The organism is Burkholderia sp. Se-20373 (assembly GCF_017104705.1).
Taxonomy (GTDB): domain Bacteria; phylum Pseudomonadota; class Gammaproteobacteria; order Burkholderiales; family Burkholderiaceae; genus Burkholderia.
Genome location: NZ_JAAGPH010000056.1, coordinates 1 through 46,417 on the forward strand (window position 1 = coordinate 1; position 46,417 = coordinate 46,417).

A 46,417-nucleotide genomic window follows, 5' to 3' on the forward strand; every position below is an offset into this window, starting at 1 on the left:
CCGCCGCGCGAGTCGAGAAAGCCTTCGGCGATGAGCTGCGCATACGCATCGACGACGGTGCCGCGCGCCACCTGCAGCGACGCGGCGAGCAGCCGTGTGGACGGCAGCGCGTCGCCCGGATGGACGTCGCCGCGCCGCACGGCGTCGCGCAGCGCCTGCGCGAGCTGGCGGCTCAGGTCGCCGGCTGCACGATCGAGCACGCCGAGCGACGGGATATCGACGTTCCGGGCCGTTCTTGCCATGATTCTGGTCTGCTGAAATTGTTTCAAACCGGCTCTACAGCATAAACCAGTTTGGCGCCACAATCGGCGCATGACGGGCCAGCGCCCGATCCATTCCCACCCGCATGACCGTGGAGCCGCCATGTACGTCCCCGCCGATTTCAACGAACCCAACCCCGACGCGCTGCGCGAGCTGATCGTGCAGCATCCGTTCGGCAGCCTGATCACGCACGGCAAGAGCGGGCTCGACGCGAATCACATCCCGTTCGAACTGCTGCCCGGCGACGGTGGTCTCGGCGAACTGCATGCGCACGTCTCGCGCGCGAATCCGGTCTGGCAGGACGTCGCGAACGGCGACGAGGTGCTCGTGATCTTCCGCGCGGGCGACGCGTATATCTCGCCGACCTGGTATCCGAGCAAGCATGTCGCGCACCGGCAGGTGCCGACGTGGAACTACGTGGTCGTGCATGCGCACGGCCGCATCACGGTGCGCGACGACGCGAAGTTCGTGCGCGGCGTGGTCGCCCGGCTGACGCGCACGCACGAGGCGTCGCAGCCGGTGCCGTGGAAGATGGGCGACGCGCCGGCGGATTATCTCGACGCGATGCTGCAGGCGATCGTCGGGCTGCAGATCGAGATCACGCGGCTCGTCGGCAAGCGCAAGCTCGGGCAGAACAAGGACGTGGCCGATATCCGCGGCGCGGGCGACGCGCTGGTCGCGAACGGCAACCTCGCGATCGGGGAAGCAATGATCGCGGCGGCCGACGCGAAGCGCGGGTGAGCGCGCGTGGCGGGCAGGCATGCGTGGGCCAGCGCCACGCTCGCCCGCGCCCCGTCATTGCGTGCGCGTCGCGCCCTTCGCGCCTTCACCGGCCTGCGCGAGCGCGCCGCGAATCGCGGCCTCGGTCTTGTCGTACCCGCCTTCGCCATAGCGCGTATAGACGACCTTCCCGTTCGCGTCGATCAGGTACAGCGCGGGCCAGTACTGGTTGCCGTACGCGCGCCACGTGTCGTAGCGGTTGTCCTGCGCGACCGGATACTGGATGCCGAAGCGCTTGATCGCATCGGCGACGTTGCCCGCGTCGCGCTCGAACGGATACTCGGGCGTATGCACGCCGACCACGACGAGCCCCTGGTCGCGATACTTCCGGTCCCACTCCTTCACGTACGGAATCGTATGAATGCAGTTGATGCACGAGTACGTCCAGAAGTCGACAAGCACGACCTTGCCGTGCAACTGGCCGAGCGTCAGCGGCGCGCTGTTGTGCCAGCGGTCGATGCCGGTGAAATCGGGTGCGGCCACGCCGGCCTGCGAAGTCGGCATGCCCGCGTCGTCGCGGGTGCCCGCGAAGGCGGCGAGCCCGGCCGTGGCGGCAAGGGCGATGACGAGGGCGGCGATCTTGAGTCGGGGCAGCATGGCGTTCTCCTGAGCGGGAGGCCGCCGCGCGGTGGCGGCGGCCGGACGGGTTTCGACAGGCCCCATTAAGCGGCGCCGACGTATCTGCGATGTGTCCGACGAGCCACGCGTGTGCAATGTTGTGTGTCGTCACGGCGGCGCGATACATTGGGATACAAACGGATGCCCGCCGTGCGGTATAAAAGCGGACATCACCTGCCCGAATACCTCGACACCGACCACGACTCATGGACAAGATCGACCACGTGCTGATCGTCGACGACGACCGCGCGATCCGCGAACTGATCGCGGATTACCTGGAGAAGAACGGCATGCGCGTGTCGCTGGCCGCGAACGGCCGCGAGATGCGCAACGTGCTGGACGACGGCGCGCCCGACCTGATCGTGCTCGACCTGATGATGCCGGGCGAGGACGGCCTCACGCTGTGTCGCGACCTGCGCGCCGGCAAGTTCCGCACGGTGCCCGTGCTGATGCTGACCGCGCGCGGCGAGGAGACCGACCGCATCATCGGTCTCGAGATGGGCGCCGACGACTACCTGGCCAAGCCGTTCGCGGTGCGCGAACTGCTCGCGCGGATCCGCTCGGTGCTGCGCCGCGCGCGCATGCTGCCGCCCGGCATGCAGGTGACGGAAACCGCGGAGATGCTCGCGTTCGGCGAATGGCGGCTCGACACGACCGGACGCCACCTGCTCGATGCGGAAGGTACGCTGGTCGCGTTGAGCGGCGCCGAATACCGGCTGCTGCGCGTGTTCCTCGACAACCCGCAGCGCGTGCTGACGCGCGACCAGTTGCTCAATCTCACGCAGGGTCGGCAATCCGATCCGTTCGACCGGTCGATCGACCTGCTCGTGAGCCGGCTGCGCCAGCGCCTGCGCGACGGCGCGCGCGAACCGCGCTACATCAAGACGCTGCGCAACGAGGGCTATGTGTTCTCGTCGGCCGTGACTGCCGTCGACGGTACGCCATGAGCGCGCGCATCCCGTGGCACTGGCCGCGCTCGCTGTTCGCGCGGCTCGCGCTGATCCTGTGCGTGGGCCTCGCGCTCGCGCAGACGCTGTCGTTCTGGCTCACCGTGACCGAGCGCGACCAGGCGACCACCAACCTGATGATGGGCTACATCGAGCGTGAGGTCGCGAGCTCGGTCGCGCTGCTCGACCACCTGCCGCCGGCCGAGCGGGCCGCGTGGGTGCCGCGCCTCGCGCGGCGCAGCTACGCGTTCATCCTCGGGCCAGGTGAGACCGGCACCCCGCCGGAAGCGCGGCTGTCGGCGCGCGTCGAGCGCTCGATTTCCGACGGCATCGGCGGCGACTATCCGTTGACCGCGAACGCGATTCCCGGCGACCGCGAACATCTGCAGGTGCATCTGCGCCTGACCGACGGGTCGCCGCTGACGATCGACATCCATCCGATGTCGACGGTGCCGCTGTCGGGCTGGCTGCCGGTCGTGCTCGTGCTGCAGCTCGCGGTGCTGGCCGCGTGCTGCTGGCTCGCGGTGCGGCTCGCGACTCGGCCGCTCAAGCAACTCGCGCAGGCCGCCGATGCGCTCGGCCCCGACCTGAAGGGCGAGCGGCTGAACGAGGACGGGCCGTCGGAAGTCGCGCGCGCCGCCCGCGCGTTCAACGCGATGCAGGATCGCATCGCGCAGTACATGGCCGAGCGCATGCAGATCCTCGCGTCGATCTCGCACGACCTGCAGACGCCGATCACGCGGATGCGCTTGCGCGCCGACATGATGGAGGACGATGCGCAGGGCGCGAAGCTGCGCCAGGACCTGCTCGAGATGGAGCATCTGGTGAAGGAGGGCGTCGCGTACGCGCGGACGCTGCACGGCAACGAGGAAGCCGCGCGCCGTATCGATCTCGATGCGCTGCTCGACAGCATCGTGTGCGACTACACGGATGCGGGGCAGGACGTCGCGCTGCACAGCCGCGCGCCGCTCGCGCTCGTCACGCGGCCGAAGGCGCTGCGCCGCATCGTCGGCAACCTCGTCGACAACGCGCTGAAGTTCGCGGGCGCGGCCGAGATCGACGTGCACGCCGCGCCGGACGGCGGCGCGGTGATCGCCGTGCTCGACCGCGGGCCCGGCATTCCGGACGACCAGCTCGACGCGGTGTTCGAGCCGTTCCGGCGCGTGGAGACGTCGCGCAACCGCGAGACGGGCGGCACGGGGCTCGGCCTCGCGATCGCGCGGCAGCTCGCGCTGGCGATGGGCGGCACGCTCACGCTGAACAACCGGGCGGACGGCGGCGGGCTCGAGGCGCGGCTGACGTTGAGGAATGCGGGGTGACGGGATGCGGTGAGCGAGCGGTGCGGTTTCAGGTGTGCGCCGAAATCGAAACCGGCGCTGCCGTTGAAGCTGCGGTGTGCGGTGTCACACGCGCTGCAGATGCGCATCGACGAGCGGCGCGAGCGTCTGCGCATGCACGGCCGCGAGATCGTGCCGGCCGCCATGCAGGACATGCAGCCGCGCGTCGGGCAGTCGTTCGAGCAGGCGCCGGCCGGCCGCGACGGGGCTGATCGGGTCGTCGTCGCCCCACAGCAGCAGCGTCGGCTGCGCGATGCGGCCGATATCCCGCGACAGGTCCGCCCGGAACGTCAGGAACCAGTCGGGAAGCTGCGGGTTCGCTTCCGCGAAACCGGTGCGCCAGTCCTGCGCGCCGAGCCCGGCCATGTCGAGGCCGCCGGATGTGACCGTCAGCACGAGGTGCGTGATCAGTTCGGCCTTGTCGAGCGCCGCGCGCATCGCAATCACGCCCCCCATCGATTGCGCGATCACGGCGGTCGGCCGATCGATCGTTTCCAGCACATGCCGCACGAGACTGTCGAAATCGTCGACGGCCGGATCGCGCGGCGTGTCGCCGAAGCCCGGGTAGCCGACGATCCGGCGTTCGGCCGGATGCGTCAGCAGGCCGGCAAGTGGTTCCCAGAAGGCGGTGCTGCCCGATGCGCCGGGCAGGAAAAGCAGTTGCGACGGAACGGGCATGGCGGTGCGATTTCCCGGTGAGTGAAGTGAAGCGGAAGGGCGCGCGACGTGAGCCGGGCGGATCAGCACCGGCCGGTGCGCAGCGCGACGGTCCAGTCGTCGCGCCCGCGCGAGGCCGCGGTGGCGGCCGCCGTGTGCCAGTCGTATTCGACCGCATGGAATTCGACGGTCCAGCCGGCGGCCGTGCGCGACACCATCGCGTAGCGCGCATGCGGCGAGCCCGTCTCGATGCGATGCGGATGCGGCAGGTCGTCCGCGTACGCCTGCAGCCCGACGCTGCCCGGGTTGACGATCAGCCGGCCGTCGTCGAGCCTGGCCGTCCGCGGGATATGAGTGTGGCCGCACAGGATCAGCGACGCCGGTTCGTCGCCCGCGCGCCGCGCGATTTCATCGGGCGTGGCCGCGCGGCAGCCGCCGGGCGTGACCGTTTCGAGGAAATAGACGAGGTCGCTGTCGGGCGTGCCGTGCACCATCAGCACGTCGTCGCCGAGCGTCATGCGTTCGGGCAGCGCGGCGATCCATTCCAGATGATCGGCGCGCAGCGTGTCGTGCGCCCAGCGATCCGACAGCCGCATCGACGCGCGATCGCCGGTGAGCAGTTGCCGCTCGTGATTGCCCTTGATGGTCGGCAGGTCGAGCGCGATCAGGCGGTCGGCCGTTTCGGGCGGATGGAGCGCGCCGGACAGGATGTCGCCGAGATTGACGATCACGTCCGCGCCGCGGCGGCGGACGTCGTCGAGCACCGCGTCGAGTGCGGCGAGGTTGCCGTGGATGTCGGACAGCGCGGCGATTTTCATGATGGGTCGTCGAGGAAGGGAACGGCGATTGTCGCCAATTCGGCGCAGGCCGTCCAATGGCGTGCGCATGCGACGCGGTGAGCGGTTTGACGTGACGCCGCGATGGGTGTGTCAGTCGGTCGCGAGGCGCGCGTACATCGCGAAATCGCCCGGCGTGCCGCGCACCATCTTGTACGCGCGCAACAGCCCTTCGTACCGGTAGCCGCATTTCTGCAGCACGCGCGCGGAGCCTGCGTTGCTGGTCAGCACGACGGCCTGCATGCGCATGAAGCCCGCGGCGAATGCCCACTCGGTGACGGACGTACACAGCGCGCTCGCGATTCCGCGCCCCCAGTGCGACGGCGCGAGGTCGTATGCGATTTCCGCCGAGCGGTTCACGGTCGAGACGGTATGCAGGCCGATCGTCCCGGCGAGCACGCCCGATGCGTCGTCGATCACGGCGAGACGCCGGATCGAATCGGGGTCCGTCGATTCGATGGCGTCGAACAGCGGCAGCAGATCGTCGGGCGAGCGCAGGCTCCAGCTCGTGTGGCGGTAGACGTCGGGGTTCGTCAGGTATGCGAACCACGCGTCGAGGTCGGCGCGTTCGATCTGACGGAGCGACAGGCCGGGAAGGCCGGAGCGGGGCGGCGCAGCGATTTTCATCGGCATCCGCGCCTATGCCGCATGACGCCGATACAGCGCCAGCGACCCGGCGAGCGCGAGCAGCATCGCGCCGCACGTACGTTCGAGCCACAGCGCTCCCGCGCGCTTCAGCAGCCGCACCGCGCGTGCGCCGAGCAGCGCGTAGCCGAACATCACGACCCCGTCGAGCAGCGCGAACGTGACCGCGAGCGCGACGTATTGCGGCGCGAGCGGCGCGGACGGATCGAGGAACTGCGGCAGGAAGGCGGAGAAGAACAGATAGCCCTTCGGGTTCGTCACCGCCGTGAGGAAACTCTTCGCGAAGATCGACGCGTTGCGCCCGGATGCGTCGCCACCGTGCGCGGCGGCGACGTCGAGCGATCCCTTCGACATCAGCAGCCGGATGCCGACGTACGCGAGATACGCAGCGCCGAGCCACTTCACCACCGAGAACCAGAACGCCGACGCCATCAGCAGCGCACCGAGGCCGAGCGCGACCGCGACGATCAGCACGAAGTCGGACAGCATCGCGCCCGCGAAGCCGTAGGCCGCGCGGCGCACGCCGTAGCGCGAGCCGTTGGTCAGCGCGAGCAGCACGGTGGGGCCGGGTGTCGCGATACCGACGAACGCGACAGCGGCGAAGATCAGCAGGGTCGTCTCATGCATGAAGGCACTCCCGGTGGATGGCGCGCGTTCGATTATCGGTTTGCCCGCCCGGGCTGTACAGGTACGGCGCGCTGCGAATAAGGCCGCCTGCGCGACTATCTCGATTTTGGCAAGAAACTGTTTTCATTATTGTGCTTTCGATGGGAACCGGTTCCAACTACCATGGCGGCCGCAGCGGGCATGCCCGCCGCGTCGTCGCGCGCGGACGCGGCCCGCCTCGCACCGCCGGCACATCTCGCCGCCCGCGCGCTACTCGCAACTGACAGCCAGAACAACGGGTTCAACGCCCGGAGACACGACAATCATGAACAAGCAACTGATCGCAGCCCCGCTGCTGCTCTCGCTCGCGGGCATCGCCGCCGCGCAAAGCTCCGTCACGCTGTACGGCATCGTCGATGCGGGCGTGACCTATCGCAGCAACGAGCGGGTCGGCTCCGCGGGCGCGTACACAGGCCACTCGAGCGTCGGGCTCACGACCGGCAACCTGTCCGGCAGCCGCTGGGGGATCAAGGGTTCCGAGGATCTCGGCGGCGGGATGCGCGCGCTGTTCGTCCTCGAGAACGGCTTCGACATCACGAACGGCACGTCGGGGCAGGGTGGCCGGCAGTTCGGCCGCCAGGCGTTCGTCGGCCTCGGCAGCGACCGCTACGGCACGGTCACGCTCGGCCGCCAGTACACGTCGCTCGACGACTTCGTGAGCCCGGTCGGCCCGTCGTCGTTCATCGGCGGCTTCGGCGCGCACCCGGGCGACATCGACGACCTCGACCAGACCGCGCGGGTCGACAGCTCGATCAAGTACACGAGCGCCAACTACTCGGGCTTCACGTTCGGCGCGCTGTACGGCTTCGGCAGCCAGCCGGGCAGCATGAAGCAGCGCAACACGTGGAGCGTCGGCGCGGCGTACGCCGCGGGCCCGCTGCGCGTCGGCGTCGGTTACGAGCGGTCGGACAACAGCAAGACGGGCGCGACCGACCCGACGGCCGGCAAGTGGCAGAGCACCGACGACGGGCTGTTCAATTCGTCGATCAACGAAGGCTATGCGAGCGCGCAATCGCAGCAGGTCATCGCGACCGGCGCGACGTATGACTTCGGGCCGGCCGTCGTCGGCGTGAACTACAGCAACGTGCAGTACCGCAGCGGCGGCCAGTCGCTGTTCACGGGCCACGCGACGTTCAACGTCGCCGGCGTGTTCACGCGCTGGAACGTGCGCCCGCAGACGCAACTGTTCGCGGGCTACAGCTACACGCGCGGCAGCGACGTCGACGGCGTGGACGATCGCGCGCAGTATCACAACGTCACGCTCGGCGCCGTGTATGACCTGTCGAAGCGCACCAGCGTGTACCTGCTCGGCGCGTACCAGCATGCATCGGGCATGACGCTCGACGCGCTCGGCCACCCGGTGGCCGCGACCGCGTCGGTGTCGGACAAGGCGAACGGCCACTCGTCCGATTCGCGCTCGCAGGCCATCGTCAGCCTCGGCCTGCGCCAGAAGTTCTGACGTAAAGCGATCGTTGCGGGCGCAACGTTGCCCGCAGACGATGCCGGCGACGTTGCATGCAGGCTCCTGACCTGCCGCCGCCTTTCCCGGACTACCGGCCCGGCACCGCGTGATCGACGTCGTCGACGCGCGGCCGAAATGCCTCGACGGCCGGGCCGGCCCGACGCCCGACGCCCGACGACGCAAGCTGAACGATCGCGGCCGCGTGCCGGCATGGCCGGCGCGCGGTCGTTTGGTTTGCTCCACCGTATTCCGCTTTCCTCCCCTTCCTCCCGCCGCATGCCGCCGTGCCGAATCGCGACGACGCGATTGCACCGGATATTATTTTTTCTCTTTCATTTCAATTTCGATTTGTAATCATTTGGCCCATTTCCGGGGAATGAAAAAGGCAATGCGGGCATTTCAGAAAAAATGACGCATTCTTATTGAGTGAACCGGAAGAAAATGCCGGGGAAAAAGCGCAGAAACCGTGCGCCCGGCAAGCTGCTGCGGCGCGGTGAGCGGGTTTGACCATCGTTGACGGAAAAGCGCCGGACGGCAAAAAGAACGGAGTGAATAATTCGGGAGGGCGGCGAATGTGCTTTAGCCGGAATCACCAATATTTCACGTGCCGCGATTTACAGTGTCGACCATTGAACGTTCGGGAGCATTATTCATGTCAATGAAACAAATTCGGGCGGCGTTGCTGGGAATGTGCATGGCAATGCTGGCGCCGGCGAGTCACGCGCAGGTGCAATACTCGACCGACTGGCTCGCGAACACGTACGGCACGCTGGCCCAGCACGTCGGCAATGCCGCGCGCTCGATGTGGGTCGCGCCCGAGGGCGTGATCTACACGTCGTCGCGCTGGGACGAGAACGCGGGCGGCGTCGCGCTCTACCAGAACGGCCAGACGATGGGCACGATCGGTATCCACGACGAATTCCAGGGCGGCGCGATTACCGGCAACGCGACGTCGATCTTCGTCGCGCTCGGCTACAACCGCAACTTCGGCAGCGGCTCCGTCGGCCGCTACGATCGCAGTACGAACAAACGCGACCTGCGTATCCCGGTCAGCACGTGGACGGGCCTCCCCAACCCGGACGTGATCACCGGCCTCGCGACGGCCGGCAACCTGCTGTACGCGAGCGATTTCTACGGCAACCGTGTGCGCGTCTATACGACCGACGGCGTGTGGCAGCGCGACATCGGCGTGACCGGGCCCGGCGCGCTGGCGCTCGATGCGACGGGCAACCTGTGGGTCGCGCGCATGAGCGCGGGCGTGGTCGTGCAGTACAGCGCCGCCGGCACGCTGATGAACACGATCCAGATGGCGGCCGGCGCGCGGCCGTCGGCGCTGTATTTCGACGCGTCGACAGGGCAGTTGCTGGTAGGCGACCAGGGCCCGGACATGAACATCAAGCTCTACAGCCTCGCCGGGCTGCCGCAGCAGGTCGGCACGTTCGGCGTGCAGGGCGGCTATCTCGACACGACCTCGGGCATCAAGGGGCAGGTCGGCGACAAGCGCTTCACGCGCGTGGTCGGCATCGGCAAGGATTCGGGCGGCAACCTGTACGTGCTCAACAACGCGTGGGGCGGCGGCTGGGACCTCGGGCGCAACGGCAGCACCGATCTTCATTCGTACAGCCCGACCGGCGCGCTGCAATGGAAGCTGCAGGCGCTGAACTTCGAGGCGATCGCCGCGCCCGACCCGGCGACCGACGGCGCGTTCTTCTACAGCGGCAACAACGTGTATACGGGCTCGGCGGGCGGTACGTTCGTCGCGAACACGGTCGACCCGTTCACCTATCCGAAGGACCCGCGCCTCGACATGAACGACTACCAGCGCGGCCAGCACTTCGGCCAGCTCGTGATGGTGGGCGGCAACCGGATTCTCGTCGCGTCGGGCCAGAACCCCGGCAACTTCAATTTCTATTACTTCACGCCGGCGACCGGCTATATCGCGAACCCGGCCGGCTCGCTGCCGGGCAAGCCGTTCAACACGACGCTGCAGGTCACGACCGGTTTCGACATCGACGGCAACGGCGACGTGTGGGCCGGGCTGAACGGCTCCAACGCGATCACCCGCTACCCGATGACGGGCTTCGATGCGACCGGCAAGCCGTCGTGGGGCAAGCCGGTGACGACGCCCGTGCCGAGCACCGTGGCGCCGACGACGCGCATCGTCTACCAGGCGGACAGCGACACGATGATCCTCGCGCAGGGCCTCGCGAACAACTGGGACTGGACCGCGATGAACGGGCACATCGAGGTCTATCACGGCTGGAAGAACGGCAACACGACCGCGCCGAACCCGGTGATCAACCTGACCAGCGCGAACCCGAAATCGATCGCTGCGGCCGGCCATTACCTGTTCGTCGGCTACGTGCACACGGTGCCGAACGTCGACGTGTTCGATCTCAACACCGGCGCGCTCGTGACGACGCTGACCAACTCGAACACGTCGGCGATGGACGTCGGCAACGACGTCGACTCGATGTACGGGATCCGCGCGTACCTGCGCTCGACCGGCGAATACGTGATCACGAAGGACAACTACAACGGCACCAGCATGATCGTGTATCGCTGGCATCCGTGAATGTGCAGGCCGTGCGGTCGCGTACGGCACGGCCTGGATTTTGCGCTTGTCGAACGATATTGTCCGTATTGATATGGAAACCTGATTATTTAAATCGGATGGGTTTGCCGGTGGGCCGACGCTTGCCGGCCAGCCCATGCCCGCATCAGCCCATCAGCCCCTCAAAACGACACCGTCGTCGTCAGCGTGACGAGCCGCGGCTCGCCGACCGCGATGATCAGGTTGTTGTTGCTCGACGGGTAGTAGGTCTTGTCGAGCAGGTTCTTCACGTTGAGCTGGAAGCGGGTCGGGAACTTGCCGATCGTCGTTTCGTAGGCGGCGAATGCGTCGACGGTCACATAGCCGGGCAGCGTGAAGCTGTTTGCGGTGTCGCCGGAGCGCGCACCGACCAGACGTGCGCCGCCGCCGAAGCGCCAGCGGCCGGGCAGGTTCGCGATCGCCGTATCGTATACCGCGAAGAGGCTGCCCGTATGGCGCGCAACGTTGGTTAGCGGCGTGTTGCTGTCGCGATCGGTCGCGTTCGTATACGCATAGCTGCCGATCACGCTCAGGTGGCGCGTGATCTGCCCCGCGACGTCGAGCTCGATCCCGCGCGAGCGCGCGGTGCCGATCGTCGACGTTAGATCGCCGACCGTGACCGCGACGTTGCGCTTGTCGATCTGGTAGACCGCGAGCGTGCCGGTGATCGCCGGCTTCAGGCTGAACTTCAGCCCGGCCTCGAGCACGCGGCCGTATTCCGGTGCGAGCGGTGCCGCGACGTTCGTGGCGACGTTCGGCTTGAACGAGCGGCTCACGTTCGCGTAGGCGGTCAACGCCGGCGTGAGCGCATAGGCGAGCCCGAACTGCGGCAGCCACACGGTGCCGCGCGAGCGGTCGGCGAACACGAACGGCCGCCCCATCCCCGATTCCTGCTGCCAGTTTTCCCAGCGCAGCCCGCCCACCGCGGTGAGGCGGTCAGTGAGCTTCACCGAGTCCTGCACGATCATCGAATACGCATGCACCAGCGAGCGCGAATCGCTTTGCTTCGGGTTGGGTATGCCGCCCGGTGCGAGCAGGTCGTACACCGGATCGTAGAGATTGAAGCCCTTCGTCGCCTTGCCGCGGATCGTGTCGCCGCGGAAGCTGCGCTGCCGCTCGTATTCGCCGCCGATGTAGATCGCATGGTTCATCCCGGCGAGCGTCACGTTGCCGAGCAGGCCGAGCGTCGCGATCTGGTCGGAATCGTTGCGCCCGAGGTTCGCATCGGACGAGCGCGTCAGTGCGCCGGTCGTGCTGTTGAACGCGGTGGCGCGGGTAATGTACTGATCGTAACGATCGCGGCCCCAGCCGTAGGTCGCACGCACGCGCCACGCATCGGAGAAGCGGTGCTCGACGCGCGCACGCAGCGTTTCCTGGATGCCGGTGCTCTGCGACCACGCTTCCTCGTAGCGGCGATAGCGGAGCGCATCGTCGAGCTGGCCGTTCACGAGCACGGTGCCGCGATCGAACGGCGTCGTGTAGTCGACGTACTGGTAGCTGACGTCGATCGACGTGTTCGCGTCGTGCCACGACAGCGCGGGCGCGATCAGCGCGTCGCGCTGGCGGCCGAAGCTGCGCCAGTAGCGGCTCGTGTCGTACTGGCCGGTCAGCCGGAACGCGAGCGTGCCGCCCGCGACCTGGCCCGGGTGGCCGAGCGGGCCCGTGAGATCGAACGTCGCGCTGCTGCCGCCGTGGCTCGTGCGCGACGCGGAGATCGACCCGCCGAACGTGTCTTCCGGCTTGCGCGTGACGAGGTTGATCACGCCGCCGGGATCCTGCATCCCGTAGAGCAGCGACGCCGGGCCCTTCAGCACTTCGACGCGGTCGATCGTCGCGAGATAGCTGTGCAGCACCGGCGTGCGCACGCTGTCGACGAGCACGGAGCCGTCGTTGTTCGACCCGAAGCCGCGCTTGATGAACGCGTCGCGTGTGCCGCCGAGCGTGTTCGTTTGCGTGACGCCGCTGATGTTGCCGAGCACGTCGTCGAGCGTGCGCGCCTGCTGGTCCTGCATCACGCTGCTGCTGACCACCGCGACCGATTGCGGAATCTCCTTGATCGAACGGTTGTCGCCGCCCGCGATGCTCGTGGTGCGCGGCTGATAGCCGACCGTCGGATCGGCGGTTGCCGATGCGCTGACGCTGATCGCCGGGAGTTCGCGCGCGGCCGGCGGCGCGGGTGTGGAAGCGGAAGCGGCGGCGGGTTCGGCGTCAGCGCGTTCGGCGGCGGACGCATGCGTGCCGCTCGCGACGCACAGGGTGATCAGGGCGGGCAGACTCGTGTGCCACGGACGCAGGGTCCGGGCGCGGCGGGGTGTTCGGCGGGATGGCATGAATCGATGCAGGACGGAGTGCTAAGGATCGGGGCGCGGGCCGCGGCGTTTCGCCATGACCAGGACGCGAATAATATATGTAATGAGAATCATTTGCAATTGTAATGAAGAGGTCTGCGCCATGGGGACCTTGGTTGCCGGGCCGTCGGCCGTCTGCTACCGTAGCGACCAAAATCAGACGCAGTGAAATTCAATGAGAGAGCCGGGGGCCGCACCATGTCACCTTCCTGTCACGTCGCGTTCAGCGCGACGCTGCGCACCGCACACGACCCTGCGGGTGGAGAAGTGATCGCAGCCGTGTTCCGCCATTCGAACGATTAAACCAACGGAAGCGAATTCGTCCGGCGCCAGCGCCGGGCTTCAATCACTTCAACCACCACGCTAGACGGGAGAGACCACCCATGAAGAAGATTTCCGCGCCGTTCGCGGCGGCCGCGCTTGCGGCATGCACGATGCTGGCGGGCGTTTGCCAGAGCGCCTGCGCCGCATCGGACACCGAGCCCGCGATCGACGCGCATTACGGCGCCGTTATCGAGGCTTATACGCAGGACATGGCCGCCGCGAAGACGAAGTACGACGGCAAGCGCCTCCTGTTCGTCGGCGCCGTGATCCGGATGGGCGGCGACCCGGGCGGCACCTATTTCGGCGCGCTGACGGCCGACGGCGAACAGTTCGACACGCATTTCGACGTGGCCGACCAGGATGCGCTGAAGCCGAAATTCCCCGGCGGCGAGATCAAGCCGTTCGTCACGTCGGCGGCGTTCCGCTTCAGTTGCGTGAACGAAGGCTATATCGATGCGCCGGTGCTGCCGGGGTTGAAGCTCTCGCACTGCCGCCTCGCCAACTGACCCCGCGCCGGCGCTGTGTCGGGCGTTCAGAACTTCTGCTGGATGCCGGCCATCACGCCGAGCTGGTTCATCCCGGTCCCGACCGTCCCACCGGCGGCGACCGCGTTCGCAGCCAGCTTGCTGTTGAACATGTAGCCCACCGACGTATAGGCGGTCGTCCGCTTCGACAGGAAATAGTTCGCGCGGCTGACGAGCAGCGTGGCATTCGTGCCGCCTTCGCTGTTTTCGCGGCGCTGCAGGTAGCGTACGCCCTGCAGGTCGAGCGCGAGGTAGGGCGTCGCGTAATACGTGCCGCCGGCGAACACGATATCGGCCTGCAGGTGTTCGGCCGCCGCGAGGTTGCGGCGGATCCACCCGGCGCCCAGTTTCGCCGGGCCGATCTTCACGTAGCCGGCGACGATGTCGCGCGTGTCGGTGTACGCCGGATTGTTCAGCGGCGCGAGCGCGCCGCCGCCGCCGCGCATCACGTCGTGCGACGCGGCGATCCCGAAGTTGCTCGCGTCATACGCGAGCATTGCCGTGTATTGGCGGCAGGCGACGAAGTCGCCGGCTACCTGCCCGGCACAGCCCGTCGCCGACGGCCCGGCCGGCCCGGCCGCGTCGCGGCCGAAGCTGTAGGTGGCGCCGAGCGTCACGCCGTGGAACGTGCCCTTGTAGCCGATCGCATTGTCGCTGCGCGCGTTCGGCAGATAGGAATCGAAATCCGCCATCGAGTGAATCGACGGGCCGATCACGTCGGCATTGGTCAGCACGATCATCGACATGTTCATCTGGCGGCCGAGGGTCAGCGCGCCGAACGGACCGTTCACGCCGACGTTCGCCTGTCGCCCGAACAGGCGCCCGCCGTAGTTCAGTGCGCCGGTGCCGGGCTGGAAACCGTTTTCGAGCACGAAGAAGGCCTGGTAGCCGCCGCCGAGATCCTCCGTGCCTCTCAGCCCCCACCGTGACGGCACCTCGCCGGTCAGCGTCGGCATGCCCGTGAACGATCCACCATGCGCGGCATTGTTGAAGTAGGACACGCCGGTATCGATGATCCCGTACAGCGTGACGCTGCTTTGCGCGCAGGCCGGTCCGGCCAGCGCCATTGCCGTCGCGAGCGCGACGCCCAGTTTCGTTTTCATGACTGTCTCCAAACAGTATGTAGCTATGCTTATCGATTTTTATAGTGACCCGGACGAATCCGGGGTGCCGACAGGTATCGGCAAGACGGCTGGCGTCGCGTGTTACGACATCGCCGGGTCGCGTTGCGGGCGCGGTGAAGCGGCACGCGCGCCCACCATGACGACGGCGATTGCCGCGCCGGCCATCGGCACGAGGAACGCGAGATAGAGATGGGATACGGACCAGCCGTCGTCCAGCAGCGCACCGACCGTCATCGGCGAGAGGATCGCGCCGAGGCGGCCGATGCCGACCGCGAGGCCGATGCCGGTCGTGCGGATTTCGGCGGGGTACGGTGTCGGCGACAGCGCGTACATGCCGGCCACGCACGCGTTGATCACCGCGCCGAGGAACACCGCGACGGCCATCCCGATCCCGAGCGAGCCCGTGTTCGCGCCGAACACGACCATCAGCGCGCCGCCGAGCAGCAGGGTCGCACCCAACAGGTTGCGCAGGCCGACGCGCGTCGACAGCAGGCTGAAGAGCGAGGCGCCCGCAATGCCGCCAAGGTTGAGCAGTACGCCGCCGGTGACGCCCTGCGATGCCGACAGCCCGGCCTGGACCAGCAGCTTCGGCGTCCAGCTCACGACGAAGTAGAAGCTGCCCATCACGAGGAAGAACGCGATCCACAACGCGATCGTGCGGCGCGCGAGCGGTGCGCGCAGCACGGCCGTCCAGCCCGACGCGGGGCTTGCGGTGTCGATCGACGAGGCCGCGGGCGGCAGCGCGTCGATGGGTGCGCGCTTCATTCTTGAGAGGATGCGGTTGATTTTCTGCAGCGCGTGGTCCGGACGCCTCGCCAGCAGGAAATCGAGCGATTCCGGCAGCAGCGCGAGCACCATCGGGATCGCCAGCAAGGTCAGGATGCCGCCGAACGCGAACACGCTGCGCCATCCCCACGTCGACAGCAAGGTGCCGGCGATGACGCCGCCGGCGGTGGCGCCGATCGCGTAGCCGGTCGACTGCATGCCGATCGCGGCGCTGCGCCATTTGTTCGATGCGTACTCGCCGCTGATCACGGTCAGGCTCGCCAGCATGCCGCCGATGCCGAGCCCCGTGTACGCACGCGCGACGGCGAGTTGCAGCGTGCTGTGCGTGGCCGCGCAGGCGAGCATCCCGGTCGAGATCACGGCGAGGCAGAGCAGGATGATGCGGCGGCGGCCGACGCGGTCGGCCAGCGGCGCGATCAGCACCGATCCGATCCCCATGCCGGCCAGCCCGGCACTCAGCAGCAGGCCGATTTCCTTGCCGCTCAATTTCCATTCGGCCGCCAGGTGCGGTGCGGCAAACGCGACGGCCAGCACGTCGAAGCCATCGAGCATGTTCAGCACGACGCAGGCCGTGACGGCCATCGTCTGGAACGCGCTCATCGGGGATGCGTCGATCGTATTGCGGATATTTGCGCTCACGTCAAAGACCCTTCATAAAATAGTAAGACTAATCAAATGGAATGGCATCGTAGCCGGCGGCAGCGAATGGGACAAAAGCGAATGCGTGGGCTGACGGGCAGCCGCGGGGAACACCCGCTGCGGCCGGCAGGCGCCGCTAGTGCGCCGGCAAGATGCTTACGCGGGTTCGGGTTGCAGCAGCAGCCGCTCGATCACGCGCCGCGCACGATTGGGGCCCGCGTCGACGTGAATGTCGAGCTGGCGACCGTCCGGAAAGCGCAGCTGATTCCGGTATTGCGCTTCGATCACGGCCTTGTCCTCGTCGAACGTCGCCGCGGATTGGTCGATGACCGTTTGCGCGACGCGTTCGACGTCGTGCTGCGGATTGGTCGCGACGGTCCAGAAGTAGTGCGTCGTCGTTTCCGTCTCGGGCGTGATGCCGTGGAAGCCGCGCATGTGAAGGCCGCCGCGTGCCGGATCGTGCAGGTCGCCGGTGCCGGCGTCGATCGCGCCGGTCCAGATCCGGATGTGCGACACGTGGAACTCGATTTCCTGCCAGCGATCGACGCGGGCCGCGAACGGCCATGCGGCGGTGTAGGTCGGCGGCGGGACGGAATCCGGCATCCGGCGCACCAGTGTCACCGTGTCGCCGTCGCTGCTGACGCGGGTTTCCGCGCCCATGTGCAGTGCCGCGTTGCCGCCGATCGTTTTCAGATGGACATAGCCGAGGTGGCTCAGGTCCATCAGGTTGTCGTGAATCAGTTGATACGGCGCGTCGTAATGGTACTGGCCGCCGCCGAACCGGTATTGCGGATCCGTATGGAACGCGTAGCGCGGCGGCGCGCAGGTCGGTCGAGCGTGCGCGTTGGCGCCGATCCAGATCCAGACGATCGCGTCCTGCTCCTGCACCGGATACGACGACACGCACGCCTTGGCCGGGATCCGGTCTTGCCCGGGAATCTCCACGCATGCACCGCCGCGGTCGAACAGCAGGCCGTGATAGCCGCAGCGCAGGCCGCGTGCTTCGAGCGAGCCGCACGACAGCGGCAGCGACTTGTGACAGCAGCGATCCTCCAGCGCACCGACCTCTCCGGACGGCAGCCGGAACAGGACGACCGGATGGCCGAGCAGCGTGCGGGCGACGGGTTTGTCCGTCAGTTCGGATGACAGTGCGGCGACCCACCATCGGTCGGCCGGGAATTTAGCAGTATTGATTGATGGCCGGGCAGGTTGCGCCATTGATCGTCTCCAGTATGGTGGTGGGCCGCCTCGAGTCGGGCGTGTCCGTCTACAGATCGAGTACCAGCAGGTCGGTTCGTGCGCGCGAGCAGCAGGGCATGAACTGGTCGCCGGCGGCTTTTTCCTCGTCGGTCAGATACGCATCGCGATGCTCGGGCTCGCCTTGCAGCACGCGTGTCAGGCACGTGCCGCAGACGCCTTGCTCGCACGACGTCAGCACGTCGACGCCGTTTGCCGCCAGCGCGGCGATGACCGTGCATTCGGCCGGCACGTCGATCACCTGGCCGCTGCTCGCGATCCGGACCCGGAACGCGCGATCCGCGCCGGACGCCGCCACCGCGCCGCCGAAGAACTCGTAGTGCAGTCGCGCTTCCGCCCAGCCGCGCTCGCGCGCGGCGTTCAACACCGCATCCATGAAGCCGCGCGGCCCGCATACGTACAGGTGCGTGCCTTCGGGCGCCGCGGCGAGCACGGCGGCCGGGTCGAAGCGTTGCTCGGGCGCGCCATCGTCGACGTGGAAGCGGGCGCGATCATGGAACCCGGCCGCGCTGATCCGATCGACGAAGGCCATGCGGTCGGTCGAGCGCGCGCAGTAATGCATGTCGAACGCGACGCCGGACGAGAACAGCCGTTCCGCCATGCTGAGGATCGGCGTGACGCCGATCCCGCCTGCGAGCAGCAGGTGGTGCGGCGCGTCGGGGGCGAGCGGAAACTGATTGCGCGGCACGCTGATCCGGACGGTATCGCCTTGCCGGACGGCGTCGTGAATGGCGCGCGACCCGCCGCGGCCGTCGGCATCGCGCAGCACGGCGATCTGATAGCGATCGCCGTGCTCAGGGTGGTTGCACAGCGAATACTGGCGCACGAAGCCGCCCGGCAGATGCACGTCGATATGGGCGCCGGCGTCGAAGCGCGGCAGCGGCGAGCCGTCATCGCTGACGAATTCGAAGCCGCAGATGTCGCGTGCTTCCTGCCACTTGCGCGCCACGCGGACCGTCAGCGTCGCGGTGCTCATGACGCCTCCCTGACCTGCGCGACCGGAATCACGGGCCGCGCCGGGCTCGACGCGTGCTCGTCGGCGAGCAGCCGCTCGATCACCTTGCGCGACAGCACGCCGCCGGCGTCGATGTTGAGCTTGAGCAGCTTGCGATCCGGCCACTGCTCCAGGTTGAGTTGCTGGCGCTCGAGCATCTCGAGATCCTCGGCGAAGATCTTGCCCTGGCCTTCGCGGATGTCGGCGGTCAGTGCGTGATCGTCGGGCCGGAAGTTGCGCGCCATCCCCCAGAAATACCAGATCGAGGTGTCCGTCTCGGGCGTGATGAAATCGACGACGATCGACGACGCCTTCAGGTCGGCCGGCGCGTCGTAGCCGCCGTGGCCCGCATGCGCGACGCCCACTTCGATCATCACGTGGCTCGGCGGCGCGAAGCGGCAGATCTGCCAGCGGTCGACCGGCACGTCGTCGGCCAACCCGTTGCCGCGCAGCGCCATCCGCCAGAACGGCGGCGGCATCACGTTCTCCATGAAGCGGCTCGTGACGACTTCGTCGCCGTGGCTGGTGGTCTTCGGCGGCGCTTCGTCGATTTCCTTCTGGCCGATGCTCGACGCATGCACGTAGGTTTCGTGCGTGAGGTCCATCAGGTTGTCGATCATCAGCCGGTAGTCGCAGCGGATGTGATACAGGCCGCCGCCGTGAGCCCAGGCCGGATCCTCGGCCCACGCCAGCGCGGGCAGTTTGGCGGGATCGGCTGCCGACGCATCGCCCGGCCAGACCCAGATGAATCCGTGCCGCTCGACCGCCGGGAAGCTGCGAATCGGCGGGAAGCCGCCGACACGTTGGCCGGGCATGCCGGCCGCCTTGCCGTTGCAGCCCATTTCCAGCCCGTGATAACCGCACACGAGTACGCCGTCGCGCACGAATCCCAGCGACAGCGGTGCGCCACGATGCGGGCAGAAGTCTTCCAGCGCGGCGACCTGGCCGTCCGCCGCGCGGTAAAACACCATCGACTCGTTGCAGATCTTGCGGCCCAGCGGCTTGCCGTCGATTTCATCGGGCGTGCATGCCACGTACCAAGCATTCTTGAGAAACACGTTCGTCGTCTCCTTCAGGTCGATGCCGCTGGTACGCGGCATCTCAATATTCCGTGTACTGAATGAGATTCAGTGTACTCACCGAGATTGGCGGGGGCAAGGCGAGCGGTATACTGGTTTTCCCGGGAAATGGCGCGAGGCAGCGCCATGCCGTCGGCGCGCGCCACCGGCACGCGCCGCTTACGTCATCGACTCATTCATGAAAAAAACGACTCCCGCCGACGCACCGGCTTTCCCGCTCGATCTGTACGACGAACCCGGGCACCTGATCCGGCGCGCACACCAGATCGCGGTTGCGATGTTCTACGAGAAGCTGGGCCGGGACGTGACGCCGGTGCAGTACGCGGTCCTGCGGATGCTCTACGAGTGCCCGGGGCTCGATCAGGTAACGCTCGCGCAGCGGGTCGCGCTCGACACGTCGACGACCGCGGATATCGCGGTCCGGCTCGAAGCGAAGGGATTGATCGTGCGCGAAGTGCTGCCGCGGCGTCAGCGCCGCTTGCTGCTGACGCCGGCGGGCGTCGAACTGCTCACGCATCTGATTCCGTCGGTGAAGGAATTGCGTGCCGGCCTGTTCGACGGGATGGGGGAGGACGATTCGCAGGAACTGGTGCGCCTGTTGCGCAAGTTCGTCCATTTGAACAACGAGCAGAGCCGCGCGCCGCTGCGCGTCGGCGACGAGTCATAGCGGCCCCGAACCCTCTGACGATGGGCAAGCGGCGATGAGGCGGCGGGCACGTCACCCGCCGCGCGTCACCCGCGCGTGCTGTCGCCTTCCAGCCGCCGCACGGCTTCCGCCACTTCGTTCCTGAAGCGCACGAGCGCCGCCTGTTCCGGCGCCGGCGGCTGCACGGCCGCCCACAGCATGTCGACGAGCTGCGTGGCCGTCGTTTCCGTATCGAGCTTGCGGTGCCCGAGGATCGCATCCCACAGCACGTGCTCGATCGGGCCGAACACCATCGAGCGCAGCAGGCTCAGCGGCAGGTCGGTGCGTACCTGCCCGGCCGCCTGGCCGCGCGCGAGCACGTCCATCAGCGGCGCGGTGTAGCGGCGCTGCAGCGCGGTGAGCTCGTCGCTGAGCGCATGCTGCTTCGCGCGGCCTTCCGACAGCACCAGCGCGCACAGGCCCGTGCCGTTCACCAGCATCAGCCGCAGGTGGGTGCGCACGATGAACGCGAACTGCTGCCGGACCGACGCGTCCTGCGGCATCCCTGCCTCGAATGCGGCGATGTTTTCGTCGTACCAATCCGCGATGACGCGCGCACACAGCTCGCGCTTGCCGCGGAAATAGCTGAACACCGTCGCCTCCGACACGCCCACGCGCTGCGCGATCTCGGCGGCCGTCGCATGCTCGTAACCTTTTTCGGCGAACACTTCCCGGCCGGCGCGCAGGATGTCCTGCACGCGTTGCTGGGATTTGCGCCCGGCGGGCGCGCGCGAGGGGTCGGCGCGGTCGGCTTTGACGGTGGCGGTCATGGTGTCGGCGGTAGCGGCTGTCATCTCGGCATGATATCTGAGTGTCACTCAAAAAACTATTGACGCCGAAGCCGACGAAGCGCGAAACTGTGCAAAATTTACGCTGTATCGGTCAATGAATATAGGTATTCATTCGATTTGAGCGAAACTCAGAAATCGGTGAGTACCACACACTTTCTGGAGACGGAGGAGACATGATCAACCTGCCCGGTGTGCAATTCATGCTCGGTGAAGACATCGAGATGCTGCGCGACGCCGTCGCGACGTTCGCGGCGAAGGAAATCACGCCGCGCGCGGCGGAGGTCGACCGCACCGACCAGTTTCCGATGGATCTGTGGAAGAAGTTCGGCGATCTCGGCGTGCTCGGCATGACGGTGGCCGAGGAATACGGCGGCGCGAACATGGGCTACACCGCGCACATGGTCGCGATGGAAGAGATCTCGCGCGCATCGGCGTCGATCGGCCTGTCGTACGGCGCGCACTCGAACCTGTGCGTGAACCAGATCCACCGCAACGGCACGGAAGCGCAAAAGCAGAAATACCTGCCGAAGCTCGTGTCGGGCGAACACATCGGCGCGCTCGCGATGAGCGAGCCGAACGCGGGCTCCGACGTCGTCAGCATGAAGCTGCGCGCCGACAAGCGCGGCGATCGCTACGTGCTGAACGGCACGAAGATGTGGATCACCAACGGCCCCGATTGCGACACGCTGGTGGTCTACGCGAAGACGGACGTCGAAGCCAACTCGCGCGGCATCACCGCATTCATCGTCGAGAAGGGCATGAAGGGCTTCTCGGTCGCGCAGAAGCTCGACAAGCTCGGCATGCGCGGCTCGCACACGGGCGAGCTGGTGTTCCAGGACGTCGAAGTGCCGGAGGAAAACATCCTGGGGCAGCTCAACGGCGGCGTGAAGGTGCTGATGAGCGGGCTCGACTACGAACGCGCGGTGCTGTCCGGCGGCCCGACCGGCATCATGGCCGCGTGCCTCGACGCGGTGGTGCCGTATATCCACGACCGCAAGCAGTTCGGCCAGGCGATCGGCGAATTCCAGCTGATCCAGGGCAAGGTCGCCGACATGTACACCACGTTCCAGGCGTGCCGCGCGTACCTGTACGCGGTCGGCCGCCACCTCGACTCGGCCGGCAGCGACCACATCCGCCAGGTGCGCAAGGATTGCGCGGGCGTGATCCTCTACACGGCCGAGAAGGCGACGTGGATGGCCGGCGAGGCGATCCAGATTCTCGGCGGCAACGGCTATATCAACGAATACCCGGTCGGGCGCCTGTGGCGCGATGCGAAGCTGTACGAGATCGGCGCCGGCACGAGCGAGATCCGCCGGATGCTGATCGGCCGCGAGCTGTTCGCGGAAACGCTGTAACGCCCCACGTCACGCGAACGGAGCCCCGTCGATGCCGATCATCGAATCGAAACTGAACCCGCGCTCGGAAGACTTCCGCGCGAATGCCGCCGCGCTCGAGGCGGTCGTCGCCGACCTGCGCGCGAAGATCGAGCAGCTCGCGCAGGGCGGCGGCCAGGCCGCGCGCGACAAGCACCTGTCGCGCGGCAAGCTGCTGCCGCGCGACCGCATCGCGCAACTGCTCGATCCGGGCGCGCCGTTCCTCGAGTTCTCGCAGCTCGCGGCGAACGGCATGTACAACGACGACGCGCCGGGCGCGGGCGTCATCACCGGGATCGGCCGGATCGCCGGCCGCGAATGCGTGATCGTGTGCAACGACGCGACGGTCAAGGGCGGCACCTACTATCCGGTCACCGTGAAGAAGCACGTGCGCGCGCAGGAAATCGCCGCGGAAAACCGGCTGCCGTGCGTGTATCTCGTCGATTCGGGCGGTGCGAACCTGCCGAACCAGGACGACGTGTTTCCCGATCGCGACCACTTCGGCCGCATCTTCTTCAACCAGGCGACGATGTCGGCGGCGGGGATCGCGCAGATCGCCGTCGTGATGGGCTCGTGCACGGCAGGCGGCGCGTACGTGCCGGCGATGAGCGACGAGTCGATCATCGTGAAGGAGCAGGGTACGATTTTCCTCGGCGGGCCGCCGCTCGTGAAGGCGGCGACCGGCGAGGAAGTGAGCGCCGAGGATCTCGGCGGCGGCGACGTGCATACGCGCCTGTCGGGCGTGGCCGACCATCTCGCGCAGAACGACGCGCATGCGCTGTCGATCGCGCGCAACATCGTCGGTCACCTCGCGCCGAAGATCGCGTCGCCGGTGGCGCTGCGCGAGCCGAAGCCGCCGCGCTACGACGCGAAGAGCCTGTACGGCGTGATTCCGGTCGATACGCGCAAGCCGTTCGATGTGCGCGAGGTGATCGCGCGCATCGTCGACGATTCCGAGTTCGACGAATTCAAGGCGCGCTACGGCACGACGCTCGTGACAGGCTTCGCGCACATCTGGGGCCACCCGGTCGGGATCGTCGCGAACAACGGCATCCTGTTCTCCGAATCGGCCGTGAAGGGCGCGCATTTCATCGAGCTGTGCTGCCAGCGCAAGATTCCGCTCGTGTTCCTGCAGAACATCACGGGCTTCATGGTCGGGCGCAAGTACGAGAACGAAGGCATCGCGCGGCACGGCGCGAAGATGGTGACGGCCGTGTCGAACGCGAAGGTGCCGAAGTTCACGGTGATCATCGGCGGCTCGTTCGGCGCCGGCAACTACGGGATGTGCGGTCGCGCATTCGGCCCGCGCTTCCTGTGGATGTGGCCGAACGCGCGCATCTCGGTGATGGGCGGCGAGCAGGCCGCGTCGGTGCTCGCGACGGTGCGCCGCGACGGCATCGAGGCGAAGGGCGGTTCGTGGTCCGCCGAGGAAGAGGATGCGTTCAAGCAGCCGATCCGCGACCAGTACGAGCGCCAGGGCCATCCGTATTACGCGAGCGCGCGGCTGTGGGACGACGGCGTGATCGACCCCGCGCAGACGCGCGACGTGCTGGGCCTCGGCCTCGCCGCGTCGATGAACGCGCCGATCGAAGACACACGCTTCGGCGTGTTCCGCATGTAACGGCCGGGAGGGCTGAACGATGCGATACGAAACGATCAAGGTAAGCGAAGCCGGCCGCGTGGCGACCGTCACGCTCGCGCGTCCCGACGTGCGCAACGCGTTCAACGAGACGACGATCGCCGAGCTGACCACCGCGTTCGAATGGCTCGATGCGCACGAAGGCGTGCGCGCGATCGTGCTTGCCGCGGAAGGCGCGGCGTTCTGCGCGGGCGCGGACCTGAACTGGATGAAGAAGATGGCCGGTTACTCGGACGACGAGAACCGTGCCGATGCGCGCAAGCTCGCGCGAATGCTCGAGGCGATCCATCGCTGCGGCAAGCCGGTGATCGCACGCGTGCATGGTGACGCATACGCGGGCGGCGTGGGCCTGGTGGCGGCGGCCGACATCGCGATCGCCGCCGACGGCGTGAAATTCTGCCTGTCGGAAGCGCGGCTCGGGCTGATTCCCGCGACGATCGCGCCGTACGTGGTGCGCGCGATGGGCGAGCGCGCGGCGCGTCGCTACTTCACGACGGCCGAGGTGTTCGACAGCGCGCGCGCGGCGTCGCTCGGCTTCATTCACGACGCGGTGCCGGCCGATGCGCTCGACGAAACCGTCGCGAAGCTGGCCGCGACGCTCGTCGCGAACGGCCCGGACGCGGTGAAGGCGTGCAAGCGGCTCGTCGCCGATGTCGCCGGCCGGCCGCTCGACGCGACGCTGATCGAGCAGACCGCCGACTGGATCGCGCGCACCCGTGCCGGCGCGGAAGCGCGCGAAGGGATTGCGTCCTTCCTCGAAAAGCGCACGCCGTCGTGGCGTGAATGATCGCGCAGCGCGCGTGACCCCCTCTTTCCGGACGACATCGAAGCCATGTTCGACAAGATTCTGATCGCCAACCGCGGCGAAATCGCGTGCCGCGTCGCCGCGACGTGCAAACGTCTCGGGATCGCGAGCGTCGCCGTCTATTCCGACGCGGACGCGAACGCGAAACACGTGGCTGCATGCGACGAGGCCGTGCACATCGGCGGCTCGGCCGCGGCAGACAGCTACCTGCGCATCGAGCGCATCATCGAAGCCGCGCGCGCCACCGGCGCGCAGGCGATCCACCCCGGCTACGGCTTTCTGTCGGAGAACGAAGATTTTGCGCATGCGTGCGAAGCGGCCGGCATCGTCTTCATCGGGCCGCCGGTCGACGCGATCGCGGCGATGGGGTCGAAGGCGGCCGCGAAGGCGCTGATGCACGCGGCGGCCGTGCCGCTCGTACCCGGCTATCACGGCGACGACCAGGACGCTTCCAACCTGCATCGCGAAGCCGACGCGATCGGCTATCCGGTGCTGCTGAAGGCCAGCGCGGGCGGCGGCGGCAAGGGGATGCGCGTGGTCGAGCGCTCCGACGATTTCCCGGCGGCGCTCGCATCGTGCCAGCGCGAAGCCGCGAGCAGCTTCGGCAACGATCGCGTGCTGATCGAGAAGTACCTGACGCGCCCGCGCCACGTCGAGGTGCAGGTGTTCGGCGACACGCACGGCAACACCGTGTACCTGTTCGACCGCGACTGTTCGGTGCAGCGCCGTCACCAGAAAGTGCTCGAGGAAGCGCCGGCGCCCGGTTTGCACGACGACGTGCGCCAGGCGATGGGTCAGGCGGCCGTCGCGGCCGCGCGTGCGGTGAATTACGTCGGCGCGGGCACCGTCGAATTCATCATGACGGGCGAAGCGTTCTACTTCATGGAAATGAACACGCGCCTGCAGGTCGAGCATCCGGTCACCGAGATGGTCACGGGGCTCGATCTCGTCGAATGGCAATTGCGCGTCGCCTCCGGCGAGCCGCTGCCGCTGAAGCAGGACGAACTGCACGTGCAGGGCCACGCGCTCGAGGCGCGCCTCTATGCGGAGAACCCGGCACGCGGCTTCCTGCCGTCAACGGGCACGCTGAAGCACCTGCGGCTGCCGGCCGGCGTCGAGTTCGCGATCGGTGCGTCGGTGCGCGTCGACAGCGGCGTGCGCGAAGGCGATGCGATCACGCCGTTCTACGATCCGATGATCGCGAAGCTGATCGTTCATGGCGCGGACCGTGCCGAAGCGCTGAGCCTGATGCTGCGCGCACTGCGTGCCTGTGAAGTGGTCGGCCTGCACACGAACGCCGCGTTCCTGCAGCGAATCGTTGCGTGCGCACCGTTCGCGACGGCCGATCTCGACACGGGCCTGATCGAGCGCAACCATGCCGCGCTGTTCGCGCCGCAGGAGCCGCCGCGCGCGACGCTGGCGCTTGCGTGTGCAGCGCTGTTCGCACGCGAGCGCGGCGCGGGTGAGCGGGGTTCATCGCCGTGGGGCGCGCTGCCGGACTGGCGGCTGAACGGCGGCTATCGCCGCACGCTCGAATGGCACGCGGCCGAGCGCGAAGCGGACGTGACGGTGACGTACGAGGACGGCGGCACGGGTACGCGCGTCGCGATCGGCGACGCCGCCGCGCAACCGTTCGCGTGGACGCGTGGCGCCACGCCGCTCGATTTCGACGTGACGCTTGGCGGCGTGCGCAGCAGCGGCCGCGTGTATGCGGACGGCGACCACTTCCACGTGTTCACGCAGGGCACGGCCGAGACGTTCGAATGGCGCAACCTGCTCGCGCATGCGGGTGACGCGGAGCAGGGCGGTGGCCGCCTGACTGCGCCGATGCCGGGCAAGGTGATCGCGGTGCTGGTCGAGCCCGGCCAGAAGGTCGAAGCCGGTACGCCGCTGATCGTGATGGAGGCGATGAAGATGGAGCACACGATCGGCGCGCCGAGCGCGGGCGTGGTCGCGGAAGTGCTGTACGGCGTCGGCGACCAGGTGTCGGATGGCGCGCAGTTGTTGATGATGGCGGAAGGCTGAGCGTTGCATATGCGTGAGGGCCGTTTCCGGCTCTCACGCACGGACCATCGTGCCCCGTATTATCCGATCGTCTCCGACACCATCCGGCTGCGAATACCTGATGTGCCTGCATCAGGACGACATCGCATTTCTGTGTCGTGATCGTCGCTGTCGTCGCGCGTAGACAAAAAAGAATAATTTGCGTGTCGCAGCTTCCGGATTTTTGAATAATCCCGGGATTCTCGCCGGCGACCGGCGGCTCGACATGCGCTGTCGCGCTGCCTTGCACCGGTTTGACCGTTGCAACAGTTGTTCAAAGATCGAAACCGGCCCCGTCCGGACTTCTTCGCCCAAACGAACTGACTGCTTCCTCTTGTGGAGAAAGGCCGCGCGCGATCGCAACTGCTTTCCGGTGTGTCCAGAAAAACAGGCTCGATTGGAGAAACAGTCCCGCGTTCCTGCCGGTGCGCGACATGGTTGCGTTAGCGTAATCGCCGGGATGTGCGGCCCGGTGTCCTGCGCAATGTAGCCGAGAGAAAGACTGAGATGGCGAACAAATATAAATACGGAATTCACATCGACCTTACTCCGCCAGAACTTTTCTGCCTGATTGTTATCGACGTGGCCTGTGATGAATTGGGTATCGACGATGCTGTCGGGATCGCAATGATTTTATTAGGTCAAAGGTTCGTGCCGACCAGAGGGAAATTCGGTGGAGCGGTCAAGGGAACCTCGATCGCATCCAGGGTATCGAGAAAGGTGTTGCCCTATGAACTCAAGTACAAAATTCTGCCAACGGTAACGTCATTCAAGAGTCTCCTGCTGCTCAGGATCAAATTTACCCGGGAGCTCGGCGCCTTTGTCGGGCGGGCTGTACCGGTGGTCGGTTGGATCATTACCGCTATCGATATATCAGTCATCATGTACCGCTCTACAGTCACGTACAATGGCTTGGTCAAGCAGGAGGATCGCTTTTAATGGACGGTCGTCTGATAGAGCTGGTGCGGGATGAGGCCGATTCGCCACTATGGGGTGAGCTCGAGATTACCGAGGACACGGATCTTTGCATCGACCTTGAAATTTCCGACAGGGCCATGTTGAGATTGATGCGGAGATTTTCGGAAGCGTTCGGTGTCGATATTTCCGATTTCGACGTTGATTATTATTACCCTTCCCGGAAACTGGGGCTGGGCCGATTCTTGCTGACGGTATTCAGGTCGCCATTCAGCGCCGACGCCAGGGACAAAATACTGGAGCGTCCGCTCACGATCAAGATGATGGAGACCGCGATTGAAACTGGGCGGTGGACGATGTAACCGCTCGAAAAAAACGCTTGGCTAACGAAGATATTTCGATAACCTTGCGATTGTCATCCTCCCTCCCGTATCCCCGCATGGCGCGCGCTGCGCGCACGTCGATCCTCCCGCCGCACGACACCATCGTGTAACACGTCGAAATTAGCATCTCGCCGTCGATATGACCGGAGCGCATCCGCGCCTGGGTCACGTCATCACATCCACGGAGAGACGTTATGCGAAACTCGGCCCTACGGCCCGTCGCGGTCGCTGGCCTGATCGCGCTGACCGCACTCCTCGGCGCCTGCAACGACGACGTGACCGCACCCGCCGCACCCGTCGTGCAGCAGAAGGCCGCCTGCGGCGGCGGCGTGGTCGCCACCGCGCAGATGCACTGCCCGCCCGGTTTCACCGCGCCTGCCTCCTCGCCCGCTTCCTGATCCCGGCCGTTTCCACCAGAAATCCAATCAAGAGCAACCAGCATGGCCACCCATTCGCGACGCGACTTTCTGAAGTTCTCCGCCGGCCTCGCCGGCGCGACCGCCGCCACCGCACTGCTGCCGGAATCGATCCGCAAGGCGCTGGCGATCGAGCCGAATACCGTCACGGGCACGATTCAGGATGTCCAGCACATCGTCGTGTTCATGCAGGAGAACCGTTCGTTCGACCACTACCTCGGACACCTGAGCGGCGTGCGCGGCTACAACGACCGCTTCCCGGTCACGCTGCCGAACGGCAAGCCGGTGTGGTTCCAGCCGCGCCAGGAGGACAAGGCGAGCGTGATCGCGCCGTTCCGCTACGACACGACCAACCCGGGCGTGAACGCGCAGTGCATCGGCGGCCTGCCGCATACGTGGGCGACGACGCACGGCGCGATCGACAACGGCCGCGCGGATCAATGGGCGGTGCAGAAGTCGAACATGACGATGGGCTACCACGTCCGCGACGACATTCCGTTCCACTATGCACTCGCCGATGCGTTCACCGTGTGCGACAACTACTTCTGCTCGATTCCGGGCAACACGCACCCGAACCGCATGTACCTGATGACGGGCATGGTCGACCCGCTCGGCACGGGCGGCGGCCCGCTGCTCGACAACACCGACTACATCGACAACCCGTTCGACAAGGTCCAGTTGCCGCCCTTCAGCTGGACGACCTACCCGGAACGGCTCGAGAAGGCCGGCATCTCGTGGCAGATCTACCAGCAGGGCACCGGGTTCGACAACTTCACCGGCAACTACGGCACGAACATGCTCGCGTGCTTCAACAACTTCGTGAACGCGCCGGCCGGCTCGTCGCTGCAGACGCGCGGGATGAGCACGCGTCCGATCACGCAGCTGAAGGCCGACGTGCAGGCGAACGCGCTGCCGCAGGTGTCGTGGCTGCTGCCGCCGGCCGCGTATTCGGAACATCCGAAGTTCACGCCGCTCTACGGTGCGTACTACCTGTCGACGATTCTCGATGCGCTGACGTCGAATCCGGACGTGTGGAGCAAGACTGTCCTGCTGATCATGTACGACGAGAACGACGGCTTCTTCGATCACGTCGTGCCGCCGTCGGCGCCGACGCTGCCGGGCTCCGGCATGAGCACCGTGGACGTGTCGCTCGAGCGGCACAACGTCGTGACCTCGACCCAGGCCGGCACGTACACGGCCGACAACCTGCCGTACGGCCTCGGGCCGCGCGTGCCGATGTTCGTGGTCTCGCCGTGGTCGAAGGGCGGCTTCGTCTGCTCGCAGGTGTTCGATCACACATCGGTGCTGCAATTCATCGAGAAGCGCTTCGGCGTGATGGAAACGAACATCTCGCCGTGGCGCCGCGCGATCTGCGGCGACCTGACGTCGGCGCTCGACTTCTCGAAATCGGATGCCACGCTGCCGACCCTGCCGAGCACGCAGGCGTACGTCGCGCAGGCGGACCTGCAGTGCTCGCGCGCGTCGTCGCAGACCGCGCCGGCCAGCACCGCGCAACAGGTCGTGACGGCGCAGGAGGCCGGCACGCGGCCGGCGCGCGCGCTGCCGTACGAACTGCACGTGACCGGCCAGCTCCAGGCGCAGGGCTACGCGCTGACGTTCGCGAATACCGGCACGCAAGGCGCGCACTTCTGGGTCTATACGGGTGACGCGACCGCGATGCCGCGCCGCTATACGGTCGAAGCGGGCAAGCAGCTGACCGATACGTGGGCGCTCGACGCGAACGGCAACTACCTGGTGAGCGTGTGGGGGCCGAACGGCTATTTCCGGCGCTTCGCGGGTTCGGCCGCGGCGGATGCCGGCGCGAAGCCGGAAATCACGCCTTGCTACGACACGGCCAACGGCGACGTGTACGTGACGATCGCCAACGCCGGTACCGGTGCGCTTACGGTCACGGCCACCGATGTCGCGTACGGTAGCGCCCCGCGCACGCTGACGGTGCCGGCCGGGCAGCGCATCGAGGCGCGCTGGGATCTGTCGTGCAGCAGCCACTGGTACGACCTGCAGTTCGCGGTGGCGGGGAATGCCGGGTGGACGCGACGCATTGCGGGGCACGTCGAAACCGGCAAGCCCAGCCTTACCGATCCGGCCGCCGTCGCGCCGACGATTACGGCGATCTGATCGTAGCCCGTGCGTGCCGGCGGCTCGCCGGCACGCGATGAGCGCCGTCGCTCGGGAAACGGATCGTAGTCATCCAGCGGCTTCTGCCGCTCCGGACATCGGTGTCAGCCCAGCACCCCGTCGTCGTGCGCCATCATCAGCGCGCGCATCGCGGACCACATCCCGTAGTAGTGGACGATGTAGCTGTCCGCGCGGCGAAACAGCCAGGGCGTGTTGAAGCTGACGAAATCGGCCACGCCTTCGCCGTGCAGTTGCCCGTCGCGCTCCATCGCGCGAATGAAATGCAACTGGTCGCCGTCGCTCGCATAGACGCTCGACCGGTCGTGCAGCGCGGCGATCGTCGTCATCATGTCGCGCAGCATCGCGTCGTTGCGCGCGGTGCGCCGGAATGCCATCACGCCCGAGTTGAACGCCCACTGGCCGAGATCGTGCGCGAGCAGCCAGTCGCGCCCTTCGAGCAGCGGCGCCAGCGCCTTCTGCTGGTCCGCGATCAGCACGTCGGCATCGAGCCACACGACCCATTCGTGATGCTGCAGGTACGCATGCAGCAGCCACGGCTTGAACCAGTTGCCGGTCGCGTTCAGGCCGATCTCGGCCGGAATGTCGCGATGCACGTAGAGCGTGTAGCCGTGCGTCTCGCAGTAACGCCGGAAATTCCGTTCGGCGACGCGCGCATAGCTGCCGATGTTCGGCGTGTAGAGCGTCATCAACGCAATCGGGCGGCCCGGGTTGTAGGTGCTGCGCTCGGCGGCTTCGTCCGGCGTGTTGGCGGCGTCGTGAGCGAACGAGAACATCGGCCGGCCGGCGGCACGGCATCGATTGACGTACGCGACGAGCGTGTCGCGGAAACGGGGCGTCGTGCCTTTCCGTTCGGGATCGTCCGGCGTGTCGTCGATGCTGATCGCGAACGTCGGTTCGCGGCTCCACATCGGATCGAGGTCGGGGCTGCTCGGCATGACCGGATACAGCCCGTCGATCGGGGTCATGTAGTGATGCGTGTCGAGCGCCGCGAACAGCGCGGCCTCCGAGCTCAGCCGCGGTTCGCTGCCGAGCTTGCAGCGTTGCACCAGCTGCATCACGATCGCCCGCACGGCCGCCGTATTGCGCCAGATCTGCACGTCGACCTGCGGCAACGGGGGCGCGAACGCGTCGACGAGCAGCATGTCGCGGCCGCGCATCACGCGATCGAGCGCGACGGGCTCGATGATCGCCGCATCTTCGCTGAGCAGCAGCACGAGTTCGTCGGGCTGCGCGCCGCGCAGCACATGGAGCAGTGATTCGTAGCGATGGAGCGGCCGCAGCGGCAGCGCCTGCGGCATCGCGGAGGCGTCGACGATTGCGTGGCGATAGCCGTGCGCCTGCGCGTATTGCCGGTGATTCTCGAGGCTGGCGGGCGCGTCGTGACTGAAATGGCTGAGGACGATCATCGCGCGCTCCGGAGGCCGCGAAGCGGATCACGGTGGGCGCCGGGCGCGGGGTGTGTCGGCACGGCATCGCGGCCGGGCACGCTTTCCGGCGCGTGCCGCCCCTGTTCGTGATGGATTGCCCGGGAGACTTGCGCGGCGTCGCGTTCCATTCTGTCAGCCAATTTTTTTCCGCAGCGTGGCTGCGAGGTCGTTGTCTGCCCGCGCCGGATGCCGATACCGTCCGGTCATCCCCCGGCATCCCGGCATCCCGGCATCCCGGGAGCGCGGCGGGTCGCCCGAGTATCGCACAGCCGTCCCGCCGATTGGCATGCGCCGGCCGCGCGCTGACCATCCCTGACAGTATGCGGCCGGCGCTCCGCTAGAATGCCGGCTTGCCGCCGGCGAGCGCCGCTTGACGCGGGCGGCGCATCGCGCGCTACACTGCGTCCATTCCATCCCCATCCAACCTTCCATCCTGCCGACGATGACGTCTCCTGTCCTGAACGGCCTGCGCATCGGTATCACGATCGGACTGCGTGCCCCCGACGAAAGCCTGTGGATCAACGGCATCAAGCAGAACGCGCTGTTTCTCGCGAAGCTGCTGATGGCGTCGCCGCACGGCTACCGCGTGACGCTGGTCAACACCACCGATGTGCCGCTCACCGATGCGCTGCCGTGGGATCGCCACGTATTCGACACGCGCACGTTCGACGACATGAAGGATTCGCTCGACGTGGTGATCGAGCTCGGCGGCCAGGTCAACGGGGAGCAGACGGCCTACCTGAAGGCGCGCGGCGCGAAGCTCGTCAGCTACTGCTGCGGCGTCGAGTACATCAACGTGATGGAGTCGATGCTGTTCGGCCGCCGGCTGTGGGATTCGCTGTTCATCAACCGCGGCTACGACGAGGTGTGGGCGATTCCGCAGATCGCGCCCTCGTCGCTGCCGTTCCTGCAGTCGCTGCGCCGCTGCCCGGGGCGCGTCGTGCCGTTCGTGTGGGATCCGATGTTCCTGAGTGCGCGTGCCGCGCCGCTGCCCGAGCACGGTGAATACCGGCCGCGCAGCGAGCCCGGCAAGCGGCTGACGGTGATGGAACCGAACCACGACGTGGTGAAGTTCTGCGTGTATCCGATGCTGATCATCGACGAAGCGTATCGGCGGGACCCCGACGCGATCTGCTTCGCGCACGTGACGAATGCCCTCCATCTCGCACACGACAGCCCCGAGTTCGTGATGCTGATGAACTACCTCGACATCGTGCGTGCCGGCAAGGCGAGCTTCGTCGGGCGCTTCGATACGCCGCTGTTCCTGGCCGACCTGACCGATATCGTCGTGTCGCACCAATGGTCGAACCCGCTCAACTATTTCTATTTCGACGTGTGCTGGCAGGGCTATCCGCTCGTGCACAACGCGAGCCTCGCGCCCGATCTCGGCTACTACTATCCGGACAACGACGTGCAGCAGGGCGCCGATGCGCTGCTGCGCGCGCTGCATACGCACGATGACGACTGGGAAGCTTACACGCGGCGCCAGCGCGAGATCCTTGGCCGCTATACGTCGGCCAATCCGGCCCTCGTCGCCGAATACGACGCGCTGCTCGCGAACCTGATCGGCGCATCGGCCGCATAAGGCCCGATTTTTCGCGCGACGCACACCGTCGCGCCGAATTCCGCCATCGGGATAGTCCCGCCCTAATGTCTGACGAAATAGTGCCGTTAAAAAAGAAACCGCCGAACCCGATCGGTTCGACGGTTTTGAAGGCACGAATTTGACGGCTCCGAGGGAAGTCCGTCGGAAATCATTTTAAAGGTTAACAAGTATTCAAGATTGTTAAAAATGGTTCAATCGATAATCATCATATGAATTAAATTGATATTATCGATTAAAGGCTGTTTGATTCTGTTTGAAAATTTAATAATTCGTTTGAAACAATAAAATTGGATGCTGCGATGATCGAATGACGTGCGGCAGCCGATTTTCGACGCCGGTGCCGGGCTCCGCGACGGGCTCGGCAGCGGCCGATGACACGATGCTTCACGGGCCGTTATTTATCTGATCAATTCAGGATTTCCTGATTTCGAGATCCGTAAATTGCGGGGGAGTTGAATCGGATCGGGTTGTTTAGGCGGTGGCAATAAACAGTATCCGAATCGGGGTTCCGTAATTTGCGTTAGTGTGACCTGTCGCACATTCGGTATCGTGCGTGCATGGTGTATTTCCAGTTGCTGAATATCGTTGAAAAATATCGAATTTTGACGGCGCGCCGAAGCGAACAGTACGCTCCCGGAAAAGATCGACATAACAGGATGGCCGGGTAGGCGGCGGAGCGCGTCATGGTCGGCTTGCTCCGCATGTTTCTTGAGGTCGAGCCGCGATCGGCGGCTCGCCATTTGCCGGAGCGCCGGATGAATGCGGTCGAAGCTCGCCTGGAGGCGAATCGGAAAGCGAATCGTGACGAAATCGATCTCGTGTTCGGCGCCCCCGACGATCATCCCGACCTTGCGTCGGTACGCAGTTTCGTGGAAAGCCGGCTCGGGTTCGCGCAAGAGCCCGTGTGCCGGGCCGACCTGTCGGGTGGTGTGCTGTACCAGGAATGCCTGGCGCGATTGCGGTGGGGCGAGCGCGATGCGCTGCCGCCGGTCGCGTTCCTGCCGCGCCTCGAGGCGCTCGGGCTGATGCGGTGGTTCGACCGGCTCGTGGTCGGCCGGACGATCGACGCGCTGCGTGCCGATCCGGCTGCCGTCTACGGCTGCAATGTGGCGGCGGCGAGCGCGGTGGTCGACGACGCGTGGCTGGCCATCTTCAGGCGGCTCGAGCGCGAGCCGTCGGTCGCGGCGCGGCTGGTGGTCGAGATCACGGAGACGGGGCCGCTGAATCCCGTCGCGGGGCGATCGTTCGTGAACCGCTTCCGGCAGGCCGGGTGCCGCATCGCGATCGACGATTTCGGGGTCGGTTTCAGCGCATTGAACAACCTGGTGGTCGGCAATCCCGACATCGTGAAGCTCGACCGGTCGATCCTGGCGATGATCAAGCGCAACGCGATCGGGCGTTACCAGCTCCGCCGGCTGATCGCGTTCGCGCATGAAGGGGCGCGACACGTCGTCGTCGAAGGCGTGGAGAGCGAGGTCGACCGTCAGATCATCCTGGATGCCGGCGTCGCGTGGGCGCAAGGCATCCGTTTTTCGTGGCGGCCGCCGGCCGCCGCGTGACGGCGCGGGAACAGGCGAGGTGGCGTGCCGGATGCACGCCGATGTCGGGCGTGATCGGCGCGTGGCCGGGACGAATCGCAAAGGGGCTGAGCATGGCAGGGACGAAGGCCGGAGGCGGAACGGGCACGCAGGCGGCTGGTGCGCGCGACCTCATCGCGATCACCGAGCTGGCCGACATGCTATGGCAACTGGGCGCCGAATCGACCGAGGTGCCGATCGACGTCACGCCGTATCTCGACGGCCTGAAAGCCATTGCGCGCCGCATTCAGCGGATGACGCCGCTCGACGCCGGCGGCCGCGAACTGGCGGCGCGGCACTATTACGCGGCCGTCATCGCGGGCGCGTGCGGCCACGATTCGGCCATCGCGCGTGGCGTATCCGACAGCCTCGTCAAGCCATCCGGCGGCGCCAGCCGGCCGGTGGCGCATTGCTTCGCGGTGCTCGCGCGGATGGGGCGGCGGCATGGCCGTACGTTCGCCGCGCAGAGCGGCGATCGGGTGCTGGTCTAGCGCCTGTTCACGTCCGTCACGGGCCGCGGCGCGAGACACGCGGCCCGCATCGACATCATCCGCGCGCCGCGGCCCCAATCAGGCTGCCGGCCGTCTTGATCAGCGCTTCGGCCTGAAACGCGCAGTGCCGGTTGATGACGAACGGGCCGTGGATCGAATCGGTCACGACGAAATTGCGGACGGTCTGATTCAGGGGCGGGCCGTGTGCGAAGGAGGTCAGCCGAGCGCGCGGCCGTCGAACAGCTGCCGGATCTGCGCGGAATACGCGTGGACGTTGTGCTCGGCGAGCGTGTCGACCTGGTGCAGGCAGCGGCGGGCCGCGGCCGCATAGTCGTCGAGCCGCGCGTCGTGCGTCTGCGCCGCGGTCGCGATCGCACGCGCCGCATCGAAGATCTCGAAGTCCGGGTAGTAGTAGCCGACGTCGCGCAGGAACGGCGAGTTGTGCACGAGCGGGTAGTTGCCGTACAGCGCGTCGTACAGCAGGTAGTTGAGGCCGTTCTCCCAGTGATGGGACACGACGATGTCGGTGTGATGCGCGGCCCAGGCGACGAACGGCGCGCGCACGTCGGCGGTCGCCTTGCCGTCGCGCACCATCTCGAGCCCGAGCGCGAGATGCTTGAAGGCGACGTTTTCCTTCTTGTCGAACGTGTTGGTCATGAACACGTGCTCGACGAGCTCCGGATGCTCGACGTAGCACGCGTTCGCGGCGAGCATCGGCACGATCGCGCTCTTCACGACGTTCAGGTTCGGTTCGAAGAATGCAATGCGCTTCGCGGTGCCGTGGTTGCGGTAGCCGAAGCGCGCCTTCAGTTCAGGATCGGCGTCGAGGCTGCGTTCGATGAAATACGGCGACCAGATGTGCGGCAGCTCGATCACCGGCGCGCGATAGACGGCCCGGAAATACGCCGCGCACGTGTGCATGTGCTGCGGGTTGGTCCAGATCTCGTCGAACTGCACGCGGTTCGGGTTCGGCCGCCACGGATTCTTCTCGAAGTTGATCGTCTCGACCGCGATCACGTAGTCGTTGCCGAAGCGGTACGACACGCACTTGCCGCCGCGCCGGCGTACCGCATCCGTGTGGGTCTGGTCGATGAACGCGTTCATCTCGATCAGCAGGTCGGTCTGGTGGACGACGGCCGACAGCGGCCGCAGCGCGTCGCCGAACGCGTCCATCATCAGCGCCTGCGGATAGTCGGTGATGCCGTCGTCGTGCGCGAGCCAGACCTCGCCGATCAGCGGCGACTGCTTCAGCAGCATGTACAGGAACACGCAGTGCTGGTTCGCGCCGTTGTACCAGATCGACTGTGTCGCGTCGCGCTGCACGTTCATCGTTATCGCGACATTGAGTTTCATCGGATCGGCTCCGTGGGGCGCGCGGCGCGCGGGTTATTGCGCGAAATTCTGCGACTGACGCGGCACGTAGCCCGTCAGGTGCCAGCGGCCGTCATCTTCGAGGCGGAAGCTCAGCTTCTCGTAGACCGTCGCGCCGCTCGTCAGCGTGGTCGTGAAGTCGACGTTCGCGTACAGCCCGTCGGGCGTCGTCGCCGCATTCGTGTAGCGGATGCGCGTGACCTGCGCCCAGCCGCGACGGCTGACCGTGCCGACCGACTGGCGTGCACGCTGCATGTCGGCCGCGAACTGGTCCTGCTTGATGCGCGCCTTCACGAACGGGGCTGCGTCGGTCCATACCGCGCCGTACTGGCCGGCATCGAGCTGCTTGAACACCGCATCCGAGTCGCGGAGTAGCGCGTCGGCCGATTCGCCGGCGGATTGCGCGTGCGCGCCGATCGCGATCGAAGCGACGGCGCAGCCGATCAGCCATTTGGCGCGGATGAGGGGCGGGCGTGCGGTCATGTCGGAGTCCGGAAAGGGCGGCGCGTCACGCGTCGCGATAGAGGGTGGCGATCGCGTCCGTGTAGGCGGCGACGTTCTCGGGGTTGTAGATGCTGACGGAACTGAGCACGTGCCGCGACTGCTCGCGGTACGCCTCGAGGTTCGCGTCGTGTTCGGTGAACGCCTTCAGCAGCGCGCGGCCGCCGGCCTGGCAGTCGAAGTCCGGATAGAAATACCCGGCCTTGCCGAGGAACGGCGAGTTGTGGATCAGCGGATAGTCGCCGTACAGCAGCTCGTAGTACAGGTAGTTCTGCGCGTTTTCCCACGTGTGCGACACCACCGCATCGCCGTAGGCAGCCATGAACTCGTACACCGCGTAGCGGCTTTCGAACGTCGTGATCCCGTGGTTCACGATGTCGAGGCTCTTCGCGAAGTGGACGAACGTCGCGTGTTCCTTCAGGTGCAGCGTGTTGCACACGCGCACGAACTCGAGGAAATCCGGTTTCGCGCGATACGCTTCCTCGGCCACCAGCATCGGAATGACGCTCGTCTTCACCATGCAGATGTTCGGCTCGAACATCGTCACGCGCCAGCGCGGCTTGCCGGGCTCATAGCCGAACGACAGTCCGGCGCCGAGCGTCGCGCGTGCCTTGTCGAACAGCATCGGGTGCCAGATGTGCGGGACGATCGTGACGGGCGCGCGCAGGCCCGTCTGGTAATAGTGCAGGCACGAGCGCTCGAATTCGGGGATCGTCCACACGGCGTCGTACGGCGCGCCCGAGAACAGGAAACCCGACGGCTTGTCGAACATCGCGCGTTCGATGTCGATCACGTAGTCGTTGCCGACCCGCATCGTGACGACCTTGCCGCCGCGCTCGCGGAACGCGCGCAGGTAGTCCGCGCCGAACTGCGCGCTCATTTCGATCAGGACGTCGCAGCGTTCCAGCGCTTCGTCCATCGACAGCAGCGGCACGTCCCATTCGCCGAGCATCATCTGCGGATCGGCGACCTGTTCGCCGCCGTTCACCATCACGGCGTCCGCGACGAGCGGCGACTGGCGCAGCAGCAGGATCAGCAGCAGGCAGTTCTGGAAGATGCCGTTTTCCCACAGCGACTGGCCGGCGCCGCGCACGAACAGCGACACGCCGACGACGAGACGCTTGCCCTCGCCGGGCGCTTGACGGGCATTGGAGTCCGACATGCGTATGCTCCGGTTCAGGCGACCAGACGCGAGACGAACGCGTCGAGGTTCGCGGGGTTGTCGATCGAGACCGACTGCAGCAGCCGGCCGGCCTTCGCGCGGTAGTCGTCGAGGCGTTCGTCGTGATGCAGCCAGGCCTCGAGCAGCGCCCGGCCGCCCGCGGCGGAATCGAAGTCCGGGTAGTAGTAGCCGGCGTCGCCGATCAGCGTCGAGTTGTGGATCAGCGGGTAGCCGCCGTACAGCACGTCGTAATACAGGTAGTTCTGCCCGTTTTCCCAGTGGTGCGATACGACCGCGTCCGCATGGCGCGCCATGAAGCCCGGCAGGTCGAGGCGCGGCTCGAAGGTCGCCTTGTGCTGGCGCACGAGGTCGAGGCTGTTCGCGAAGTGCACGAAGGTCGGATGCTCCTTCATGTGCAGCGAATTCACGACGAACATGTGCTGGACCGCGTCCGGGCGCGCACGGTAGAACGCGTCGCACGCGAGCATCGGGTAATGGCAGGACTTGGCGACCGAGATGTTCGGTTCGAGCATCGCCAGGTGCCACGGGCGGCGGCCCGGCCGATAGCCGAACGTCGCGCCTTCCGCGGCGAGCGCGGCGATGCGGCGATCGAGGAAGTACGGCGACCAGATGTGCGGCATCAGGTGGACCGGCGCGCGCAGGATGGTCTGCAGCATCGGCGCGGCCGTCTTGTCGTATTGCGGCAGCAGCCACACTTCGTCGAACGGCGCGCCGTTGAAGATGTGCCCCGACGGTTTGCCGAAGATCGGGGTTTCGCACAGGCCGGCATACACGTGCCCGCAGAAGAACGCGGCGATTTTCTTGCCGAGCGCCTTCATGTGCCTGAGCCATTCCACCGGCAGCTGCGCGCCCATTTCGATCACGACGTCGAGTTCGTGCGTGACGTCGGAAGGCTTCACGAGCGGGATGTCGAGGCCGTCGAGTTCGAGGCCGGCCGGCAGCGCGCTGGCGTCGCCGCCGTTCAGGAAGTAGACGGGGCCGACGCGATCCGAGCGCTTGAGCATCATCGCGAGGAACGCGATGTTCTGGTGGATGCCGTTTTCCCAGATTGCCTGGCCGTCGCGCGCAAACAGCGAGATGCCGACCGCCGGCCGTTGCTTGCGGGTGCCGCCCGAGGCGGCTTCATTGATGTCCGTCACCGGTTGGTTTCCTCTGCGGCGTCGTGCGTCCGGGCATCGCGTCGAGCGTCTGGCCTGGAAGCGGCGCGCCGTGGATCGTCATGGTTGCATGTGCGCCGGTGCGCCGCGGCGGGCGAATCGGGCGACCGGGTTCGCGAGGGCGGCAGCCGGTTTCCGGCGTGTCGTCGGGCACGCCTGGCACGGCGTGCGATTCGGGCAGGCTGCCCCGGCGACTGTCTGCGGCGATTGTGGCACGGAAATCACCGGTTTTGGCGGGACGTGACGAACTTTGACATAGCCGACGACCAACGGAAACGGGCGCCGGCGAAGCGGCGCCCGGGCGGTCCGGCGGCGGTCCGGCGGCGGTCGGGTGCGCGCCCGGCGTGGCGCTGGCGGCCGGCCGGATCGGGGCGCCGCGCGCGGCGGCGGCCCGCTCAGTGCTGCAGGCGGATTTCGACGCGGCGGTTACTGGCGCGGCCTTCCGGCGTCGCGTTGGACGCGACCGGATCGGCCTTGCCGCGACCCGTGACCGTCAGCGAGTCGGTCTTCAGGCCGTGCGCCTTCAGGTACGCCGCGACGGATTCGGCGCGGCGCTTCGACAGCGCGAGGTTGTAGTCGTCGCTGCCCACCGAATCCGTGAAGCCGGTGACGCTCACCTGCGAGTACGTATGGTCGGCGCGCTCGCTCAGCAACCGGTCGAGCGATTCGCGCGCGGTCGGGGCGAGCGTTGCGTGGTCGGTCGCGAACAGCGCGTCGCCCGACAGGTTCACCTGTTCGACGACGGCTGCCGCCGGCGCGGCGGCCGGGGCCGAAGCCGCCTCGGCCGGCGCCGCGCCGCACTGGAACACGAGTGTCGCGGGATCGGATTTGTCGCGCAGCGCGCGGGCCGAGTCGACGGCGCGCACCGGCTCTTCGCCGCAAATCTTGCGGGCGGCCTTCATGCAGGTTTGCGGGCCCGACAGCAGGCCGTGGCAGTCCACCTGGAAGGTCCGCACGCCGTCGCGCGGCTGCAGTTCGGAAGCGCTGAAGGTCGGGCCGGATGCGGTCGAGCACGCGGCGAGGGCCGTTGCGGAAAGTGCGAGCGCAAGAGCGAGTTTGTTCACGGTTACATCCTCAATGCTTGGGTTGACTGAAGCCCGCCACGGGTGGCGCGGCGGGCTCGTCCGGCCGTCGTGGGCCGCCGCTGGCCGTCCGGCTGGCGAGCCGGGCGGCCTGGCGGCGCGACGCGTTACTTCCACTGGTACAGCATGCCGGCGCCGATCACCTTCTGACCGCCGCTGAAGCCGCCGTTGATCGACGCCTTCAGGTTCTCCGTGATGCGAGCCTGCATGTTGACCGCCATCGCCTTCTGGCCGAGGAAGGTCGACGTACCCACGCCCATCCCGAAGTTGGCATCGCGATCGAGCTGCGGGATCGAGGCCATCGCGCCGACAGCCGCGATACCCTGCTTCGCCATCTGGTCGGTCTGCTGCAGTTGCGAACCCAGTGAGTTGATCTGCGCCTGCTGGCCCGACAGTGCCGTCGACAGCGTCGTCTGCACTTGCGTCAGCTGGTTCACGTTCACCGCGTCGGTGCCTTGCGTACCCGGCGCGACGTTCGTGATCTGGCGCTGCTGCTGGTCGCTGCCGACCGACACCACGTTCGAGCGGCCGCCGTCGTTGGAGCCTGCGCCGATCGCCACCGAGTTCGAACCCGTGGTGACGGTCGGGACATCGGTGCCCTTGCCGTTCATGTCGGCCGCGATGCCGTTGTTGTTGTTGGAACGAATCGTGTTGTTGTTGATCGTCGTCGACAGCGAGTTCAACGTGTTGTTGATGTTGGTCACGCCGGTCGACAGCGACGCCACGTTGCTGTTCGTCGTGCTCAGGCCGGTGGACAGCGAGCCGATGCCGGTCGAAGTCGACGTCGACAGCGAGTTGACGTTGCTGTTCGTCGTGCTCAGGCCCGTCGACAGCGAGTTGATCGCGGTCGAGGTCGACGTGGACAGCGACGACACCGAGCTGTTCGTGCTGCTCAGGCCGGTGGACAGCGAGTTGATGCCCGTCGACAGCGACGCGACGTTCGACGCGGTGGACGTCGACAGCGTGTTGATCGCATTGTTCGTCGCGTTGAGCTGGCTGCCGTTGATCGCGTCCGTGCTGCTGGCCGAGATCTGGCCGGCGGCGACGTTCGTGATCTGGCGTTCCTGGCCCGGTGCGCCGACGCTCACCACGCCAACCGGCGAGCTGCCCGCGAAGAAGTACGTGGTGCCGCCGATCGTTGCGCTCGACGTCGGGTTCGCGGCACTCGTGACCGAGTTCGCGCCGAGTGCGATCGAGTTGGCGACGTTGGCCTGCGCATTCGTGCCGAAGGCGAGCGCGTCGGCGGCCGTTGCCTTGGCAGCGGAGCCGTACGCTTGCGCGCCGGTGGCGCTTGCCGTGGCCTGGTTGCCGAGCGCGATCGTGTTGTCCGCGGTGGCCTGGTTCGAGCTGCCGAGTGCGAGTGCGCTCGCGCCGTTGGCCGTGTTCGCGTTGCCGAGCGCCACTGCGCCGTTGCCGGTCGCCGTGTCGTTCGCGCCCATCGCCACTGCGCCGGTACCCGTTGCGATGCTCGGGTCGCCGATCGCGACCGCGCCGTCGCCGGTTGCCGTGTTGCCGGAGCCGATCGACACGGCCTTGCCGCCCGTTGCCGATGCGTTCTGGCCGATGGCGACCGCGCCTGCCGACTGCGCGTTCGAACCGTCGCCGACCGCGACGCTGCTGGCGCCTGCCGCGCTGGCGTTCACGCCGGCTGCCAGGGCGTTGGTGCCCGTTGCGCCCGTGTTGTCGTAGTTGGCTTGCTGCACGCCGTTGTCGTTGACGCTGTAGTAGTGCGTCTTCGCGGCATTGATCGCGGTCGAGGTCGAGGTCGACAGCGACGTCACCGAGCTGTTCGTGCTGCTCAGGCCGGTGGACAGCGAGCCGATGCCGGTCGACGTCGACGTGGACAGCGACAGGATCGTGCTGTTCGTGCTGCTCAGGCCGGTGGACAGCGAGTTGATGCCGGTCGAGGTCGACGTGGACAGCGAAGTGATCGAGCTGTTGGCCGACGAGAGGCCGGTCGAGGTCGAGGTGGACAGCGAGGTCACCGAACTATTCGTCGAGCTGAGGCCGGTGGACAGCGAACCGATCGAGCTGGTGGCCGACGAGAGGCCGGTCGAGGTCGAAGTCGACAGCGAGGTCACCGAACTATTCGTCGAGCTGAGGCCGGTGGACAGCGAACCGATCGAGCTGTTGGCCGACGAGAGGCCGGTCGAGGTCGAGGTCGACAGCGAAGTGATCGAGCTGTTGGCCGACGACAGGCCGGTCGAGGTCGAGGTCGACAGCGACGTGATCGAGCTGTTGGCCGTCGAGAGGCCGGTCGACGTGGAAGTCGACAGCGACGTAATCGAGCTGTTAGCCGAGGACAGGCCGGTCGAGGTCGAAGTCGAGAGCGACGTGATCGAGCTGTTGGCCGACGAGAGGCCGGTCGACGTGGAAGTCGACAGCGACGTGATCGAACTGTTGGCCGACGACAGACCCGTCGAGGTCGAGGTCGACAGCGACGCAACCGAACTATCCGTCGAGCTGAGTCCGGTGGACAGCGAACCGATCGAGCTGTTGGCCGACGAGAGACCCGTCGAAGTCGAGGTCGAGAGCGACGTCACCGAACTATTCGTCGAGCTGAGGCCAGTGGACAGCGAACCGATCGAGCTGTTAGCCGACGAGAGACCCGTCGAAGTCGAGGTCGAGAGCGAGGTCACCGAGCTATTCGTCGAGCTGAGGCCGGTGGACAGCGAACCGATCGAGCTGTTTGCCGACGAGAGACCCGTCGAAGTCGAGGTCGAGAGCGAGGTCACCGAACTATTCGTCGAGCTGAGGCCGGTGGACAGCGAACCGATCGAGCTGTTTGCCGACGAGAGGCCGGTCGAGGTCGAAGTCGACAGCGAGGTCACCGAACTATTCGTCGAGCTGAGGCCGGTGGACAGCGAACCGATCGAGCTGTTAGCCGACGAGAGACCCGTCGAGGTCGAGGTCGACAGCGACGTGATCGAGCTGTTGGCCGTCGAGAGGCCGGTCGACGTGGAAGTCGACAGCGACGTAATCGAGCTGTTAGCCGACGACAGGCCGGTCGAGGTCGAAGTCGACAGCGACGTGATCGAGCTGTTGGCCGACGAGAGGCCGGTCGACGTGGAAGTCGACAGCGACGTGATCGAACTGTTGGCCGACGACAGACCCGTCGAGGTCGAGGTCGACAGCGACGCAACCGAACTATCCGTCGAGCTGAGTCCGGTGGACAGCGAACCGATCGAGCTGTTGGCCGACGAGAGACCCGTCGAAGTCGAGGTCGAGAGCGACGTCACCGAACTATTCGTCGAGCTGAGGCCCGTGGACAGCGAACCGATCGAGCTGTTAGCCGACGAGAGACCCGTCGAGGTCGAGGTCGACAGCGACGTCACCGAACTATCCGTCGAGCTGAGGCCAGTGGACAGCGAACCGATCGAGCTGTTAGCCGACGAGAGACCCGTCGAAGTCGAGGTCGAGAGCGACGCAACCGAACTATCCGTCGAGCTGAGTCCGGTGGACAGTGAACCGATCGAGCTGTTGGCCGACGAGAGACCCGTCGAAGTCGAGGTCGAGAGCGACGTCACCGAGCTATTCGTCGAGCTGAGGCCGGTGGACAGCGAACCGATCGAGCTGTTAGCCGACGACAGACCCGTCGAGGTCGAGGTCGACAGCGACGTCACCGAACTATCCGTCGAGCTGAGGCCCGTGGACAGCGAACCGATCGAGCTGTTAGCCGACGACAGGCCGGTCGAGGTCGAGGTCGACAGCGACGTCACCGAACTATTCGTCGAGCTGAGGCCAGTGGACAGCGAACCGATCGAGCTGTTGGCCGACGACAGACCCGTCGAGGTCGAGGTCGACAGCGACGTCACCGAACTATCCGTCGAGCTGAGGCCCGTGGACAGCGAACCGATCGAGCTGTTAGCCGACGAGAGACCCGTCGAAGTCGAGGTCGAGAGCGACGCAACCGAACTATCCGTCGAGCTGAGGCCGGTGGACAGCGAACCGATCGAGCTGTTGGCCGACGAAAGACCCGTCGAGGTCGACGTGGACAGCGAAGTGATCGAGCTGTTTGCCGAAGACAGGCCCGTCGAGGTCGAGGTCGAGAGCGACGTGATCGAGCTGTTGGCCGACGACAGGCCGGTCGACGTGGAGGTCGAGAGCGACGTGATCGAGCTGTTGGCCGAGGACAGACCGGTCGACGTCGACGTCGAGAGCGAGGTGACCGAGCTATTGGTCGACGAGAGGCCGGTCGAGAGCGAACCGATCGAGCTATTGGCCGACGACAGGCCGGTCGAGGTCGAGGTCGAGAGCGACGTGATCGAGCTGTTGGCCGACGACAGACCCGTCGAGGTCGACGTGGACAGCGACGTGATCGAGCTGTTGGCCGACGACAAGCCGGTCGAGGTCGATGTGGACAGCGAGGTGACCGAGCTATTGGTCGACGAGAGGCCGGTCGAGAGCGAGCCGATCGAGCTATTGGCCGACGACAGGCCGGTCGAGGTCGAGGTCGAGAGCGACGTGATCGAGCTATTGGCCGACGACAGACCCGTCGAGGTCGACGTGGACAGCGACGTGATCGAGCTGTTGGCCGAGGACAGACCGGTCGACGTCGACGTCGAGAGCGAGGTGACCGAGCTATTGGTCGACGAGAGGCCGGTCGAGAGCGAGCCGATCGAGCTATTGGCCGACGACAGGCCCGTCGACGTCGACGTCGAGAGCGAAGTGATCGAGTTGTTAGCCGAGGACAGGCCGGTCGAGGTCGAGGTCGACAGCGACGTGATCGAGCTGTTGGCCGACGAGAGACCGGTCGACGTGGAAGTCGACAGCGACGTGATCGAGCTATTGGCCGAGGACAGACCGGTCGACGTCGACGTCGAGAGCGAGGTGACCGAGCTATTGGTCGACGAGAGGCCGGTCGAGAGCGAGCCGATCGAGCTATTGGCCGACGACAGGCCCGTCGACGTCGACGTCGAGAGCGAAGTGATCGAG

At 66.5% G+C, this 46,417-nt stretch carries 40 protein-coding genes; 19 read left to right on the forward strand and 21 right to left on the reverse strand.

Going from position 1 to position 46,417, the window contains the following annotated elements; all coding sequences use genetic code 11:
- Positions 1 to 242: winged helix-turn-helix domain-containing protein (locus tag G3N96_RS19395; protein ID WP_206138165.1), on the reverse strand; the 242-nt coding region annotated here is incomplete at its 3' end.
- Positions 243 to 363: 121 nt separating this feature from the next.
- Here G3N96_RS19395 and G3N96_RS19400 point away from each other — a divergent pair.
- Positions 364 to 1,002, forward strand: coding sequence for an FMN-binding negative transcriptional regulator (locus G3N96_RS19400; RefSeq protein WP_206138166.1), 639 nt, complete (start codon positions 364 to 366; stop codon positions 1,000 to 1,002).
- A gap of 54 nt (positions 1,003 to 1,056) precedes the next feature.
- Here G3N96_RS19400 and G3N96_RS19405 read toward each other — a convergent pair whose 3' ends face one another.
- On the reverse strand, positions 1,057 to 1,638 hold the full coding sequence (locus G3N96_RS19405; protein ID WP_206138167.1) for a thioredoxin family protein: 582 nt from the start codon (positions 1,636 to 1,638) through the stop codon (positions 1,057 to 1,059).
- Positions 1,639 to 1,865: 227 nt separating this feature from the next.
- On the opposite strand from G3N96_RS19405, the gene G3N96_RS19410 reads away from it, so the two are divergent.
- Together G3N96_RS19410 and G3N96_RS19415 are read left to right on the forward strand one after the other, a co-directional pair.
- Positions 1,866 to 2,606 carry a response regulator gene (locus G3N96_RS19410; protein ID WP_034190595.1) on the forward strand — a complete coding sequence of 247 codons (741 nt, stop codon included), beginning with the start codon at positions 1,866 to 1,868 and terminating at the stop codon, positions 2,604 to 2,606.
- Positions 2,603 to 3,925: an ATP-binding protein gene (locus tag G3N96_RS19415; protein ID WP_206138168.1), complete on the forward strand. Its 1,323-nt coding sequence runs from the start codon at positions 2,603 to 2,605 to the stop codon at positions 3,923 to 3,925. Before G3N96_RS19410 ends, G3N96_RS19415 begins: the two co-directional genes overlap by 4 nt.
- An 84-nt stretch (positions 3,926 to 4,009) precedes the next feature.
- Here the strand turns inward: G3N96_RS19415 and G3N96_RS19420 are convergent, their stop codons facing one another.
- From G3N96_RS19420 to G3N96_RS19435, 4 genes are all read right to left on the reverse strand, one after another.
- Entirely contained in the window at positions 4,010 to 4,621 is a 612-nt protein-coding gene (locus G3N96_RS19420) for an alpha/beta fold hydrolase (protein WP_206138169.1), read from the reverse strand.
- A 62-nt stretch (positions 4,622 to 4,683) separates the two neighbouring features.
- A complete protein-coding gene (locus tag G3N96_RS19425) occupies positions 4,684 to 5,418 on the reverse strand; it encodes a metallophosphoesterase family protein (protein WP_206138170.1) in 735 nt (244 codons plus the stop codon).
- A gap of 111 nt (positions 5,419 to 5,529) precedes the next feature.
- Positions 5,530 to 6,063, reverse strand: a complete 534-nt coding sequence (locus G3N96_RS19430; protein ID WP_206138171.1) for a GNAT family protein — start codon at positions 6,061 to 6,063, stop codon at positions 5,530 to 5,532.
- 12 nt (positions 6,064 to 6,075) lie between these two features.
- Positions 6,076 to 6,708: a LysE family translocator gene (locus G3N96_RS19435; RefSeq protein WP_124584899.1), complete on the reverse strand. Its 633-nt coding sequence runs from the start codon at positions 6,706 to 6,708 to the stop codon at positions 6,076 to 6,078.
- Between the two features lie 304 nt (positions 6,709 to 7,012).
- On the opposite strand from G3N96_RS19435, the gene G3N96_RS19440 reads away from it, so the two are divergent.
- From G3N96_RS19440 to G3N96_RS19450, 3 genes are all read left to right on the forward strand, one after another.
- Entirely contained in the window at positions 7,013 to 8,206 is a 1,194-nt protein-coding gene (locus tag G3N96_RS19440) for a porin (RefSeq protein WP_206138172.1), read from the forward strand.
- 109 nt (positions 8,207 to 8,315) lie between these two features.
- A complete protein-coding gene (locus tag G3N96_RS19445; RefSeq protein ID WP_206138173.1) occupies positions 8,316 to 8,621 on the forward strand; it encodes a hypothetical protein in 306 nt (101 codons plus the stop codon).
- A gap of 240 nt (positions 8,622 to 8,861) precedes the next feature.
- Positions 8,862 to 10,784 (forward strand): SMP-30/gluconolactonase/LRE family protein, encoded by a 1,923-nt coding sequence (locus G3N96_RS19450; RefSeq protein WP_206138174.1) that lies wholly within the window; start codon positions 8,862 to 8,864, stop codon positions 10,782 to 10,784.
- A 161-nt stretch (positions 10,785 to 10,945) separates the two neighbouring features.
- Here G3N96_RS19450 and G3N96_RS19455 read toward each other — a convergent pair whose 3' ends face one another.
- A complete protein-coding gene (locus tag G3N96_RS19455) occupies positions 10,946 to 13,132 on the reverse strand; it encodes a TonB-dependent siderophore receptor (protein WP_206138175.1) in 2,187 nt (728 codons plus the stop codon).
- 401 nt (positions 13,133 to 13,533) lie between these two features.
- Between G3N96_RS19455 and G3N96_RS19460 the strand changes: the two genes are divergently transcribed.
- The gene (locus G3N96_RS19460) at positions 13,534 to 13,980 is read left to right on the forward strand and encodes a hypothetical protein (RefSeq protein WP_089441649.1); all 447 of its coding nucleotides are present in this window, start codon (positions 13,534 to 13,536) and stop codon (positions 13,978 to 13,980) included.
- 26 nt (positions 13,981 to 14,006) lie between these two features.
- On the opposite strand, the gene G3N96_RS19465 is transcribed toward G3N96_RS19460, so the two are convergent.
- The 5 genes from G3N96_RS19465 to G3N96_RS19485 all read right to left on the reverse strand — a co-directional run bounded on the left by G3N96_RS19465 (position 14,007) and on the right by G3N96_RS19485 (position 19,856).
- On the reverse strand, positions 14,007 to 15,101 hold the full coding sequence (locus G3N96_RS19465; protein ID WP_206138176.1) for a porin: 1,095 nt from the start codon (positions 15,099 to 15,101) through the stop codon (positions 14,007 to 14,009).
- Between the two features lie 102 nt (positions 15,102 to 15,203).
- Positions 15,204 to 16,547 (reverse strand): MFS transporter, encoded by a 1,344-nt coding sequence (locus G3N96_RS19470; protein WP_206138177.1) that lies wholly within the window; start codon positions 16,545 to 16,547, stop codon positions 15,204 to 15,206.
- A gap of 156 nt (positions 16,548 to 16,703) precedes the next feature.
- A complete protein-coding gene (locus G3N96_RS19475) occupies positions 16,704 to 17,765 on the reverse strand; it encodes an aromatic ring-hydroxylating dioxygenase subunit alpha (RefSeq protein ID WP_206138178.1) in 1,062 nt (353 codons plus the stop codon).
- A 49-nt stretch (positions 17,766 to 17,814) separates the two neighbouring features.
- A complete protein-coding gene (locus tag G3N96_RS19480; protein ID WP_206138179.1) occupies positions 17,815 to 18,780 on the reverse strand; it encodes a PDR/VanB family oxidoreductase in 966 nt (321 codons plus the stop codon).
- Complete coding sequence (locus tag G3N96_RS19485; protein ID WP_206138188.1) at positions 18,777 to 19,856, reverse strand: aromatic ring-hydroxylating dioxygenase subunit alpha; 1,080 nt, start codon at positions 19,854 to 19,856, stop codon at positions 18,777 to 18,779. Before G3N96_RS19485 ends, G3N96_RS19480 begins: the two co-directional genes overlap by 4 nt.
- A gap of 199 nt (positions 19,857 to 20,055) precedes the next feature.
- On the opposite strand from G3N96_RS19485, the gene G3N96_RS19490 reads away from it, so the two are divergent.
- Complete coding sequence (locus G3N96_RS19490) at positions 20,056 to 20,544, forward strand: MarR family winged helix-turn-helix transcriptional regulator (RefSeq protein WP_124584880.1); 489 nt, start codon at positions 20,056 to 20,058, stop codon at positions 20,542 to 20,544.
- Positions 20,545 to 20,609: 65 nt separating this feature from the next.
- Here the strand turns inward: G3N96_RS19490 and G3N96_RS19495 are convergent, their stop codons facing one another.
- A complete protein-coding gene (locus tag G3N96_RS19495) occupies positions 20,610 to 21,356 on the reverse strand; it encodes a TetR/AcrR family transcriptional regulator (protein WP_206138180.1) in 747 nt (248 codons plus the stop codon).
- Between the two features lie 170 nt (positions 21,357 to 21,526).
- Here G3N96_RS19495 and G3N96_RS19500 point away from each other — a divergent pair, with 170 nt between their 5' ends.
- The 8 genes from G3N96_RS19500 to G3N96_RS19535 all read left to right on the forward strand — a co-directional run bounded on the left by G3N96_RS19500 (position 21,527) and on the right by G3N96_RS19535 (position 31,066).
- Positions 21,527 to 22,708, forward strand: a complete 1,182-nt coding sequence (locus G3N96_RS19500; RefSeq protein WP_124584876.1) for an isovaleryl-CoA dehydrogenase — start codon at positions 21,527 to 21,529, stop codon at positions 22,706 to 22,708.
- Between the two features lie 31 nt (positions 22,709 to 22,739).
- Complete coding sequence (locus tag G3N96_RS19505; protein ID WP_089426732.1) at positions 22,740 to 24,347, forward strand: carboxyl transferase domain-containing protein; 1,608 nt, start codon at positions 22,740 to 22,742, stop codon at positions 24,345 to 24,347.
- A 19-nt stretch (positions 24,348 to 24,366) separates the two neighbouring features.
- Positions 24,367 to 25,152: an enoyl-CoA hydratase/isomerase family protein gene (locus G3N96_RS19510; RefSeq protein ID WP_034190576.1), complete on the forward strand. Its 786-nt coding sequence runs from the start codon at positions 24,367 to 24,369 to the stop codon at positions 25,150 to 25,152.
- A 45-nt stretch (positions 25,153 to 25,197) separates the two neighbouring features.
- Entirely contained in the window at positions 25,198 to 27,195 is a 1,998-nt protein-coding gene (locus G3N96_RS19515; RefSeq protein ID WP_206138181.1) for an acetyl/propionyl/methylcrotonyl-CoA carboxylase subunit alpha, read from the forward strand.
- A gap of 525 nt (positions 27,196 to 27,720) precedes the next feature.
- Positions 27,721 to 28,152, forward strand: a complete 432-nt coding sequence (locus G3N96_RS19520; protein WP_206138182.1) for an STM2901 family protein — start codon at positions 27,721 to 27,723, stop codon at positions 28,150 to 28,152.
- Positions 28,152 to 28,490: a DUF1493 family protein gene (locus G3N96_RS19525; protein ID WP_124584870.1), complete on the forward strand. Its 339-nt coding sequence runs from the start codon at positions 28,152 to 28,154 to the stop codon at positions 28,488 to 28,490. The genes G3N96_RS19520 and G3N96_RS19525 overlap by 1 nt, the downstream gene beginning before the upstream one ends.
- A gap of 215 nt (positions 28,491 to 28,705) precedes the next feature.
- The gene (locus G3N96_RS19530) at positions 28,706 to 28,909 is read left to right on the forward strand and encodes a hypothetical protein (protein WP_206138183.1); all 204 of its coding nucleotides are present in this window, start codon (positions 28,706 to 28,708) and stop codon (positions 28,907 to 28,909) included.
- A 42-nt stretch (positions 28,910 to 28,951) separates the two neighbouring features.
- The gene (locus tag G3N96_RS19535) at positions 28,952 to 31,066 is read left to right on the forward strand and encodes a phospholipase C, phosphocholine-specific (protein WP_206138184.1); all 2,115 of its coding nucleotides are present in this window, start codon (positions 28,952 to 28,954) and stop codon (positions 31,064 to 31,066) included.
- Positions 31,067 to 31,170: 104 nt separating this feature from the next.
- Here the strand turns inward: G3N96_RS19535 and G3N96_RS19540 are convergent, their stop codons facing one another.
- Positions 31,171 to 32,493 (reverse strand): galactosyl transferase GMA12/MNN10 domain protein, encoded by a 1,323-nt coding sequence (locus G3N96_RS19540; RefSeq protein WP_206138185.1) that lies wholly within the window; start codon positions 32,491 to 32,493, stop codon positions 31,171 to 31,173.
- Between the two features lie 463 nt (positions 32,494 to 32,956).
- Here G3N96_RS19540 and G3N96_RS19545 point away from each other — a divergent pair, with 463 nt between their 5' ends.
- The gene (locus G3N96_RS19545; protein ID WP_206138186.1) at positions 32,957 to 34,099 is read left to right on the forward strand and encodes a DUF2827 domain-containing protein; all 1,143 of its coding nucleotides are present in this window, start codon (positions 32,957 to 32,959) and stop codon (positions 34,097 to 34,099) included.
- A 419-nt stretch (positions 34,100 to 34,518) separates the two neighbouring features.
- Here G3N96_RS19545 and G3N96_RS19550 read toward each other — a convergent pair whose 3' ends face one another.
- A complete protein-coding gene (locus G3N96_RS19550) occupies positions 34,519 to 34,962 on the reverse strand; it encodes a hypothetical protein (RefSeq protein ID WP_206138190.1) in 444 nt (147 codons plus the stop codon).
- Here G3N96_RS19550 and G3N96_RS19555 point away from each other — a divergent pair.
- Positions 34,876 to 35,679, forward strand: a complete 804-nt coding sequence (locus G3N96_RS19555) for an EAL domain-containing protein (protein WP_124584862.1) — start codon at positions 34,876 to 34,878, stop codon at positions 35,677 to 35,679. The genes G3N96_RS19550 and G3N96_RS19555 overlap by 87 nt on opposite strands.
- 92 nt (positions 35,680 to 35,771) lie before the next feature.
- The gene (locus G3N96_RS19560) at positions 35,772 to 36,188 is read left to right on the forward strand and encodes a hypothetical protein (RefSeq protein WP_124584859.1); all 417 of its coding nucleotides are present in this window, start codon (positions 35,772 to 35,774) and stop codon (positions 36,186 to 36,188) included.
- Positions 36,189 to 36,404: 216 nt separating this feature from the next.
- Here G3N96_RS19560 and G3N96_RS19565 read toward each other — a convergent pair whose 3' ends face one another.
- From G3N96_RS19565 to G3N96_RS19590, 6 genes are all read right to left on the reverse strand, one after another.
- Complete coding sequence (locus G3N96_RS19565) at positions 36,405 to 37,541, reverse strand: DUF2827 family protein (RefSeq protein WP_124584857.1); 1,137 nt, start codon at positions 37,539 to 37,541, stop codon at positions 36,405 to 36,407.
- 33 nt (positions 37,542 to 37,574) lie between these two features.
- Positions 37,575 to 38,042, reverse strand: coding sequence for a DUF4019 domain-containing protein (locus G3N96_RS19570; protein WP_124584855.1), 468 nt, complete (start codon positions 38,040 to 38,042; stop codon positions 37,575 to 37,577).
- A gap of 25 nt (positions 38,043 to 38,067) precedes the next feature.
- Entirely contained in the window at positions 38,068 to 39,222 is a 1,155-nt protein-coding gene (locus G3N96_RS19575; protein ID WP_124584853.1) for a DUF2827 domain-containing protein, read from the reverse strand.
- Between the two features lie 14 nt (positions 39,223 to 39,236).
- Entirely contained in the window at positions 39,237 to 40,382 is a 1,146-nt protein-coding gene (locus tag G3N96_RS19580) for a DUF2827 domain-containing protein (RefSeq protein WP_124584851.1), read from the reverse strand.
- 413 nt (positions 40,383 to 40,795) lie between these two features.
- The gene (locus tag G3N96_RS19585) at positions 40,796 to 41,464 is read right to left on the reverse strand and encodes an OmpA family protein (RefSeq protein ID WP_206138187.1); all 669 of its coding nucleotides are present in this window, start codon (positions 41,462 to 41,464) and stop codon (positions 40,796 to 40,798) included.
- Between the two features lie 125 nt (positions 41,465 to 41,589).
- A partial coding sequence (locus tag G3N96_RS19590; protein ID WP_206138189.1) for a YadA-like family protein occupies positions 41,590 to 46,417 on the reverse strand: 4,828 nt, incomplete at its 5' end.

Bases quoted from the DNA above. Each gene is read 5' to 3' on its own strand.
- G3N96_RS19530 (WP_206138183.1), top strand. From the start codon at position 28,706: ATGCGAAACTCGGCCCTACGGCCCGTCGCGGTCGCTGGCCTGATCGCG.
- G3N96_RS19550 (WP_206138190.1), bottom strand. From the start codon at position 34,962: ATGATCGTCGGGGGCGCCGAACACGAGATCGATTTCGTCACGATTCGC.
- G3N96_RS19555 (WP_124584862.1), top strand. From the start codon at position 34,876: ATGAATGCGGTCGAAGCTCGCCTGGAGGCGAATCGGAAAGCGAATCGT.
- G3N96_RS19475 (WP_206138178.1), bottom strand. From the start codon at position 17,765: ATGGCGCAACCTGCCCGGCCATCAATCAATACTGCTAAATTCCCGGCC.
- G3N96_RS19425 (WP_206138170.1), bottom strand. From the start codon at position 5,418: ATGAAAATCGCCGCGCTGTCCGACATCCACGGCAACCTCGCCGCACTC.
- G3N96_RS19545 (WP_206138186.1), top strand. From the start codon at position 32,957: ATGACGTCTCCTGTCCTGAACGGCCTGCGCATCGGTATCACGATCGGA.
- G3N96_RS19465 (WP_206138176.1), bottom strand. From the start codon at position 15,101: ATGAAAACGAAACTGGGCGTCGCGCTCGCGACGGCAATGGCGCTGGCC.
- G3N96_RS19540 (WP_206138185.1), bottom strand. From the start codon at position 32,493: ATGATCGTCCTCAGCCATTTCAGTCACGACGCGCCCGCCAGCCTCGAG.
- G3N96_RS19525 (WP_124584870.1), top strand. From the start codon at position 28,152: ATGGACGGTCGTCTGATAGAGCTGGTGCGGGATGAGGCCGATTCGCCA.
- G3N96_RS19565 (WP_124584857.1), bottom strand. From the start codon at position 37,541: ATGAAACTCAATGTCGCGATAACGATGAACGTGCAGCGCGACGCGACA.
- G3N96_RS19430 (WP_206138171.1), bottom strand. From the start codon at position 6,063: ATGAAAATCGCTGCGCCGCCCCGCTCCGGCCTTCCCGGCCTGTCGCTC.
- G3N96_RS19435 (WP_124584899.1), bottom strand. From the start codon at position 6,708: ATGCATGAGACGACCCTGCTGATCTTCGCCGCTGTCGCGTTCGTCGGT.
- G3N96_RS19480 (WP_206138179.1), bottom strand. From the start codon at position 18,780: ATGAGCACCGCGACGCTGACGGTCCGCGTGGCGCGCAAGTGGCAGGAA.
- G3N96_RS19455 (WP_206138175.1), bottom strand. From the start codon at position 13,132: ATGCCATCCCGCCGAACACCCCGCCGCGCCCGGACCCTGCGTCCGTGG.
- G3N96_RS19505 (WP_089426732.1), top strand. From the start codon at position 22,740: ATGCCGATCATCGAATCGAAACTGAACCCGCGCTCGGAAGACTTCCGC.
- G3N96_RS19405 (WP_206138167.1), bottom strand. From the start codon at position 1,638: ATGCTGCCCCGACTCAAGATCGCCGCCCTCGTCATCGCCCTTGCCGCC.
- G3N96_RS19500 (WP_124584876.1), top strand. From the start codon at position 21,527: ATGATCAACCTGCCCGGTGTGCAATTCATGCTCGGTGAAGACATCGAG.
- G3N96_RS19410 (WP_034190595.1), top strand. From the start codon at position 1,866: ATGGACAAGATCGACCACGTGCTGATCGTCGACGACGACCGCGCGATC.
- G3N96_RS19535 (WP_206138184.1), top strand. From the start codon at position 28,952: ATGGCCACCCATTCGCGACGCGACTTTCTGAAGTTCTCCGCCGGCCTC.
- G3N96_RS19460 (WP_089441649.1), top strand. From the start codon at position 13,534: ATGAAGAAGATTTCCGCGCCGTTCGCGGCGGCCGCGCTTGCGGCATGC.
- G3N96_RS19450 (WP_206138174.1), top strand. From the start codon at position 8,862: ATGTCAATGAAACAAATTCGGGCGGCGTTGCTGGGAATGTGCATGGCA.
- G3N96_RS19415 (WP_206138168.1), top strand. From the start codon at position 2,603: ATGAGCGCGCGCATCCCGTGGCACTGGCCGCGCTCGCTGTTCGCGCGG.
- G3N96_RS19570 (WP_124584855.1), bottom strand. From the start codon at position 38,042: ATGACCGCACGCCCGCCCCTCATCCGCGCCAAATGGCTGATCGGCTGC.
- G3N96_RS19495 (WP_206138180.1), bottom strand. From the start codon at position 21,356: ATGACAGCCGCTACCGCCGACACCATGACCGCCACCGTCAAAGCCGAC.
- G3N96_RS19575 (WP_124584853.1), bottom strand. From the start codon at position 39,222: ATGTCGGACTCCAATGCCCGTCAAGCGCCCGGCGAGGGCAAGCGTCTC.
- G3N96_RS19515 (WP_206138181.1), top strand. From the start codon at position 25,198: ATGTTCGACAAGATTCTGATCGCCAACCGCGGCGAAATCGCGTGCCGC.
- G3N96_RS19440 (WP_206138172.1), top strand. From the start codon at position 7,013: ATGAACAAGCAACTGATCGCAGCCCCGCTGCTGCTCTCGCTCGCGGGC.
- G3N96_RS19510 (WP_034190576.1), top strand. From the start codon at position 24,367: ATGCGATACGAAACGATCAAGGTAAGCGAAGCCGGCCGCGTGGCGACC.
- G3N96_RS19490 (WP_124584880.1), top strand. From the start codon at position 20,056: ATGAAAAAAACGACTCCCGCCGACGCACCGGCTTTCCCGCTCGATCTG.
- G3N96_RS19420 (WP_206138169.1), bottom strand. From the start codon at position 4,621: ATGCCCGTTCCGTCGCAACTGCTTTTCCTGCCCGGCGCATCGGGCAGC.
- G3N96_RS19400 (WP_206138166.1), top strand. From the start codon at position 364: ATGTACGTCCCCGCCGATTTCAACGAACCCAACCCCGACGCGCTGCGC.
- G3N96_RS19560 (WP_124584859.1), top strand. From the start codon at position 35,772: ATGGCAGGGACGAAGGCCGGAGGCGGAACGGGCACGCAGGCGGCTGGT.
- G3N96_RS19520 (WP_206138182.1), top strand. From the start codon at position 27,721: ATGGCGAACAAATATAAATACGGAATTCACATCGACCTTACTCCGCCA.